Origin of the sequence: Sphingobium algorifonticola, from assembly GCF_004005485.1 — a bacterium.
GTDB classification, from domain to species: Bacteria; Pseudomonadota; Alphaproteobacteria; order Sphingomonadales; family Sphingomonadaceae; genus Sphingobium; species Sphingobium algorifonticola.
Genome location: NZ_RZUL01000003.1, coordinates 571,501 through 626,417 on the forward strand (window position 1 = coordinate 571,501; position 54,917 = coordinate 626,417).

The window sequence follows — 54,917 nt, forward strand, 5'->3', positions numbered from 1 at the left end:
TAGCCGTCCGATAAAGACGGGCAGTGGATTAGTCCAGCAGGGACGCGTCAGTTGCTGACGAGATCGCGGCTCAGATAGACGTCCGCCACCTGATCGCCCTGCACGGAGCAGGTGAACCGGCGGGTTTCGCCCGCACTGTCGCGCCAGGATGCGCGGCGTTCGACTTCGCCATCGATGTTATAGCCGCCCTGCACCGGTTGCGGCGCGTCGATGCGGCGCACTTCGGCATAGCCGCCGCTGCGAGTCGCTTCCTCCCGCGCGGCGATGGCGCAAGCCTCGACCGCGCGATCCTCCCCGGCGATCGGCATTGCGTCACCGCGATCGGCCGCCGCGACATCGGAGAAATCGTCATCGATCCCATCAGGCGCATTGGGCAGACCGGCAGCAGCGGACGAATCCGCAGGCGGCACAGTGTCAGGGTCGGCATTCCGATAGTCTTCAGAGCGATAGTCATCCGGGCGATAATCGTCCGTTCTGTCCGGGCGCGCCGCGCGATCTTTCGACATGGAATTAGCGACCACGGCCACCGCCCCGATCAGAGCGGCAATGCCGATCACGTCGCCAAAGTTGAACCCGTTGTCGCGATGGCGGTGCCAGCCGCGATCGCCCCATCCCCGCGGGCGTGCCTCGGCACTGGCGATGCTGCCCGCGATCAGCCCGATACCGACCACCGCCCCGATCAGACTGCGCTTAACTTGCATGCCCTGCACTCCCGCTCCCACTCGATGGCACAGGTCTATGATGGCCCGGCTGTCGCAAGGCTGAACGGCACGGCGGTCAGTCGTCGGGATCGGTGACGGTCAGCCCGGTCCAGTGCGCGATGAACGCATACATGTCCGAAAACTCCTCGATCACCTTGTCGGTCGGCTTGCCCGAACCATGACCCGCGCGTGTTTCGATGCGGATAAGGTGCGGCTTGTCGCCGATGGGGGTCGCCTGCAAGGCTGCCGCATATTTGAAGCTGTGGCCCGGCACCACGCGATCGTCGGTATCCGCCGTGGTCACCAGGATGGCGGGATAATCCTTCCCAGCGGTGATGTTGTGATAGGGCGAATAGCCGTAGAGCAGGCGGAAATCCTTCTCCTTCGACGGATAGCCATAATCGTCGACCCAGTAGCGTCCGGCCGTAAACCGGTCGAAGCGCAGCATGTCCATCACGCCGACCCCCGGCAGCGCGGCAGCGAACAGATCCGGCCGTTGGTTGACCACCGCGCCGACCAGCAGCCCGCCGTTGGAACGGCCCTCGATCGCAAGCTGGTCGCGCCCCGTTATGCCGTTTGCGATCAGGAACTCCCCGGCCGAAATGAAATCGTCGAACACATTCTGCTTGTTTTCGCGCCGCCCTGCATCGTGCCACGCCTTCCCATATTCACCTCCGCCGCGCAGATTGGCGATCGCGAGTGCACCGCCCTGTTCCAGCCAAGCAATGCGCGTCGGCGAGAAGGACGGCGTCATCGAAATGTTGAAGCCGCCATAGCCGTAGAGCAACGTCGGCGCGGGCCGCGCTGCCGCGACGATATCCTTGCGGCGGATTAGGAACATCGGCACCTGCGTGCCGTCCTTGGAGCGATAGAAAATCTGCTCTGTCACATAATCGGCCGGATCGAACGCCAGCTTGGGCTGGGCGAAAACCTCGGTCTTGCCGGTCGCGGTGTCATAGCGATAGATCGTGGATGGCGTCGTGAAGCCCGAGAAGCTGAAAAAGGTTTCAGGGTCGCCGCTCTTGCCGCCGAAACCCGCGGCAGTGCCTACGCCGGGCAGCGGCACGTCGCCCACTGGCCGACCGTCCAGTTCGACCAGTTCGGCCACGGTCCGCGCGTCCGCCAGATAGGCGAGGATGATACGATCGCCGATCAGCGATCCGCCCGCCAGCGTATCCTTGCGTTCGGCCACGACCTGCACCGGTGCCTTGCGCGGATTGGCGGCATCCAGCGTGACGAGCCGCTGGCGCGACGCGCCCTTGTCGGTCATGAACCAGAGCCGATCGCCTCGCGCCCCGATCAGACGCCAGCTATGGTTCAGTCCCTTGATCAGCGTGCGCGGCGCAATCGGCGCGTCGCGCCAGCCGTCGCCAAGCGCCACCAGCGTCACTTCCTGCCGGTCGTCCGTACCCGAAGCCGAGGTGATGACGAGCCACCGGCCGTCATCGGTCACTTCGCCACTATGGCCCAGCTTGGGGCGGTCGGGCGTCGCATAGACCAGCCGGTCCTGCGCCTGCGGCGTACCGACGCGGTGATAATAAAGTTGCTGATTCTCGTTCAGCGACTGAAAGGCGGCCCCCGCTTGCGGCGCTGCGAAACGGGAGTAGAAAAAGCCCTGCCCTTCCCCGTCCCAACTCAGGTTGGAGAACTTCACCCACTCCACCTTGTCGTCGAGCGTCTTGCCGCTCTCGACGTCAATCACCGCCAGCGTGCGCCAGTCGGTCCCACCATCCTGAACGGAATAGAGCAGGTAGCGGCCATCGGGCGAGGGCTTCCATTCCGCCAGTGCGGTGGCATTGTCCTTCGACAGCGCATTGGGGTCGATCAGCATCCGCTGCTCACCCGCCAGCCCTTCGCGCGCGAACAGCGGCGACTGGTTCTGAAGACCGCTGTTATACGCGAAGAAATAGCGGCTGCCCGCTTTGGTCGGCGTCGAGAAGCGCCCGTAATTGTAGAGTTTTTCCATCCGCTTGCGCAGGATGGACCGGCCCGGCAGGCTCGCCAGATAATCCTGCGTCACGCCGTTCTGTGCGGTCACCCAGTCGCGCACGGCGGCATCCTCCCGCACATCGGCTTCCAGCCAGCGATAGGGATCAAGGATCTTTACGCCGAAATGATCCTCCACCAGATCGAGCCGACGCGTCTGAGGATAGGACAGTTGCGCTTCCTTCATGATCGTTGCGGTATCCGGCTTGTCGGCGGGCGCTTCCGCCAGGGCGGGCGAGAGCGCGAACAGCACAGGCACGATAACGGACGCGACGCGCGCGTTTCGGAACGACTTGGCCATGGCTCTCCCCTGTTATGGTCTGTTACGCAAAACAGGCCGCAGCTTAGAAAGCAGCGGCCTGTTTGTGAAGCGTTGCAGACGCGAAAAGCGTCTTTGGCGAAAAGGTTTAGGCCGCTTCCATCTCATCTTCGTCCGCGCCCATGACCGGGCCGGAATCCTGACCCTTGGCGCTTATATCGCGATCGACGAACTCGATGATCGCGATCGGGGCGGCGTCCGACGCGCGAATGCCAGCTTTGATGATGCGGGTGTAGCCACCGGCGCGATCCCTGTAACGCTCGGCAAGCACGTCAAACAGCTTCACCAGTTGCGCGTCGTCCAGCAGACGGGCGTGCGCGAGACGACGGTTGGACAGGCCACCCTTCTTCGCCAGCGTCACCAGCTTCTCCACATAGGGGCGCAGTTCCTTGGCCTTCGCCACGGTGGTGGTGATCTGCTCATGCTTGATGAGCGCAGCGGCCATGTTGCGGAACAAGGCCGCGCGATGGCTGGAGGTACGTTGCAGCTTGCGGCCGCCTACACGATGACGCATTTCACTTTTTCCTTCGTTCGTTCAGGGGCCGTCTTACGGAACCCCGGACCAGGCGGTGCGACAAGGGGCCACCGCCCAAAACCCCTGTTCGTCCACCCGGCGAAGGCCAGGTGGACGGACGCAGATCAGCCTAGCAGTTCCTGCTCCAGCTTCTTGGCCATTTCCTCGATGTTCTCTGGCGGCCAGCCGGGGATGTCCATGCCGAGGCGCAGACCCATGGACGACAGCACTTCCTTGATTTCGTTCAGCGACTTGCGGCCGAAATTGGGGGTGCGCAGCATTTCCGCCTCGGTCTTCTGAACCAGATCGCCGATGTAGATGATGTTGTCGTTCTTGAGGCAGTTGGCGCTGCGGACCGACAGTTCCAGCTCGTCGACCTTCTTGAGAAGATAACGGTTGATCGTGTTGGTGTCGCTCTCGCCTTCCGACGACGCGGCGACCGCATGACCACCCGACGACGGCGCGGCGCTGGGCAGCGCATCCTCGAAATGCACGAACAACTGCAACTGGTCCTGAAGGATGCGCGCGGCGTAGGCCACGGCGTCTTCCGGGGTCACAGTGCCGTCGGTTTCGACCGTCAGCGACAGCTTGTCATAGTCCAGTTCCTGGCCGACGCGGGTGTTGTCCACCTTGTAGGCCACCTGACGCACGGGCGAATAGAGCGCATCGACCGGAATCAGGCCGATCGGAGCATCCGCCGGACGGTTGGCGACGGCAGGGACATAGCCCTTGCCGACATCGGCCGTCAGTTCCATGTTCAGGCTCGCGCCTTCGTCCAGATGACAGATGATGAGATCCGGGTTCATCACTTCGATGTCGCCGGATACCGCGATGTCGCCTGCCTTCACTTCGGCAGGGCCGGTGGCGGAAAGCTGAAGCCGCTTGGGACCATCGCCTTCCATCCGCAGCGCGACCTGCTTGATGTTGAGGACGATGTCGGTCACATCCTCGCGCACGCCGGCGAGCGAGGAAAACTCGTGCAGCACGTTTTCGATCTTGATCGAAGTGACCGCCGCGCCCTGAAGCGAGGAAAGAAGAACACGGCGCAGGGCATTGCCGAGCGTCAGGCCAAAGCCGCGCTCGAGCGGTTCGGCAACAAATGTCGCCTTGCGCTTGCCATCGCCGGCACCCTTGATTTCAAGCGCGCCCGGCTTCTTCAATTCCTGCCAGTTCTTCATGTTGACAGTCATGTAATTCCCCTGGGAATGTGGCGGGGGCCGATCCGCTGCGTCAGTGGAAGTGCCCCGGCCGATTCAAGATTGGATGTGTGGCGCGTCCGCCGCACACCAGAACGGCGTTGGCCTTAAACGCGACGACGCTTGGACGGGCGCACGCCGTTGTGCGGTATCGGCGTCACGTCGCGGATCGAAGTGATGGTGAAACCGACGGCCTGCAAAGCGCGCAGCGCCGATTCACGACCCGATCCGGGGCCTTTCACTTCGACTTCAAGCGTCCGCACGCCGTGTTCGGCCGCCTTGCGGCCCGCATCCTCGGCGCAGACTTGGGCAGCATAAGGTGTCGATTTGCGCGATCCCTTGAAGCCCATCATGCCTGCCGACGACCAGGAAATCGCATTGCCCTGCGCGTCGGTGATGGTGATCATGGTGTTGTTGAAGCTGGCGTTCACATGCGCGACGCCGGAGGAGATGTTCTTGCGCTCCCGCTTCTTAATGCGCTGGGGTTCCCGTGCCATTGTATCGTGTCCTACTCAAAACTGGAAAAAAGAAAGTGCTCGAAAAGCCTGGCTGACCAGGCGAGCGCCTTACTTCTTCTTGCCGGCGATCGGCTTCGCCTTGCCCTTGCGGGTGCGGGCGTTGGTGTGCGTACGCTGACCGCGAACCGGCAGGCCCTTGCGATGGCGCAGGCCGCGATAGCAGGCCAGGTCCATCAGGCGCTTGATGTTCATCGCAGTGGTACGGCGCAGATCGCCCTCGACCTGATAGCTCGCGTCGATCGCCTCGCGGATCTGGAGCACTTCGGCGTCCGACAGATCCTGAACGCGGCGCGACTGGTCAATGCCCAGCTTGTCGGCGATATCGACGGCGGTCTTGCGGCCAATGCCGTGAATGTAGGTAAGCGCAATGATAACGCGCTTGTTGGTCGGGATGTTGACGCCCGCAATACGTGCCATGTTACTTTATTCTCCTGCTCCACGGGGCGTGTGGCAGCGCCCCATCTCAAAGCGTCGATGTGAACCCCCGGACGCAAAAAAGACGGCCAGTGCAATGCACTGCCGCTACCAACCGTGTCGGGATGCGCTGCCCTTACTGAGTCGCCGTCAGCCTGTCAAGCAAGCGCATCGGCATCGGGCCTGTCCTCGGTTGCCGAACATCGGCAGGCATGTTATAACCCGCGTATGAACAAGCCGCTGAAACTCATCAAGATCGGAAACTCGACGGGGGTCATCCTGCCGAAGGAAATACTCGCGCGGCTGCATGTCGCGCAAGGGGATGATCTGTATGTCAGCGAGGCCCCGGACGGCTTGCGCCTGACGGCTTCCGACCCGGACTTTGAAAATAGCATGGCTTTGGCTGAGGATATCATGCGCGCGGACCGTGATATTCTGCGCGTCCTGGCAAAGTGACCAATGCTCTCGGCAGCGAACCGAAATGGGTTACGCAGGATGTTATTCTGGCAGTCCACGATCGGCAATTGACTGAGCATGGCGGCGGGGCGGGCGTACGGGACATCGGACTGCTTGAATCCGCGCTGGCGCGGCCGCTGAACCGCTGGAGCTATGGCGATGACGACATGGCCAATCTAGCGGCCGCCTATGCCTTCGGCATTGCGCGCAACCACCCATTTGTGGATGGCAACAAACGGACGGCGTGGATCGCAGCACGCCTATTTATTGCACTGAATGGCGGCACCCTGGTTTTCGACAAGATCGATGCAATCAATACGGTCCTCGCGCTCGCTGCCGGAGACCTTCCCGAAGATGCGCTGGCGGCGTGGTTGCGTGAGCGGTTGAAGGCAGCCTGATGGCGGCAGGCAGCGGCTACCTCCGCACCAGCGTCACTTGTGCCACGTCGATCCCGCCACCGCGAAATCCGCCTTCGCAGTACATCAGATAATAGCGCCATAGCTGGACGAAGCCTGAATCGAAACTGCCCGAGAGCCGCCCGTCCTCGACTGCTGCATCGAATCGTTCCCGCCAGATGCGCAGGGTCCGCGCATAATCCTGGCCGAAATTGCGCTGCTCCTGCCACGTGAAGCCCTGCGCCTCCGCCAGCGCGCGAAAGCGGCTTTCCGACAGCAGCAGACCGCCGGGAAAGACATGCGCCTGGATGAAATCGATGCTCGCGGCATAGGCATCGAAAATCGCGTCGTCGATGCTGATATATTGTAAGGCGGCGCGGCCGCCCGGCCTGAGCAGGCGATGGATCGCCGCAAGATAGTCGGGCCAGTAGCGTTGGCCGACGGCCTCCACCATCTCGACGCTGGCAATGGCGTCGTAAGTGCCGGTGGCGTCGCGATAATCGGTGAGATGCACCGTTGCCCGGTCGGCAAAGCCCGCAGCGGCAAGACGCGCCGCAGCATGATCCCGCTGTTCGGCCGAAAGCGTCAGCCCGTCGTAATGGATCGCCGCGCGCGTCAGGCCCGCCTGTCCCAGCGCGCCCCAGCCGCAGCCGATTTCCAGCAGGCGGTCACCATCCTTGAGCGTCAGCCGGTCCAGGATCGCGTCCGCCTTGCGTCGCTGGCCTTCCTCAAGCGATTCAGCGGGATCATCGAACAAGGCACTGGAATAATGCAATTCCTTGTCCAGCCAGAGCGCATAGAAGTCGTTGCCGAGGTCATAGTGAAAGGCGATGTTGCTACGCGCCTGCCTAAGGCTGTTGCGCCGCAGGACATGCACCGCCTTCCCGACCCAGCGATGCAGACCCCGCGCGCGCGCCGTCTGGCCCAACGTCCGCGCATTGGCCATGAACAGCGCGAACAGCGGCACCGGATCAGGGCTGCTCCATTCGCCCAGCGTCCAGGCACGATACCACCCTACCGATCCGCCCAGTGCCAGTCGCACCAGCGCCCGCCAGTCGCGCAGATGCACGATGCAGGTCGGCCCTGCGGCCCGCCCGCCCAACAGGCGCACGCTCCCATCGGGCAAATGCGCTTCGAGCGATCCAGTTGCGAGACCGGCATCAATGCGATCTATAACATCATGAAATCGTTTTGAAACAAGCCGACCCATCATCCCGCCATCAGGCAGGATAGCGCCGCCTGCCGTCACCAGATGGCGGCCACGCCGGGGAGTCTGAGCGTTCATAAGGCTCCGTAGGCGAAGGTCAGTTGCACGATCAATCAGGCCTTGACCTGCGCGAACGCGGCCAGCGCCCGCTCCCGCGCATCGCGATGGCCGATGATCTTCGCGGGATAGGCGTCGGGGCGACAGCCATAGTCGTCGGGATCGTGCACGGCTTCACCGCGAATATGCGCCAACTCGGGCACCCATTGGCGGATATAGTCGCCTGCGTCGAACTTAGGCGACTGGCTCAGCGGTGCCATGATCCGCACGAACATGTTCGCGTCCACGCCGCTGCCCATGACCCACTGCCAGTTGACGGGATTGTTGCCATAATCGGCGTCGACCAGCGTATCCCAGAACCATTGCTCTCCCACCCGCCAGTCGATCAGCAGATGCTTCACCAGGAAGCTGGCGGCAATCATCCGCACCCGGTTGTGCATCCAGCCCGTCGCCCAGAGCTGCCGCATGCCGGCGTCCACGATCGGATAGCCGGTGCGCCCCTGTTTCCAGGCTGCAATGTCCCGCTCTGCCGCCTTGCCGCTGCGCCATGGCATGGCGTCGAACTGCGCCTTGCCGTTGCTTTTGCCATAATCGGGAAAGGCGAGGATGATGTTCTGGGCATAATCGCGCCAGACCAGTTCCTTGAGGAAAACCGCATGATCGCCCGGCGCGGCGCTGACCGCGTGCCAGACGGTCGCGACCGATATCTCGCCGAAATGCAGATGCGCAGACAGCCGGGACGAGCCTTCCTCCGATGGCAGGTTGCGCGCCTCGGCATAGCCTTTCGCACGCGGCAGGAAGGCCGCCACCCGCTCAGCCACGCCATCTTCGCCCGGTGTCCATTCCTCCACAAAAGCTTTTGCCCAATCCGGCTTCGTCGGCAGCAGCTTCCAGTCGGCAAGTGTGTCGCTCTGCGGCCATGCGTCGGGCGCAGCGATCGCATCCGGGGCAGGCAAAGGCTTGGGTGGCGGCATGTGCGGCCACAGCGCCTTCATGAACGGGGTATAGACCTTGTAGGGCTGATCGCTGCCCGATCTTATGCTGCCGGGCGGGACCAGATAATTGCCGTGATGCAAATGCAGGTCGAGCGCCTTGGCCAAGGATTTTTCGGCGTTGCGCCACCAGGGTTCATAATGATGCAGCGCATGGACCTGCGTCACCCCGGTTTCCCTGGCAATGTCCGTCAGCACATCGGCGCACACACCTTGGCGCAGGATGAGACGCGATCCCTTGGCCCGCAGCGCAGTATCGAGGCTGGCGAGGCTATGATGCAGCCACCAGCGTGATGCGCCGCCCATCCGGCGATGCCTCGGCGTCTCGTCATCCAGCACATAGACCGGAATGACCGGTCCCGCCTCAGCCGCTGCCAGCACCGCTGCCTGATCGGCCAGGCGCAGGTCGCGGCGCAACCACAGGATCACCGGTTTGGCCTTGCTCATCGGTAATAACTCATCGCCAGAACGCGCATCGCATCGGCATGACGCCGCGCGATGGCCAGTTGATCGTCGCCATAGCCGCCACCAAGCACCGACGCCAGCGCGATCCCGCGACGTCGCGCTTCGCCGCCGACCAGACTGTCGCGCGCAGCAAGGCCAACATCGCTGAGCGCCAGCCGCCCGAGCCGGTCGTCGGCATGCGCATCGACACCGGCCTGATACAGGATGATGTCCGGCCGCGCCTGATCGATGATCTGTGGCAGATGTCTTTCCAGGGCGTCGAGATAAGCGTCGTCATCCGCGCCGTCGGGCAGGCCGACATCCAGCGAAGACTGCGCCTTGCGGACGGGGAAGTTGCGCTCGCCATGGACGGAAAAGGTGGTGACATCCCCCCGCCCCGCCAGCAGCGCCGCCGTGCCGTCGCCCTGATGCACGTCGAGATCGACAATCAGGACATGCCGCACGCGCCGCTCGGCCAGCAGCCGGTGCGCCGTGACCGCCAGGTCGTTGAAAATACAATAGCCTGCGCCGCTGTCGTACAGCGCATGATGACTGCCGCCGGCCCCATTGGCGGCATAGCCGCGTTCCAGCGCGATCCGCGCGGCTTCCCATGTGCCGCCGCTGGTGCGCAACGCCCGGCGGGCGAGCGCGGGCGTAATCGGAAAGCCGATCCGCCGGGCCTTTTCCGGCGGCACGCTGGCAGTCAGCACCTGATCGACATAATCGGCCGCATGCACCGCCTCTATCCAGTTGCGCGGCATCAGCGGTGCATCATGCTCGACCGGCGGCGTGGGGTCCGCGCGCAGCAAGTCGCGGACAAGACTGTATTTGTCCCATGGAAAGCGGCTGTTCCCGGATGCGCCTGCATCCTGCCGCAAACTGTAATCGGAATGATGGACGAGCGGGAACATGCAGCTTATCTAGCCATCAACAGGGAATGTCGGCTTTGCGCCGATTCTTTTTCTGCGTCCAACATTATCCTGCCGCATCATGCGGATGTTCAGAGACAAGACGCTTATGCCCAAAGTGCCCGACCTGCCCTATCGTCCCTGCGTCGGCATCATGCTGGTGAACATGGATGGCCATGTCTTCGTCGGCCAGCGGCTGGATAACAAGGTGGAGGCCTGGCAGATGCCGCAGGGTGGCATCGATCCCGGCGAAGATCCGCGTACTGCCGCCCTGCGAGAGCTGGGCGAGGAAACCGGCATCGTTCCCGATCATGTCAACATCATCGCGCAGACGAAGGACGAGCATTTCTATGATCTGCCGGACGAACTCGTCGGGCAGATATGGGGCGGAAAATATCGCGGGCAGCGGCAGATATGGTATCTCGCCCGCTTCGGCGGGACGGACGCCGATATCAACATCGCGACAGCGCATCCCGAGTTTCGCGCATGGAAGTGGACGCCACCCGAAAGCCTGCCGGACCTCATCGTCCCGTTCAAGAAAAAGCTCTATCGCGATCTCCTGAAAGAGTTTGGCCATCTCATTTGATGGCATCGATCGCGGCTTTTGCGCCGGAACGACAGCGCAGACCGATCAACCGGGTTCAAAAGTGGCGCAAAGGCTGTAGGATGCAGCCATGCCTCCCACACACGCCGCCTCTGCCTTCGTATTGATCTGCGCGGCACTCGTCCTTCCGCAGGGCGCGCAGGCACAGGACGCACAGGCACAGCCGATCGCCCCGGCGCCCTCTCCCGCCCCGCCGCCGCTCGCCGAACCGGTGCGCCAGATGCTGGAAGCCGCAATCGCCAGCGGCAATGAAGGCGATATCAGTGCGATTGCAAAGATTGCGCGGCAGACCAATCCACAGGCGGCCGCCGAAATCGCCGCCATGGTGAATGCCCACAGGGCAAAGGTGGAAGCCGCCCGGCTGGAAACGCTGAGCGATCCAAACATGCTGGCGCTGTGGAAAGGGCGTGGCGAACTGGGCGGCTTTCTGTCCACCGGCAGTACCGAGGAAATCGGCATCAGCGCAGGCATCAGCCTCCAGCGGCAAGGGCTGCACTGGCTGCACAAGTTGCAGGGCAGCGCCGATTACCGCCGCGCCAACGGTGCCACCTCGCGCGAACGCTTCGTGGGGTCCTACGAGGGTCGTTATCAGTTCGATCCGTCCGGCTATGCCTATGGTCTTGGCCAGTTCGAGCGCGATCCGTTCCTGGGTTATGACAGCCGCTACAGCGCGTCGGTGGGCGTCGGCTACCGGCTGGTGCAGGACAAGGCTCTGGACCTGTCGGTCAATGTCGGCCCATCGCTGCGCATCGTGGACTACACGCTCGATGACGCGGAAAGCAAGCTGGGTGCCCGGTCCTCCTATGATCTGGCGTGGAAGCTGACGCCAGCGGTCACTTTCCGGCAAAACGGGTCCGCCTATCTGGAGGATGACCTGCGCAGCGCGACCTTGCTCACATCGCTCGACGCGCGCGTGGTATCGCGGGTGACGGCGCGGCTGTCCTATAATGTGCAGCGTGAGGCCGAGACGATTCTGACCCCGGGCCGCACCGATACATTGAGCAAGGTCACGCTGATCTACGATTTCTGACCATTGGCCGGGTGCCGGGGGTGGAGGCGGCCGGTTCCCTCTGTTAGGCTCCCGTCGATGAGCGCGATATCCCTATCCGAGCAGGCCGTGATCGAAGCGGCCGCCGCCGCGCCGATGCTCGCGCAGGTGGAACGCTGGGCGGCGGTGAACAGCGGATCGCGCAATCTGGCCGGTCTGGCGCAGATGGCGGGACTGCTGGCGGACGCTTTTGCCGTGCTGCCGGGCGCTCTGACCCTCGTCGATCCTGCGCCGGTGGACGCCGTGGGTGCGGACGGGGGCATCTATCCGCGCGATCATGGTCGTCATATTCACCTGTCGGTCCGCCCCGACGCACCGGTGCAAATCCTGCTGACCGGGCATATGGATACGGTTTTCGGCGCCGAAGACAGTTTTCAGACGCTGCGCTGGCTGGAACCGGGCGTCCTCAACGGGCCGGGTGTCGCCGACATGAAAGGCGGGATCGCCGTGATGCTCGCCGCCCTTGTCGCGCTGGAGCGCAGCCCGGATGCCGCAAGAATCGGCTATGACGTCATTCTGAACAGCGACGAGGAAGTGGGCAGCCCCTCCTCCGCGGCGCTGATTGCCCGGCTGGCGCGGGGCAAGCAGGCGGCGTTCACCTACGAACCGTCCGCTCTGCCGGACGGCACCCTGGCGGGTGCCCGCGCAGGCAGCGGCAATTTCTCGATCATCGTGTTCGGCCGCAGCGCCCACGCGGGCCGCAACCCGGAGGATGGACGCAATGCCCTGCTCGCCGCCGCCGACATCGCCCTGCGGCTGAAGGCGGCCAGCGGCATAACGCCCGACGGCCGCGGATTTTCCTGCAATCCGGCGCGCATCGACGGCGGCAGTCCCAACAATGTTGTGCCCGATCAGGCCGTGTTGCGCGTCAATTTCCGGCCGCGCACGCCAGCCGACGAAGCCGCCGCCAGCGCGCTGCTCGATCAGGTCATCGCCGACGTGGCGCTGGCGCATGATGTCGTGATTCACCGCCATGGCAGTTTCGGCCGCCCGCCCAAGCCAATGGACGACCGGGCCCAACGCCTCTTCGGCCTGGTGCAGCAATGCGGCGCGGACCTTGGTCTTTCCATCGGCTGGAAGGACACCGGCGGCGTGTGCGACGGGAACAATATCGCCGCTTGCGGCGTGCCGGTGGTCGATACCATGGGCGCACGCGGCGGCAGCATCCACAGCGCGGAGGAATATCTCCTTACCGAAAGTCTGCCCGAACGCGCGGCGCTTTCCGCGCTGGCACTGATGCGGCTTGCCAATCATGACTAGTTTTCCCACCGTTCGGGCTGAGCTTGTCAAAGCCCTCCACTGAGCGAAGCGAAGTGCCTTCACGCCGTTCGGGCCTGCTCTTCGACAAGCTCAGGGCGACCAGTATAAAAAGCGCGAGATATCATAGGGGAACAGAGTGACTTTCTTCATGCGACCGGCCCGCCCGGACGATCTTCAGACGCTGTACGAGATGGCAAAGCTGACAGGCGGGGGCTTTACCAATCTGCCGCCCGATCGCACGTCGCTGTCCGCGAAGCTGGAGCGCACGGCACAGGCGCTCGCCCGGCCCGACGAGACGGTGGAGGATGAGTTGATCGTCCTGGTGCTGGAAAACAGCGACACGGGCCAGGTGCGCGGCACATGCCAGATTTTCAGCGAAGTCGGGCAGAAACATCCGTTCTATTCCTATCGCCTGGGCACGCTTACCCAACACAGCCGTGAGCTGGGCCGTACCTTCCGCGCCGAAATGCTGACACTGACGACCGATCTGGAAGGGTCGAGCGAAGTCGGCGGCCTGTTCCTGCACCCGCGGGAGCGCGCGGAAGGGCTGGGCCTGCTGCTGGCCCGCTGCCGCTACCTGTACATGCGCGCCCACCGCGCCCGCTTCGGTGAACGGGTGATCGCGGAATTGCGCGGCGTGATCGACGAGGCCGGAGGATCGCCGTTCTGGGACGGGCTGGCCGGCCGCTTCTTCGGCATGAGCTTTCAGGAAGCCGATGAGTTCAATGCGATCAACGGCTATCAGTTCATCGCCGATCTGATGCCCAAGACGCCGATCTACACCGCCATGCTGACCGATCATGCCCGTTCGGTCATCGGCCTGCCCCACCCCAACGGCCGCGCGGCGATGCGGATGCTGGAAGGCGAGGGATTTGTGAACAGCGGCTATGTCGACATCTTCGACGGCGGCCCGACGATGGTCGGGCAAGTCGATGCCCTGCGCACCGTGGCGGAGGCGCGCGACGTCACTCTGTCCGGCGCGCATCGGGAAAAGGGCACACGGATGCTGGTGGCGTGCGGACGCCTTGCCGACTATCGCTGCGCCTACGGACAGGTCATCGAAGTAGCCGACGGCTCCGTCGCGCTGGACGAGGCGAGCATCGCGCTGCTGGGACTGGCACCGGGCGACATATTCACGATGGCGGGGCGCTGACATGGCGGTAACGGAAATCAATTTCGACGGGATCATCGGTCCCAGCCACAATTATGCAGGGCTCAGCCTGGGCAATCTTGCCTCCGCCGATAATGCAGGCACACCTTCCTTCCCGCGCCGCGCCGCGCTCGAAGGGATTGCCAAGATGCGTGCCAACATTGCGCTTGGCCTGCGTCAGGGCATTTTCCTGCCGCAACGTCGCCCGGATGTCGCCTGGCTGGCCAGCCTCGGCACAGCCATGGCGCAGGCCGAACCGCATATGCGCGCCGCCGCTTTTTCGGCCTCGTCGATGTGGGCGGCCAATGCCGCGACGGTCTCCCCCGCCACCGATACGGCCGACGGCAAATGCCATCTGACTGTCGCCAATCTCGTCACCATGCCGCACCGCAGCCACGAATGGCCGCACACGTTGCGCCAGTTGCGCATCGCCTTCGGATCGGGCCGTTTCGTGGTCCATGGCCCGGTGCCCGCCCCATTCGGCGATGAAGGCGCGGCGAACCATATGCGGCTGTGCGACCATCATGGCGCGCCGGGCGTGGAAGTGTTCGTCTACGGCCGATCCGGCGGCCCTTTCCCCGCACGCCAGCATATCGAGGCGAGCAAGGCCGTCGCCCGGCTCCACGGCCTGGATCCCGCGCGTACGCTGTTTGTGGAGCAATCGGAGGAAGCCATTGCCGCCGGTGCTTTCCACAATGATGTCGTCGCCGTCGCCAACGAGCGCGTCCTCTTCACCCATGCACAGGCCTTTGCCGACCGCGACCGCTTCTTTGCGGACCTACGCCGCATCATGCCGTCTGTCGAGATTGTCGAAGTGCCCGCCGATGCCGTCAGCCTGGCCGATGCGATCAAAAGCTATCTGTTCAACGCGCAGTTGGTGACCTTGCCCAAAGGCGGCGGCATGGCGCTGATCGTGCCGACCGAAACGCAGGCGACACCGTCGGTCTGGGCCTGGCTTCAGGCGATGCTGGCGGGCAACGGGCCGATCCGGCAGGTCATCCCGGTCGATGTGCGACAATCGATGGCGAACGGCGGTGGCCCCGCCTGCCTGCGCCTGCGCGTCGTCGCCGATCCGCTCGACATCGACGACCGCTTCCTCGTTACCGACGCCAAACTCGACGGTATCGCAGCGGTCATCGAGGCGCACTGGCCCGAACAGATTGCTCCGTCCGACCTGGGCGATCCCGCACTCGTCGCAAAAGTCGAACAATCGTGGTTAACGCTCGTTGACCATTTGCAGCTTTCGCGCGACCTGTGTGTTGACGGTCAAACGGACTGACGGGTCTGCCCCAGGGGGCCTTCCGTCGGCCGACAGCCGCCGCCGGACAATGGACAGCCATGCAGACGATCAAGCGCCTCTTCACGATCAAGACCAAGTTCGAGGCGTTTCTGGTGATCTACGCGCTCGCGCTTGGCGCGACGGAACGCGGCATGACCTACATTCACCAATATCCCGGTGTCGGTGGCTATCTGCTCGCTCTGGCCTGCACCGGTGCGGTGTTCATGGCAGGCGGCATGATTATCGATGCCGTCGATATGCGGCGGCGCTGGCAGTTCTGATCCCGTCCACCCGGTCGTCGTGACGCGGACGCGGCTGAGCATCTGCCTGCGCAAGCGGCGTTATCCCACACTGGAAGATGCGGCCCAGGCCGCCGTCAGCCGCGCCGACCTCGCCCTTCGTCCCTATCGATGCGATCGCTGCGGTCAATTCCACCTGACCAGCCGGACAAAGGGCAAGCGTATTGCACGGCCGGGAGGGGTGAACGTGTTGCAGCATCCGCTAGCTCTGACTTGGAAATGACGCCCATAGGTCAGAGCCAATGGACCCTGCAACGAGTTGGCGATTATCCGCTTCGAGCATGTAGGTTTGTTCCCCTGCGCAAGCAGGGGTCCAGGGTCCAAATTGCTGCTCCGTGCGGCCCTGGACCCCCGCTTTCGCGGGCGAACCTTATTGTACTTGCTCGAAAGGTCGAGATGCCAAACAAGTTCAGGGTGACCAATTATCTGGGGAGGTTGCGCCCGTCCCTTCCCTCAAATCTCATATTCCGGCAAGAATTGCGGCGGTGGCACCATGCCCGCGGCGCGGTCGCTGCGCGGCTGCATCTCACCGTAGAGGGTACGCACCGTCGTGCTGCCGGTCTTCACAAAGCAATTGGGCAGTAGGCCGTGGATGATGCAGGCGATCCCACCGCCGACCATCCGCAGGCCGAACGATCCGGCGGTGCGCGCATGGCCCCAATAAGTTTCGCCAACGCGACGCGGATGATCGAGAAAAAACGACTGGAACATGATGCGGCTCTGGTCCCTCAGGCGAACGGATACTGTGCGATGCAGCATAACCGTCAGGCGGGCCAAGGGCCAGAGCCGGAACGGCCATCGTCAGTTTTTCGTCGATTCCGTCACTTTTGCGGTCTGCCCGAACAAGATCCTGCGCTCCTCCTCGGTGCGGATGCCCGGCGCGTCGGGATTGATCTCCAGCGCCTTTTCATAAGCCCGCACCGTCGCCGGTCGCTCTGCTATCGCCGCGAACCACCGCTTGAGATGCGGAAAGTCATTGAGGTCCTGTCCCTGCGCTTCATAAGGCACGATCCAGGGGTAGATCGCCATGTCCGCAATCGAATACGCCGCGCCCGCGACGAACGGGCGATCCGCCAGCCGCTTGTTCAGCACGCCATAAAGGCGATTGGTTTCCTTCACATAGCGGTCGATCGCATAGGGGATTTTCTCGGCGGCATAGCGGCTGAAATGATGGTTCTGCCCGGCCATCGGGCCAAGCCCGCCCATCTGCCAGAACAGCCATTGCAGTACTTCGGCACGGCCCTGCACGTCGGCGGGAATGAACTGGCCGGTCTTTTCCGCCAGATAGAGGAGGATCGCGCCCGATTCGAACAGCGAAACCGGTGCCCCGCCGTCGGCAGGGGCCTGATCGACGATGGCGGGAATGCGGTTGTTCGGCGCGATTGCAAGAAACTCTGCGCCGAACTGATCGCCCTTGCCGATATTGATCGGGTGGATCGTATAATCCAGCCCCGCCTCCTCCAGGAACAGCGTGATCTTGTGGCCGTTGGGCGTCGTCCAGTAATAAAGGTCGATCATCAGGAAAGCCTCCTATTCAGGGCGCGACACGACAGGAACGCGCCGGTGCCGCGCACATCGGGTTCCATGCCAAGCTATTCAAGCCGCCCCTGCCCCTGCCCGCCAGACTGCCACACAGCAAAGGTAAGGATTTGCGCGTCTTGCCCCTTCTGCTACGCGGGGCACAAGAAAATCTTGCGAAGGACAGGGCGTGACCGTCGTTGCCGCATATCTCTACCGGAACGGCGAGCGTGTCCGCCCCATCGCGATCGACGAAGCCAGCCCCTGCCGGGACGGGCATTCAGAGTTTGTCTGGATCGGCCTGTTCGAACCGTCGGAAGGCGAACTGCGCACGCTGCAACGCCAATTCGGCCTGCATCCGCTGGCGATCGAGGATGCGCTGAAGGCGCATCAGATGCCGAAGGTCGATGTTTATGGTGACCAGCTCTTCGTGGTCGCCCGCACGGCGCATCTGGAGGGTGAAGCGATCGCTTATGGCGAAACGGCGATCTTCGTCGGCCCTCACCATATCATCTCGGTCCGTCACGGTTCGGCCCGCGCCCATACCGACCTGCGCACGCATCTGGAGGCGGCACCCAGCTTGCTCACCCATGGCGTCGATTATGTTCTGCACGCGATCCTCGACTTCATTGTCGATGGCTATCTGCCGATCGTCGAATCGATCGAGGAGGAAGTGCTCGCCATTGAACAGCGGGCGATGGACGTCTTTCTCCAGCGCGACGACGTGACGCGCATCTTCGCACTACGGCGTGAGCTTATCCGGTTTCAACGGATCGTAGGACCGATGGGGGAACTTTGCAGCAAGCTCGTCAATCTCGACATGCCCTGTGTCGATGCCGAAACGCGGCCCTATTTCCGCGACGTGCTCGATCATGTGCGTCGGGTCGAGCATATGACCGGCGGTTTGCGTGAAGTCCTGACGTCGGTCTTTGAAGTCAGCACATTGCTGGAACAGCAGCGGCAAGGTGCCATCACCCGGCAGCTAGCCGCCTGGGCCGCGATCCTCGCGGTGCCGACCGCCATCGCCGGCATCTACGGCATGAACTTCGAACATATGCCCGAACTCAAGACACAATATGGCTATTTCGTCGTACTGGCGGTCATCACGCTGATCTGTACGGCGCTTTATGTCCGCTTCAGGCGTGTCGGCTGGCTCTGATCGGTCAGAACAGCGCAACCACTCCGGCGATCATGCCCCACAGCAGCAGCGACGAACCGAGGATGACCGGCACGCCCAGCGCCATGCGGTGCGGGTCCGGTGCATCGACATAAGCCGCCTCGGCCAGCGCCCGCGGCGTCATGTCGGCCGGCACCGGGTCGGATTTCAGCAGGGCGGCGCTGACGGTCGCTTCGCTGATCGGCGTGACGAACTGGCATCCCGCCAGCGGGCCGTTGCTCCACGTCACGCGCGCCTCGGCCAGCGGACCGTGCGGCAGAGTGATCGAGACGACATCATCGACGTTCAGCGGCTGCGACGTGCGGATGAGCGCGCCGCCCACCGAAATGTCCATGATGATCGCGCTGTCCGGTCCGCTATCGGCGATGCGCAGGAACAGCGGCTTTCGCGGCAGCTTGCGCGCCTGCACGTCCAGCGACGCGGCTTCGGGCTGATAGACGGACGGTTTGGCCACGGCGATGCTCCAAGGGTTGTCGCTGTCCCTTAGCAGCCCGTTGGTTTCCAAAGCGTTTAGACCACCGCCGCGCAATGAAGGATGCGGAGGGATGATGTTGGGGGCGAAAGCCTTTGCCCCGGCATGTATCCGATGCGACGCGTCCATGCCGAACGCGGAAGAAAATGCTGACCCGTGTGCCATGGCCTCTCTCCGACGACCTTATTATCGGCTCAGAGTATCGCATCCACCGGCGTTGACAAGAGGCCGGAAGCGGGATTTTGACGGTTATGTGAAAAAAGCCGGACCATAATGGTCCGGCTTTTTTGACCCTGCGCCAGGGGAGGTCCCTGGTGCACCCGGAGCGATTCGAACGCCCGGCCCTCAGATTCGTAGTCTGATGCTCTATCCAGCTGAGCTACGGGTGCGTCAGGGAAGTGCGCAGATAGAAGGGGTCGCCTGTTCTGGCAACCCCCTTTTACGGTTCTGCGCGTTTTATTGCCGATAATGGTTATCGTAAAACCAAAAAGCAGTTCCCCTGCGAAAGCAGGGGTCCAGGGACCGAAATGCCATCTCTTGCTGCCCTGGGCCCCTGCTTTCGCAGGGGAACAAAAAACAGCTTACAACACGGCTTACTGGCGCTTTGTTTATCCCCGCGCCTTCAGCGCCGCTTGCGCCGCCGCCAACCGCGCGATCGGCACACGATAGGGCGAGGCGGAGACATAATCGAGACCGGTCGCCTCGCAGAAAGCGATGGAGGCCGGATCGCCGCCATGTTCGCCGCAAATGCCCAGCTTGATCTCGGGCCGCGTCTCGCGCCCGCGCTCGGCGGCGATCTGGATCAGTTCGCCCACGCCCTCCACGTCGATGCTGACGAAGGGGTCGCGCGGGAAGATGCCCTTGTCGACATAGGTGCCCAGGAAGCGGCTGGCATCGTCGCGACTGATGCCGATGGTCGTCTGCGTCAGGTCGTTGGTGCCGAACGAGAAGAACTCGGCCGATTGCGCGATTTCCCCGGCTTTCAGCGCCGCGCGCGGCAGCTCGATCATGGTGCCGACCAGATATTCGATCGTCGTGCCCCGCTCGGCGAACACCGCCTTGGCCTGCGCATCGACGATCGCCTTCATCAGCTCCAGCTCCTTCGCGGTCGCGACCAGCGGGATCATGATTTCGGGGATCGGCGCGGTGCCGCTATGCTCCTCCACATCGATCGCCGCCTCGAAAATGGCGCGCGCCTGCATCTCGTAGATTTCGGGATAGGTGACGCCCAGGCGGCAGCCGCGATGCCCCAGCATCGGGTTCAGTTCGTGCAGCTCCGACGCCCGCCGCTTGAGCACGTCGATGCCGACGCCCGCCGCCGTCGCCACATCCTCGAACTCGGCTTCCTCATGCGGCAGAAACTCGTGCAGCGGCGGATCGAGCAGGCGGATGGTGACGGGTAGTCCCGCCATCACCAGGAATATCTCGGTGAAATCGCTGCGCTGTTCGGGCAGCAGCCTGTCCAGCGCCTCCCGGCGGCCCTTCTCGCTGTCCGCCAGGATCATCTGCCGCACCGCGGTGATGCGCGCCGCGTCGAAGAACATATGTTCGGTGCGGCACAGGCCAACGCCTTCCGCGCCAAACTCCCGCGCCGTCTTGCAGTCGAGCGGCGTTTCGGCATTGGCGCGGACCTTCAGGCGGCGCACCTTGTCCGCCCACACCATCAAGGTTCCGAAATCGCCTGCCAGCTCCGGCTGAACGGTGGGCACCGCGCCGGACATGACTTCGCCGGTCGATCCGTCGATCGTCACGATATCGCCTTCCACCAGCTCGCGGCCGGCAACGCGCAAGATCTTGGCCTTCGCATCGATCGACAGGCTACCCGCGCCCGACACGCAGGGGCGCCCCATGCCGCGCGCCACCACCGCCGCATGGCTGGTCATGCCACCGCGCGCGGTCAATATGCCCTTGGCCGCATGCATCCCGTGAATGTCCTCCGGCGACGTTTCGGTACGCACCAGGATCACCGCGTCACCCATTTCGTTGCGCCGCTCCGCCGTGTCCGCGTCGAACACGACGATGCCGGATGCCGCACCCGGCGAAGCGGGAAGCCCCTTGGTCAGCACGTCGCGTTCCGCCGCGGGGTCCAGCGTGGGATGCAGCAACTGGTCGAGCGCCGACGGATCGACGCGCGCCACCGCTTCCTCCTGCGTAATCAGCCCCTCGCCCGCCATGTCGACGGCCATCTTGAGTGCCGCCTTCGCCGTGCGCTTGCCCGATCGCGTCTGGAGCATCCACAGCTTGCCCTGCTGGACCGTGAACTCGATGTCCTGCATGTCGCGATAATGCTGTTCGAGAATCTGGAACACCCGCGCCAGCTCGGCATAGGTTTCCGGCATCGCCTCTTCCATAGACGCCGCCTTGGCCCCGGCCCGTTCGCGCGCCGCCTTCGTCAGATATTGCGGTGTGCGGATGCCCGCGACGACATCCTCGCCCTGCGCGTTGATCAGGAACTCGCCATAATAGACATTCTCGCCGGTCGAGGGATCGCGCGTGAAGGCGACGCCTGTCGCCGAAGTGTCGCCCATATTGCCGAACACCATTGCCTGCACGTTGACCGCCGTGCCCCAGTCGCCCGGAATATCGTTCAGACGACGATAGACTTTCGCCCGGTCCGCCTGCCAGCTTCCGAAAACGGCGCTGATCGCACCCCAGAGCTGATCGTGCACATCCTGCGGGAAAGGCTTCTTCCACTGGTCGAGCACGATCTTTTTATACTCGCCGACCAGCGCCTTCCAGTCTGCGGCGCTCAATTCGGTATCGAGCGTATAGCCATGATCTTCCTTGGCGATTTCCAGCGCCTCCTCGAACGCGCCATGGTCCAGCTCCAGCACCACATCCGAATACATCTGGATGAACCGGCGATAGCTGTCCCACGCGAAGCGCGCATCGCCCGAAGCCGCCGCCAGTCCCTCGACCGTCTCGTCGTTGAGACCCAGGTTCAGCACCGTGTCCATCATGCCAGGCATGGAGACTCGCGCGCCGGAACGGACGGAGACCAGCAGCGGGTCCGCCTTGTCGCCGAACTTTTTGCCCGTCACGCCTTCGATATGCGCAATCCCGCTGGCCACTTCGGCGCGCAGGCTGTCGGGGAAGACTTCGCCGTCGACATAATAGCGGGTGCACATTTCGGTCGTGATCGTGAAGCCCGGCGGCACGGGCAGGCCGATGGAGGCCATGCCATCGAGGTTCGCGCCCTTGCCGCCCAGCAGGTTCTTGTCGCCCTTCCCCCCGTCATCCACGCCGCCGCCGAAGCGATAGACGTAGCGCGGCTCCCCCGATTTGGTGGTTCCGCCGGTGGTGTCGATAACGGTCGCCATGCTCATCCCTCTGCACTGGGTCGTTGCGCGCATGGTGCGCTGCAACATGGATTCGTTCAAGACAGGATCGAGCCGCTTTTGCAACCCGTCACGCCCCGCTTCATCGTCTTTTTATGCCTGCGTCCCGCACCGGGACGCAACCATGTTACAAATCATCCCTCAATTCTGGAGAAATCCGCCACACCATGCACCGCATCCCGCATCCGCGCCAGCAAGGCAAGACGGGCGGTGCGCTTGGCGGGATCGGGATCCTTGACGGTGACCGTCTCGAAAAACGCATCGATGGGCGCACGCAGCGAAGCCAGTGCCGCCATGGCCCCGGCAAAATCCTCCGCGGCGATCGCGGACTTGGCACGCGGCTCGGCTTCCTCGAGCGCGGCGATCAGGGCAACTTCGGCCGGTTCAGCATCATAGCCCAAATGCGCTGCATCCCCCACATCCCCGTCATTCCCGCGCAGGCGGGAACCCATCTCGCCATCTTCACCGGAGTCGCGTGACGCACCTTGGGTCCCCGCCTGCGCGGGGATGACGGATGAGGGAGCGGGGATGACGGATGTGGACGGTGAAGCCCCCTCCTTCTTCAATATGTTCGCCGCCCGCTTGTACCCGGCCAGCAGATTAGCCCCCTCTGCCGTCTCCACAAACGCCTGCAACGCCTTCACCCGCGCCAGCAGTCGGACGAGATCATCCTCGCCACCAAGCGCAAACACCGCGTCGATCAGGTCGTGACGGACACCCGCCTCGCGTTGCTGGACTTTGAGACGGTCGGCGAAGAAGTCGAGAATGGATTGAAGAATTACCCAGCTCTTGTCTAAAAGTTCGGGTTTAGCTTGTTTAATTATTGCGATACCCGTCTTAGAAAAACTTCGTGCGAGTTCCTCTAGAAGTTCGGTCGGCGCGAGTTTGTCTCCGGCATCTTTGATTTGCTGAGCGATCGCATCATAGGGGGCATGAGCCTCAGCGATAACGCGAAAGAAGATCATTCTGACTATTGCACTACGGATACTAAATCGTAGTCCGTTGCTTTGGATTAACGACATCACACCCAATGCACTTCGCCTTAGTGCAAACGGATCTTTGGATCCTGTGGGTGGTAAATCAATAGCAAAAAACTGGGTAATCGTATCTAGCTTATCCGCCAAACTCACCGCCACCGTCACAGGCGCAGTCGGCACATCATCACCCTGCCCGACCGGTTTGTAATGGTCGCGGATGGCGTCCGCGACGGCATCGGGCAGGCCCTGTGCGCGGGCGTAGTAGCCGCCCATGATCCCCTGCAATTCGGGAAACTCGCCGACCATTTCGGTGACGAGATCGGCCTTGCACAGCCGCGCGGCCTGTTCAGCGAGGTCGGCCAGACGGCTCCCCTCCCCTTCAGGGGAGGGGCCGGGGGTGGGGGATGCAAGTGAGGCGGGCACTGCGTCGACATCATCGACAGTCCCCACCCCAACCCCTCCCCTGAAGGGGAGGGACTTTTTGTCCGTCACAATCCCCTCGTCCACCAGCCAGCGGGCCAGCTTCGCCACCCGCTCCACCTTGTCCGCCACGGTGCCCAGCTTCTCGTGGAAGGTGATCCGCTCCAGCTTCTTCGCATGCTCGGCCAGCGGCGTCTTCTTGTCCTGCTCCCAGAAGAAGCGCGCATCGGAGAGCCGCGCGGCCAGCACCTTGCGGTTGCCCGCCACGATCGCCGCGCCGCCATCGATCGCTTCGATATTGGCGGTGCAGACAAACGCAGGCGCCAGCTTTCCCGACGCATCGCGCAGCACAAAATATTTCTGGTTAGTTCGCAGGGTTAGCTGGATAACCTCAGGCGGGACCTCAAGAAAATCCGGGTCGAAATCGCCCAGCAGCGGCACCGGCCATTCGGTCAGCCCCGCATTCTCCGCGACCAGCCCCTTGTCCTCCACCAAGGTCAATCCGTGCGCCGCCGCAGCCTCGCCTGCCTTCGCCGCGATGATCGCCATCCGCTCATGATGGTCGGCGATCACCCTGGCCCCGCGCAAGGCGTCGACATAGGCGTCCGGCCCGGCAATCGTGACCGGATCGGGATGGTGGAAGCGATGGCCGCGCGTCACATTACCGCTGCGGATATCGTCGACTTCGACGTCGACAATCATGTCCCCCAGCAGCGCGACAATGCCCTGCAACGGCCGCACCCAGCGCAGGCTCTCGGTCGTCTGGCTCGCCGTGCCCCAGCGCATGGACTTGGGCCAGGGAAAGGCGCGGACGATCGCCGGGATCGCCTGCGCCAACACATCAGCCGTTGCGCGCCCCGGCTTCTCCACCACCGCAAACCACACGCCGTCGCGATCCTCAAGCTGGTCCTGGCGAAGGCCCGTCTTGCGCAGGAACCCCTCCAGCGCCTGCGCGGGCGCGGACGTGCGCGGCCCTTTATGCTCTTCGCTGACGGCGGCAGTTTCCAGCGGCAGTCCCCGCGCAATCAGCGCGAGCCGTCGCGGCGTCACGAAGGAATCGATCCGTTCCGCCTTCAGCCCCGCGCCCGCCAGCGCCTCGGCAAACAGCCGCGCCAGATCGTCGGATGCCTTCACCTGCATCCGCGCCGGCATTTCCTCGCATAGGAGTTCGAGAAGGAAGTCAGTCACGACGATCCCTCCGGGGTCGTCGCCCCAGCGAAGGCTGGGGTCTCAGGCCGCTTGGTGCTGCGCGTGTTGCTTGAGATCCCAGCCTTCGCTGGGATGACGGAAAATGGACCCACCATCACGCCGCCCACCCGTTCTTCTGCATCCACGCCGCGCAGCTTCCCTTCGCCATGTCGCGCACCCGGCCCATGTAGCTGGCGCGTTCCTGCACCGATATCACGCCGCGCGCCTGCAACAGGTTGAACGTATGGCTGGCGAGGATCGCCTGTTCGAACGCGGCGAGCGGCACGTCGGCGGCGATGCTCGCCTGGCATTCCGCCTCGGCATCCTTGAACCAGCGGAACAGCTTGTCGGTGTCGGCAATCTCGAAGTTCCACTTCGACATCTGCCGCTCATTCTCCAGGAACACGTCGCCGTAAGTGACGCCCGCGTCATTGAAACGCAGGTCGTACACGCTGTCGACGCCCTGAATATACATGGCCAGCCGTTCAAGACCGTAGGTCAGCTCGCCCGCCACCGGCTTGCAGTCATATCCGCCCATCTGCTGAAAGTACGTGAACTGGGTGACTTCCATCCCGTCGCACCACACTTCCCAGCCCAAGCCCCAGGCCCCCAGGGTCGGGCTTTCCCAGTCGTCCTCGACAAAGCGGATGTCGTGGAGCAGCGGATCGATCCCGATCTCCCGCAGGCTCCCCAGATACAGGTCCTGAAGGTCCGGCGGAGACGGCTTCATGATGACCTGATACTGATAATAATGCTGGAGGCGGTTGGGGTTCTCGCCATAGCGGCCATCCGTGGGGCGGCGGCTGGGCTGGACATAGGCGGCGTTCCACGCATCCGGCCCCAGCGCGCGCAATGTGGTCGCGGGGTGAAAAGTGCCCGCGCCGACATTCATGTCATAAGGCTGAAGGATGACGCAGCCCTGGCGGCTCCAATAGGCATGAAGTGTCAGGATCAGGTCCTGAAAGCTGAGCGGTGCGGGCTGTGCGGCCATGGGTCTTCCTGAGCGCCTGCGCTAGATTTCACGTCGCGGTGCCTTGGCGCATGGGCGCATTGCGGTCAAGTCGGGCTATGGCGCCGCCCTCTTCCGTTGTTCGTTCTTTTCCTATCGTCATTCCCGCAAAGGCGGGAATCGCGGTGGTGCGCGGCATGGTAAATCCACTTGCCGCCGCCGCTCTCCATCCGCATGGAAGGACATCATTCCCCCTGAAAGGGCCGCCTGCGTGAACCTTCCCCTCAAGACCGCCCTTTCCGCCCTGCTGCTGGCAGCCGGCGCCCCCGCCCTGGCCCAAGCGCCCGCACCCGCACCCGCCCCGGCCCTCGTTCAGGCCGATCCCGCGCTTTGGGTGGTGAAGGACGAGGATACCACCATCTATCTGTTCGGCAGCGTCCATGTGCTGAAACCCGGCATTATGTGGTTCGATGACGAAGTGAAGGCCGCGTTCGACAAGGCGGATACGCTGGTGCTGGAAATGGTGCAGCCCGACCAAAACGAAATGATGAGCAAGCTGACCAAGATCGCCATCGACCCGGACGGCCCGCCGCTGAGCGAGAAGCTGGAGGCAGCGCCGCGCGCCGCTTATGTCGCCGCGATGACGGACAACGGGTTGCCCTGGCAGGCGCTGGAAAGTTTCGAGCCGTGGATGGCGGGCATCACCCTGGCCGTCGCGCCACTCGGCAAGCTCGGCTATGTCGAGGATGCCGGGGTCGAAAAGGTCCTGACAAAGGCCGCACAGGCCGCGGGCAAGCCAATCGTCGGGCTGGAAACGGCGGACGAGCAGCTTGGCTATTTCGATACGCTGCCCGAAGCGCAGCAGATCGCCTTCCTCAACGCGACCGTCGCGGAATTGCCCAAAATGGAAACCGAGTTCGGCAAGCTCGTCGATAACTGGGCGAAGGGCGAAACGGAAACGCTCGGCGAACAGATGAACGCATCGATGGAAGCAACGCCCGAGCTGGCGCGGATCCTGCTGTTCAATCGCAACGCCAACTGGGCAAAGTGGATAAAGGCACGGCTGGACACGCCCGGCACCGTGTTCGTCGCGGTCGGCGCAGGCCATCTCGCCGGACCAAAGGATGTGCAGGATCAGTTGAAGGCGCTGCGCGTGGAAACGGCGCGAGTGAAGGCGGCGGATCTGGGGCTGTAATTCTCCCTCTTGATGCCGATGCAAGTCCGCATCCATGGGCACCACAGTCTCGTTCGACAGCCCAAACACAGCACCAATGGATTCTGACTTTCATCAGATTGACGGGCGTACAGGGGAGCGGATTGATCCCCCTGTCCCGCCCGCTACATAGTCGATCATGCGCAATCCCCTCATTGCCTTCATCGGCACCGCTCTCCTTCTCCTTTCGGCCTGCACCGACGGCAAGCCGGAGGCGCAGTCCGGCGGCCCGGCGCTCTGGCGGATCGAGAAGGACGGACAGCGCGCCTTTCTGTTCGGCACCATTCATGTCCTGCCCGATGACGTCGCGTGGGAAACGCCGGTGCTGCGGGATGCCATGGCGGCGTCCGACCGGCTGGTGCTGGAAGCGAGCGGGCTGGATGATGCCGAAGGGACGCAGCGTATCTTCGATCAACTCGGGCAAAGCGATGATCTGCCGCCGATTGCCGACCGTGTGCCGGCCGCGCAACGTCCGGCGCTGCGCGCGCTGCTGAAGCGCGGAGACATGGACGAAGCGGATGCATCGGCGTACGAAAGCTGGGCGGCCGCGCTGCAACTGGCCACTGTGACCCAGAGCGGGCAGCGGATGTCGGCCGCGAACGGCGTCGAACCTGCGCTCACTGCGGTCTTCCTGGCGGAAGACAAGCCGGTTCTGGGCCTGGAAACCGTGACGGATCAGTTCGTTTTGTTCGACCGGCTGCCGGAGGATGTGCAGCGTCGCCTGCTCGCCGATGCCGTCGCGCAGGCCGATGCAGGCGATGCCGACTATGCGCGGATGGTGCGGGCATGGCTGAAGGGCGACATGCAGGCGATCGCCCGCGATTTCGTGAACCAGATCGCGCCTGAACCGGCCCTGGCCGGGCCTTTGCTCATCGATCGGAACCGGAAATGGGCGGCGCGCATTCCCTTGCTGCCGGGCCGACCGTTCATCGCGGTGGGCGCCGCGCACCTCGCCGGGCCGGGCAATCTGCTGGCATTGTTGGAAAACGATGGCTATTCCATCACCCGAATCCAATAATCCAATAAAATCAAAACGCTTTACGGTGCAACTTCCGCAACTTTGTTGGTTTTCCGGGGCGTATCCCGCGCCGGGCCATCAATCCACGATGGCGATCGACGCGCCTCCCTTGCCTTTCCCCGCGTTTCTGCTAATGGCCCCCCTCCCGTCATGGTCATCCCTGGAGGCGTGACGGGATAGTGAAACCACTTACCAGTTTTGGAGACATGCAATGAGCGATCAGCTTACGCTGTCGGCCGAGGCACGCGATCGGGCAGGCAAGGGAGCCTCCCGCGCTCTCCGCCGTGAGAACCGCGTCCCCGCCGTCATCTATGGAATGAACGAAGAACCGCTTATGGTTCATGTGGAGGAGAAGGCGCTGAACAAGCTGCTGGGCACCGGCCACTTCATGAACAGCGTCGTCATGGTCGAAGTCGGCGGCAAAAAAGTCCGCACGCTTCCCAAGGACGTCGCTTTCCACCCCGTCAGCGATCGCCCGCTGCACGTCGATTTCCTGCGCGTTGCCAAGAACGCCAGCGTGCATGTGAACGTGCCCGTGCGCTTCGACAATGAAGATGCCGCGCCCGGCCTGAAGCGTGGCGGCGTGCTCAACATTGTGCGCCATGAGCTGGAACTGATCGTGGATGCGGACAAGATCCCCGACGATATCGTCATCGACCTCACGGGTCTGGAAGTCGGCGACAGCATCCACATCAGCAGCGTCACGTTGCCCAAGGGTGCCGAATCGGCAATCGACGACCGTGATTTCACCATCGCGACGATCGTGGCCCCCTCCGCCCTCAAGAGCAGCGACAATGAAGCTGCCGATGCCGAGGGCGGCGAAGAAGGCGACGCGGCCTGAACGGCCTGAACCACTAAAGCCCCTCCCCTTCAGGGGAGGGGTTGGGGTGGGGGATGGAATGGGAACGATGCGTTACGGCATCCCCCACCCCCGACCCCTCCCCTGAAGGGGAGGGGAGAAACTCGTCATGCAGCTTTGGGTCGGCCTCGGCAATCCCGGTCCGCAATATGCCCTCAACCGGCATAATGTGGGGTTCATGGCGGCCGACATCATTGCCGAACTGCATGATTTTACCGCGCCCAGGCGCCAGTTTCAGGGATGGGCCAGCGAAGGCCGCATCGGCGCGGAAAAGCTGCTTCTGCTCAAGCCCGCGACGTTCATGAACGAAAGCGGGCGCGCCGTCGGCGAAGCGATGCGTTTCTACAAGCTGGACCCGCAAGCCGTGACCGTGTTCCACGACGAACTGGACCTTGCGCCTTTCAAGGTGAAAGTGAAGCGCGGCGGCGGCACGGCAGGGCACAACGGCCTGCGCTCGATGGACGCGCATATCGGGCCGGAGTTTCGCCGCGTGCGCATCGGCATAGGCCATCCGGGGCACAAGGATCGCGTCCATGGCTATGTCCTGGGCAATTATGCCAAGGCGGAAATGGATCCGCTGTCGGACATGCTCGGCGCGATCGGTGCCGAGGCGCACTGGCTGGCTGCGGGCGACGACGTACGCTTCATGAACGATATCGCCATGCGACTGGCGGACTGATTTTTCGGGATAGGGACCAGAACTATGGGTTTCAAATGCGGTATCGTCGGGCTGCCCAACGTCGGCAAGTCGACCCTGTTCAACGCGCTGACCGAGACGCAGGCGGCGCAGGCGGCCAATTATCCCTTCTGCACGATCGAGCCGAATGTCGGCAACGTCGCCGTGCCCGATCCGCGCCTTTACGAAATCGCGAAGATCGGCGGCAGCGCGAAGATCATCGAGACGCAGTTGGCCTTTGTCGATATCGCGGGCCTTGTCCGCGGCGCGTCTAAGGGCGAAGGTCTGGGCAATCAGTTCCTCGCCAACATCCGCGAGGTCGATGCCATCGTCCACGTGCTTCGCTGCTTCGAGGATGACGACATCACCCATGTCGAAGGCAAGATAGACCCGATTGCCGATGCGGAGACCGTCGAGACCGAACTGATGCTGTCGGACCTCGAATCCTTGGAAAAGCGGGTCCCCGCCCTTCTGAAAAAGGGCCAGCAGGGGGACAAGGAATCGAAAGCAGCCGCCGCAGTGCTGGGCCAGGCGCTCGACCTGCTGCGCGAAGGCAAGCCCGCGCGGCTCACCAAACCCCGCGACGAAGAGGAGGAACGCCTCTTCGCACAGGCGCAACTGCTGACGAGCAAGCCCGTGCTCTACGTGTGCAACGTCGATGAAGCCAGCGCGGCGGAAGGCAATGCGTTCAGCGCCCGCGTGTTCGAGAAAGCGAAGGCGGAAGGTGCGAGCGCCGTCATCGTGTCCGCTGCCATCGAAGCGGAGCTTGTGACCATGCCGGTGGAGGAACGCGGCGAATATCTCGAAGCTCTAGGCCTTGCCGAGGCGGGCCTCGCACGGATCATTCGGGCGGGATACGCGCTGCTCGGTCTCATCACCTTTTTCACCGTCGGCCCGAAGGAAGCCCGCGCGTGGACCGTCAACAAAGGCTCCAGGGCACCGCAGGCGGCAGGCGCGATCCACAGCGATTTCGAGAAAGGCTTCATCCGGGCCGAAACCATGGCCTATGCCGACTATGTGAAGTTCGGCGGAGAGGCCGGAGCGAAGGAAGCCGGGAAATGGCGCGCGGAAGGCAAGGACTATGTCACGCAGGATGGCGACATCATGCTGTTCCGCTTCAACGTCTGACAATTCCATCGCCAGTTGACGGAAACGGAAAGCCCGGATAAACCCGCGCCATAAAGGTTGCAGGTTGAAACGAATATGGCGCATTATTTTGAGGATATTGAGATCGGCGAGGTCGAACGATTCGGCCATTACGTGGTCGAACGCCAGGAAGTGATCGACTTCGCTTCGAAATATGATCCGCAACCCTTTCACCTGTCGGACGAAGCTGCCGCCAAGACGCATTTCGGGAAGATTGCTGCCAGCGGCTGGCATACGGCCGGCATGTTCATGGCCATGTTTGTCGCCCATATCCAGAAAAACCCGGAGAGACAGGCGGCAAGCCTGGGCGCCCTTGGCGTCGATGAACTGCGCTGGCACCGGCCGTGCCATCCCGGCGATATCTTGCGCTGTGAAGCCGAAGTAATCGAAAAATCCGTATCTCAGAGCCGCCCGGAGATGGGCATCATCAAGTCCAGGATCACGGTGTTTAATCAGGATAACAAGCGCATGATGACGCTCATGCCCATCGCCATGTGGCGCACGCGCCCAATCTGATCCGGCCGACCCTGTAGAACCGATCAGCCTGCGGGCTTCTCGATCGCCATGATGCGGATGGTTTCGGTCGGCGCATTAGCGATCTGGACCAGGTTGGCGCCCTTCGGCAGATTGAACCATACGATCTTGCGAATGCCCGAGCAGGCCGGGCCATGGCCATGGTCGATGCTGACGGCGGGTGCCGCGCCGATCACGACGTCAAGCCATGCCGCGCCCGACAGCGCGATGCCGACGCGGCTGGGTTTGGCCAGATTGAGGCGGAAGATCCCGCCGAACGTCGCTGCGCCGCCGTCCTTGCCGGGCTTGGCCGCGTAGACCATATGGCCCTGCGGATGCAGCGTTGCTTCCAGTGCCGATCCCAGCAGCAAGGTACGCGCATCGCTCGTTTGATAGCCCGCCATGCCCGCCTTGGGCAATGTCCAGTCCTGCCAGGGATAGTCGAGCGCAGGCTTCGCAGGACAGTCCGTTGCAGGCTGCTGCGCAGGTGCGGCAACGGGCGTGACGCAAAGGGCCAGCATCGTCAGAACCTTTGCAATCTGCATCGTCACTTCCTTCCAAACAGCTTTTCGATATCGCCGTGTCCCAGCTTCACCCAGGTCGGGCGACCGTGATTGCACTGGCCGCTGCGCGGTGTCACTTCCATTTCACGCAACAGCGCATTCATTTCTGCAACCGACAGAACGCGCCCGGCCCGCACCGATCCGTGACACGCCATTGTCGCCGCGACATGATCGAGCCGCTCCTTCAGGGACAGCGCGCTATCGAACGCGGCCAGATCGTCCGCCAGATCGGTGATGAGGCCCTGCACGTCGCCTGCCCCCAGCATCGCAGGTGTCGCGCGCACCAGCATCGCACAGGGGCCGAAGCGTTCGACGTCGAGCCCCAGTTCGGACAGTTCGCCGATCCGTGCTTCGAGACGATCGCAGGCCGGTTCGTCCAGTTCAACGACTTCGGGGAGCAGCAGCGCTTGTGACGCCACGCCGCCGCCCTCCACGGCGCGGCGCATGCGTTCCAGCACCAGCCGCTCGTGCGCCGCATGCTGATCGACGATGACCAGACCGTCCTGCGCCTCTGCAACGATATAGGTCTTCGCCACCTGCCCCCTTGCTACGCCTAGAGGATAGCTCTGCGTATCGGGCGGTGGCACGCCTGCCGGTTCGGCACGGGCCATCGGCGGCGGCGTCAGGAACGTCGCCCGACGGTCGCCGAGCGACGGTGCGGCCTGGGGCATGGCGCTTGCGGGTGCGCCCGCCGCTTCGAAAATCGGCATCGCCCCGATCGGCGTCGGCGACACCGGTTCGGCCCGCCACATGCCAAGCGCATGAGGATCGGCGCGCTGCACGGAACGGAAACCTGCCTCGTCCAGCGCGCGCTTCAGGCCACTGACGATCATGCCGCGGATCATCGCCGGTTCGCGGAAGCGCACTTCGGTCTTGGCGGGATGCACGTTCACATCGACTTCGGAAGGCGGCAGATCGAGGAACAGCGCCACGACCGGATGCCTGTCCCTCGCCAGCAGATCGGCATAGGCCCCCCGCACCGCGCCTGCCAGCAGCCGATCCCGCACCGGGCGACCGTTCACAAACAGGAACTGATGATCGGCCACGCCACGATGATAGGTCGGCAGCCCCGCTACACCGGACAGGCTGATGCCGTCGCGAACATAAGTGATGACCACATGATTGTCGGCCAGGGCGCGATCAGTGAGTGCAGCAACGCGATCTTCGCGGCCGTCCCCTTGCTGAACAGCAATTGCCTTGCGACCGTCGTGCTCCAGCATGAACGCGATGTCTGGCCGGGCCATGGCCAGGCGACGGATGACGTCGAGGCACGCGGCATATTCTGCCCGCGCCGACCGCAGGAACTTGCGCCGCGCGGGCACCTTTTCGAACAGATGCTCCACCCTTATGCGGGTGCCGGGCGGCACTGCGGCGGGTCCTTCGTCCAGCAGCGCGCCATTGTCCACGACACGCTGCCAGCCTTCGCCCCCATCGCGTGCGCGACTTTCGAGCGTGATCCGCGCCACGCTGGCGATCGACGGCAACGCCTCGCCGCGAAAACCGAGCGTTGCAACGTTCTCAATCGCATCGTCGGGCAGCTTGGATGTCGCATGCCGTTCCAGCGCCAGCGCCATATCCGCCCGCGTCATGCCGCAGCCGTCATCGATCACTTCTATGCGATCGAGACCGCCTGCGGCCAGACGCACCGAAATCCGCCGTGCCCCCGCGTCCACGGCATTTTCCACCAGCTCCTTGAGCGCACTGGCCGGTCTTTCCACCACTTCGCCCGCGGCGATGCGATTGACCAGATGTTCAGGCAGGCGGCGTATTGACATTGGATAGGGACTAGCCCAAGCGGACGCCTTCCGCGACCCGCCGCCCGACATTTTTTCCAGTATCGAAAGGCTGACCGAGCGCAGGCGGGGATGACCGATATTTTGCGGCGCCTGCCGGTTCCGGGTCGCCGTCTGGATTAGGGAAAAGCATGTCGATCTTTTCGCGTTTGTTCAAGTTTTCCTCGCAGGACATGGCCATCGATCTGGGCACGGCCAACACCGTCGTCTACGTCCGCGGACGCGGCATCGTCCTCAACGAGCCGTCGGTCGTCGCGGTGGAAACACTGAACGGCATCAAACGGGTGAAGGCCGTCGGCGACGATGCAAAGCTGATGATGGGCAAGACCCCCGACAGCATCGAGGCGATTCGGCCGTTGCGCGACGGCGTGATCGCCGACATCGACGTGGCCGAACAGATGATCAAGCATTTCATCACGAAGGTGCATGGCGGCAAGGCCCGCCCGTGGCGCTTTCCTGAAATCGTGATCTGCGTGCCGTCCGGCTCGACCAAGGTCGAGCGCCGCGCCATTCGTGATGCCGCCAGCAATGCTGGCGCGAGCCAGGTCTTCCTGATCGAGGAACCCATGGCGGCCGCGATCGGCGCGGACATGCCGGTGACCGAACCGATCGGGTCGATGGTCGTCGATATCGGCGGCGGAACGACTGAAGTCGCGGTGCTTTCGTTGCGCGGTCTGGCGTACACCACCTCAGTCCGTGTCGGGGGCGACAAGATGGACGAAGCCATCGTTTCCTATGTCCGTCGCCATCACAACCTGCTGATCGGCGAAGCGACCGCCGAGCGGATCAAGAAAGAATATGGCGTCGCCCAGTCGCCTGCCGACGGCGTGGGCCAGACGATCCATATTAAGGGCCGCGATCTTGTGAACGGTGTGCCCAAGGAAATCTCGATCAACCAGGGCCAGATCGCCGACGCGCTGGCCGAACCGATCAGCACCATCGTCGAGGGTGTGCGCATCGCACTTGAAAATACCGCGCCCGAACTGGCTGCCGATATCGTCGATCAGGGCATTGTCCTGACCGGTGGCGGTGCGCTGCTGAAGGGTCTGGATGACGAGTTGCGCGACGAGACAGGCCTGCCCGTCACGATCGCGGAAGATCCGCTCACCTGCGTGGCGATCGGCACGGGCCGTGCCATGGAAGACCCCATGTTCCGGGGCGTCCTGCAAACCGGTTGAGTGGAGAACTGAGCGATGGCGCGGCCACCCAGCCGGCGCCCCGGCTATGACCGGAAGGCGCAATATGGCTTGTTCGCCAGCTATGTCGTTGCGGTATCGGGGGCACTGGCCGGCCTGTTGCTGGTGATCGTTGCAACCTTTGATCCGACCGGTTTCGCCGTGATCCGCGCCACGGTGGCTGAAATAACGCGCCCAGCCTCCATCACCATGCGTCAGCTTGTCAGCGGCTTCGGCACGATCGACGAGCAGATCGTCGCCTATTTCCGCGCCGGGTCGCAGAATGCGGCATTACGCCGCCAAGTCGATACCAACCGTACCCGCCTGATCGAGGCAGCAGCGATTGAGCAGGAGAATATTCGCCTCAAGAAGCTGCTGCAGCTGGTGGAGGCAGAGGATGGCGAAGTGGTCGCGGCGCGCCTTATCAGCTCGACCGGGGGCAGCACCCGGCGGATTGCCCGGCTCGCCGCCGGACGGGCGCAGGGTGCATATCCCGGCATGCCGGTGCGCGCGCCGGAGGGCCTGATCGGCCGCATCCTGACCGCCGGGCCGAATACCGCCGACGTGCTGTTGCTGACAGACAGCCAGAATATCATCCCGGTGCGCCGCGCGCGGGACAACATCGCGGGTATCGCAACAGGCCAGGACGATGGATCGCTGGAAGTCCGGTCACTCAATGCCGGAAACAATCCCTTCCGGCCCGGCGATATCATGGTGACGTCCGGCACCGGCGGGCTGTATCGCCCCAATATTCCGGTCGCGATCATCGTGCGGTCCGATGGTGACAAGGCAATCGCCGTCCCGCTCGCCAACCCCGCCCGTGTGGAGGCCGTGATAGTCCAGCGACCCTATGAAGCGACGGTGACGCCTGTCGGGTCTCCGTCGCCGACAGAGTCGCCTCCCTCGGCCTCGCCCACACCAGCCTCGCCTGCACCGGCCTCGCCTGCATCCCCGTCGCCTGCACCATGATACCGGAGGGACCAAGGCTGGGCGGCGATCCGTCGGCGTTTCGGCTGAAAGGAACGCCTATCGTCACGATCATGATAGGGTCGATGCTGCCGATCCTTCCGATCATCGCGCAGACGCCTATCCTGCCCCCGCTCGGCCTGTTGCTGCTGCTGTCCTGGCGCCTCCTGCGTCCCGAGTTGCTGCCCGCATGGATTGCCCTGCCGCTTGGCCTCTTCGACGACATCTTGAGCGGACAGCCGCTGGGTAGCGCGATGTGCCTTTGGACCCTGACGATGATCGGCATCGACATGGCCGAGCGCAGGCTCATCTGGCGCGACTATTGGCAGGACTGGCTTATTGCCGCCATTGCCGTTATTTTCTGCCTGACCGGCGGCCTGTGGTTCGCGCGGCTAACTGGTGGGGGTGGAAGCTTGCCGCTGGTTGCGCCGCAGATCATCTGGTCGATACTACTCTATCCCTTCGTCGCGCGGCAATGCGCGTGGCTCGATCGCTGGCGCATCATGGCATGAAGTTTCGCAAGGCACCGCGCAAGACCGTTACCGAAGCCAGCCAGACTTTTTCCTTCACGCGCCGGGCAATGGTGCTGGGCGGATTGCAGGGTGGCGTCGGCGCGCTGCTCGCCGCGCGCATGACGTGGATCAGCGTGGCGGAGAATGAGAAGTATCAGTTGCTGGCGGAGAGCAATCGCGTCAACCTCACGCTCATCCCGCCACGGCGCGGCTGGATTATCGACCGGCATGGCCGCCCGATCGCCAACAACCGCACCGATTTTCGGGTCGACATCATTCCTGACCGTCTGGCGGACAAGGACGCAACCGTCGCCAGCCTCGCCAAACTGCTGGCGCTGGCACCTGAAGACGTCGAGAAGATCCACGAGCAACTTGAAAAGGCAGCCGGATTTCAACCCGTCCAGGTCTCCGACAATCTGACGTACGAGCAATATGCCGCGGTTAGCGTACGCCTGTCCGAATTGCCCGGGGTCGCCCCGTCGCAAGGCTTCTCCCGCTTCTATCCCGCGGGCGCCAGTGTCGGCCATTTGATCGGCTATGTCGGCACCGCATCGGCGGAAGAATATAAGGAACGCAAGGATCCCCTGCTCATCACGCCGGGATACAAGATCGGCAAGGATGGCCTGGAGCGATCCTTTGACAAGGCGCTGACGGGCACGCCCGGTGCCAAACGTGTGGAAGTCACCGCGCGCGGCAAGATCGTGCGGGAACTGACCACCCGGTCGGACACGCCCGGCAAGACCCTGCAACTCACGATCGATGCGGGGTTACAGGAATATGCCGGACGACGCCTCGGCACACAGAGCGGATCAGTGGTCGTGATCGATTGCAGCAATGGCGATGTGCTGGCGATGGCGTCCATGCCGAGTTTCGATCCCAACAGTTTTTCCGACGGCATCGGCAGCCTGGAATGGGAAATGCTCTCGCAGGACGATCATGTCCCCCTGCGCAACAAGGCGCTGCGCGGCCTTTATCCCCCCGGATCGACCGTGAAGCCGATGGTTGCGCTGGCTTTGCTGGAGGCGGGCATTCCGGCCAGCGACCGGGTATCCTGCGGCGGTGCGATGCGCGTGGGTAACACGCTGTTCCATTGTCACAAGCGGCGCGGCCATGGTGCCCTCGACATGCGCGGGGCCATCGCGCAGAGTTGCGACATCTATTTCTACACCATGGCGCTGCGCATCGGCATGGAGCCGATTGCGGCCATGGCGCGGCGGCTGGGCATGGGCCAGCAATTCGACTTGCCCTTCCCGAGCCAAAGCTATGGCACGGTGCCTGATCCGGCCTGGAAGATGAAGAAATACAACGAGAAATGGCAGGCTTATGACACAGTGAACGCCACCATCGGTCAGGGCTATATGCTGGCCAATCCGCTGCAACTGGCGGTAATGGCCGCGCGCCTGGCGACCGGCCGGATGCTGACGCCCAATTTCCTGATGGGGGCAAAGCGCACACCTGCCGCATCCCTCGGGGCCAGCGCAGAGCATCTCTTCACGATCCGCGAAGCAATGAGCGCCGTGGTAAACGGCGGCGGCACCGGCGGGGCGGGACGCATGACCATTCCAGGCGTCCTGCTCGCAGGCAAAACAGGCACGGCGCAGGTACGGCGCATCACCATGGCGGAACGTCGCGCCGGGGTGCGACGCGACGCCTCTCTTCCGTTCAAGCTGCGCGACCATGCGTTGTTCCAGGGCTTCGCCCCGTTCGACAATCCGCGCTATGCGGTCGGCTGCATCCTCGAACATGGTGGTCATACGATCCGCAATCAGGACAGCGCACCGATAGCGAGCGACACATTGAGCTATCTGTTTGATCCGCAGAAGGCGACGGAGAAGCTTGTTGAACTGGAAAAGACCTGGGGCGGGACGCCGGCTGAACGGATGGCGGCGCAGATGGCCGCATTCCGGGTGCAGAAGGGCCTCGAGACGGCGCTGACCCCGGACCAGATGAATGCCGCCAACGCGACAGTGGCCGCCGTCGCCAACGCCTCCACACCGTCTGCGAACGAAAGCAATGCGGCGGAGGAACAAGATTGAGCATGGTGCCCGCCCCGATCGCTCGCCTGCCCTGGCACGTCATGATCCTGCTGTTCGCCATCGCAGCGTTCGGCTGTGTGGTCCTCTACAGCGCAGCGGGCGGCAACATCCGCCCTTGGGCCAGCAATCAAACCGTGCGCTTTATCATCTTTACCATTATGGCGCTGACCCTGGCGCGCATGCCTGTCTCACGCTTCGCCAGCCTTGCCTTGCCGGGCTATGCCGTCATGCTCGTAGCGCTCATTCTGGTCGAACTGATCGGCGGGGTGCGCGGCGGCAGCCAACGATGGATCAACCTGGGGTTCATGCAGTTGCAGCCGTCCGAGTTCATGAAACCCATGATCGTGCTGGCAGTCGCCCAATTCTATGCGCGGCTGCCGGTCGGCGAATTGCGGACATGGAACGCCGTCTGGCCTGCCCTGGCGTTGATCGGCATACCCTGGGCGCTGGTTCTCGTGCAGCCTGACCTTGGCACCGCTACGATGATCCTGGCAGGTGGCGTGACCGTCATGTTCCTAGCGGGTCTTCCGCTGCGCCTGTTCATCGGAACGGCGCTGACAGTCGCGGCGATCATTCCGATCGCCTTCAGTTTCCTGCACGACTATCAGCAGAAGCGCGTGCTGATCTTTCTCGATCCCGAAAGCGATCCGCTCGGCGCCGGCTATCACATCAGCCAGTCGAAGATCGCGATCGGATCGGGCGGCGTGTTCGGGAAGGGCTTTCTCAACGGCACGCAGAGCCACCTCGATTATCTGCCCGAGGGCCATACCGATTTCGTGTTCGCCACCATGGCAGAGGAATGGGGGCTGGCAGGCGGCATTCTTCTGATCCTGGCGTTCATGCTGCTGTTCCGCTGGGGCATCCGTGTCGCGTTGCGGACGGAAGACAAGTTCGCGCGGCTCACTGCTGCCGGTCTCATCACGACCGTCTTCTTCTATGTCGCGATCAACCTCATGATGGTGATGGGGCTGGCACCCGTGGTCGGGATCCCCCTGCCCTTCATGTCTTATGGTGGATCATCGATGCTGACCGTTATGCTGTGCATCGGCATCATCATGGCCATCGACCGTTCCGGCCGACAACGGCGCACGGACTGGGGCTGACGCCGGGCAACGGCAAAGCGCCAAAACGACAAAATCACGCCGCGCACAAATAGAGGCTTGCAAAGCCCGCCCATGATGCTAATTGCCGCGCCCTAGCCCAACGCCAGCCATTCCCCGGTCGGCAATCGGCATAGGGACGCATAGCTCAGTTGGTAGAGCAGCTGACTCTTAATCAGCGGGTCCTTGGTTCGAGCCCAAGTGCGTCCACCAAATTCTCCTTATTTTCCAGTCGGTTATCGACCTCGCCGAAACAGGCGACCGAGAGCGTTCTTTCGCTAGGTAGCTCTCTAGGTAGCAGCGCGCTAATTCAGCGCTGCGGCTGCTCAGCCTCCACACATCAGCGTTCACGGTAAAAGATTCATGGCCTACGCTCTGTCCGACTGCGCTTGAGCGAGTCGTCGATACACACGCTGCCATTATCGGACCGTATATGTGCTGGTGGGCCGCGCAGGACGAACAGGTCGGCCAGGGCCGCCAGAGCATCCTCGTGCCTGAGCTGGCGTGCAACGATGAGCGCCAGGCATTCCCTGCTGGCCTCATCGATGATAGTCAGGATCCGGAACTTGCGGCCCTCATGCGTGCGCCCTTCGACAAAGTGATAGGCCCAGACATGCCCCGGATATTCGGGCCGCAAGCGGATGCACGATCCGTCGTTAACCATAGACGCCCGCGTTTTGGCTGGCGCGGCGGCACCTTCAGCCCCTCGCGCCGCCAGATCCGCTCGACCCGCTTATGGTTCACCGTCCACCCCGCATGGCACAGCAACGCCGTCACCCGGCGGTAGCCGTAGCGACCATATTACTTTGCCAGCGCGATGATGTCCTCGTTCAACGCCTGTTCGTCATCTGCCCCGCGCGGTACCTTGCGCTGTGTCGATCGATGCTGCCCCAGCACCCGACACATCCGTCGCTCGGATACCCAGACTGGCAGATCCCGTCGTACTTGATCGATGCAGCGCCGTCGCCGCGCGGGGCTCAGAAGTTTCCCTTTGCAGCCTCCTGCAGGATCAGCTTGTCCAGCGTCAGGTCGGAGATCGCCCGGCGAAGCCGCTGGTTCTCCTTCTCCAATTCCTTCATCCGCCGCGCCTGGTCGGTCTTCAGGCCACCATATTCCTTGCGCCAGCGATAATAGGTCTGCTCGCTGACCGCGATCCGCCGGCACGCCTCGGCAGTCGAGGCCCCCTGCGCCAACGCGATCTCAACTTCACGCAGCTTGCCGATAATCTCTTCCGGCTTGTGCTTCCTGCTCGGCATTCAATGTCCCTTTCGTGGTCCAGACTATCATAGTCTCTGGGCCACTCAGCAGGGGGCAGATCATTCTAACCGTCACGCCCCGCCGAAGCGGGATAGCGCTGTGGATCGGCCACGAACTTGGCCTTGCATCCCGCCGAGCAAAAGACATAGCGCTCGCCCTTCATACTCCGCTTCATGGGCCACGGTAGCGGGATCGACCACCATTCCGCACACCGGATCGAGCGTGGTAGAGCGGGAGGCCGTATCATCATCCCGCCCTTCATTGCCATGGAGAGCATGGACCTGCCCGCCTTCAGTCGCTGGCTCGCTCTCTGGGTCATCGTTGGCCATCCTTCACCTTCCACTGCGCCTGCGGATTCACCGCTCACTCTTTCGAGATCAGGTCGTACTCCTCGAGCAGTTTCGCGATCTCGGTGCCTTCCAGCTTCTTCATCAGCAGCTTGCGCAGGAAGGCCGGCCCCGGCACGTCGATCCCCTTTCCATCACGAAGCGGTGTGACGGCGGCAAGCAGCGTGCGGATATCGTAGGTCGAGTTGAACACTTCGGGTACCCCGCGCTCGACATCCATGAGAGTGTAGACGGCCTCCATTGGTGTCCGGACCGAATATTCGGTCGTGAAGATGCAGTCACGCTGCTTCGACTCCGCAAACTGGCCGATAAAGGCGAAATTGACCGCACCTTCCGGCACGACGTCTGGCCGGTCGCCGGCCTGGCGCGGCATGAAGAAAGCGGTGATGTACGGCATCATCGTCGGCACGGTGCTGGCGCCCTTCGCGGCGAGTTCCGGGATGTCCTCGACAGGCACCCCGAGGTGATAGAGCCACTCCTGCGTGATCTCCTCGCCAGTGCACTCCTGCATCGGCTTCTTCACATAGTCACCGGGCTTGTCCACGAAGAGCGCATAGAACCAGGCGATCATCTGGTCCTTGGGCTGTTTCTTGAAATGCGGTTGGCGATGCACCGTCCAGCTCAACAACCATGCGGAATCCTTCACCGTGACAATGCCGGCCGAGACGATCTTGCCAGTGAACGGGTTACGCTTGGTGATCTTTTCGACATACTCCGCAATGCGGGGATCGGTGGCCGTGATCGACGCCGACGCCCATTTTGTTTCCGGGATATGGGCGCCGAACACATCCGGGCGTCCGAAAGCCGTATCCTTCGCCGCGATGCGCCGCCACAGGTCCCAGGCCGGTGCCGGGCCTTCGTTCAGCTTCGCCGGCGTGTGGTGGTCGCCGTTGTCGGAATTCTCGGTCAGCGACCCGATGGTGATGAAAACGAGGTCATCGGGGCCGAGATCGACACCGCCTTCCTCGCCCTTCTCCTTCCAGTGGATGCGGGTCGCCTGCTTGCGGCCCTCCTGGATATCGAAATCGACATCCGTCACCTCGACGCCATAGCGGAACTTCACGCCCCGTTCCGTCAGCCACTTCACCAGCGGCAGGACCATCGATTCATACTGGTTGTAGCGGTTGAACTTGAGCGAGGAGAAATCCGCCAGATGTGCGATGTGATGGATGAAGCGGTGGATGTAGAGCTTCATCTCCAGCGCCGAATGCCATTCCTCGAAGGCGAACATAGTGCGCCAGTAGAGCCAGAAATTGCTCTTGAGAAAATCTTCGCTGAAGACCTCGTTGATCCGCTTGTTCTCCATTTCCTCGCGGGTCGCGAGGAAGATCGAGATCAGGTCCTTCTGCGCCCGGTCGTTCAGCGTCAGCAAATGCTTGTCTGGAACGTCCTGCCCCTGGTTCTGGGTCGTGCGCTGAAGTGAGAAATTGGGATCGTCCTTGTTGAGCCGATAGAACTCATCGAGAACGCTGGCGTCCTCGATTTCCAGCGAGGGGATGGAGCGATACAGGTCCCACAGGCATTCGAAATGCTCTTCCATTTCGCGGCCGCCGCGGATGACGAAACCCTTGTCCGGCACATCGAGACCATCGAGCGCGCCGCCGGGAATATCCAGCTCTTCGAGGATGGTGATACGCTCACCGGCTATACCGCCGTCGCGGATGAGGAATGCCGCGCCGGCGAGCCCCGCGAGACCCGAGCCGACGAACCAAGCCGTCTTCCTGTCAGCGCCTTCCGGCTTGCGGGGACGGACAAACGCTTCATAGTTTCCGCTGCTATAGTGCATGGCGAACTCCTCTTGTTCTTGTGGTCGGATCAGTCGGCGGGCTTATAGCTGTAGAAGCCTTCGCCCGAGGCGATGCCCAGCTTGCCCTTGTCGATGTAGTTTTCCTTCAGCCATGCGGCGAGCGACCGGGCATGCTTATCGCCGTGGGAAAGAATGTTGTAGGGCGTATTAAGTCCTATCATGTCGTAGATTTGGAACGGCCCCATCGGCGCACCCGTTGCGATCCGCCACACCTTGTCGACGTCATGCGGATTGGCATAACCGCCTTCGGCGAGCTCGGCCGCGGCGTTGAGCAGCGGCACAAGCAGGGAATTGAGGACATAGCCCGCCTTTTCCCTGCGTATGGGGATGGGCACCATGCCGATATCAGAAGCGAATTTGAGAATAGTGTCGATGACCGCCGGATCTGTCTCGGGCGTTCCCATCACCTCGGCCGTATTGAATTTCCAGATGTTGTTGGCGAAGTGCAGCGCCAGGAACCGATCTGGCCGGCCAGTGAAATCCTTTAGATCGCTGGGCAGCAGCGTCGAACTGTTGGTGGCCAAGATCGTGTCCGATGGCGCCAACCTTGCCAGCTTCTCATAAAGCGCCTGCTTGATCGCCAGCACTTCTGGCACGGCTTCGATAACCAGATCGGCATCCGCAACGGCTGCAGCCAGATCGCTTGTCAGTATAATCCTGCCCATTGTGTCGGCTTGCAGGTCCGCCGCGCCGGTCACCTCTTTGCGATAGGTTTCGACCAAAGCTGCGAGCCGCAGCCGCGCCTTCTGCAGGCTCTCGTCATTGATGTCGTATGCGACTACTTCAAAGCCGGTATAGGCCGACTGGAATGCGATCTGGCTGCCCAGCACGCCCGTTCCAAGCACTGCGACTTTTCTGATTTCGGTCATGCGTTCCTCTCCTGCCCTGTGGCATCGCGCAGAAACGGCGCCGCGACTTCAACAGGCACCCGGACCAGCTTGCCAGTCGCTTTTTCGATCAGCGCCCATTGGGAAAGGGCCGACACGAGTACCGTGCCCTTGTTGTCGGTGAAGTCGACGCGGCGCGAATAGCGCGCCCCGCGCGGTCGTCCCTCAACCCAGGTGACCGCGGTTGCATCCTCACCCGCCCGGACATTGCCGCGATAATCGACCTCATGCCTGAGGACCACCGCGACATAGGTGTCGGTATCGCCTGGGCGAGCCGCCGCGAACCAGTGCGCCACCGAGGCATCCTGGAGCCACGTCACCCAGACCGCATTGTTGACATGATCAAGTTCGTCGATGTCGTGTTCCTCGGCCCGGAAGCTGATGTGGAAGCGACATTGTTCGTCGATCTTGCCCGACAGCGGGTCGCCCGCAGCATCGCAACCGATCCGTCGGCGCTTGAGGCCGTCCGAGTTCATGGCTTTGCAGGCTCCAGCACATCGAGCCCCGCCATGGCGCGGAAAAAGCCGACCAGCATCTCGTCGCGCGAGATGGCCCCTTCGACATCACCCTGGACGGCCAGCCCCATCCAAAGCGCATAAAGGCCGATGCCGGCCTGCTCTGCCGGCAAGGCCGGCCGCAGAGAGAAACGCCTGACGAGGTCGGCCACGAGCTCACCGAACATCCGATAGCAAGCCGCCTTGCCCTCCCGGTGTCGCTCGGCAAAGGCCGGATTCCGTCGTGCATGAAGTTGCAGTTCGATCGAAAGCAATGACCATTGAGGTTCTTCGGCCAGCTTCGCGAGACGGTCGGCGAGCACCTCGAGCGTCGCCTCGATATCGTCCCCGACGCACTGCGCAACGATATCGCGCAAGAGCGTGACTTCGTCCTGTATGTGGCTCTGCAGTATGTCGACCAGCAGGTCATCCTTGCTGGCGAAGTTGGAATAGAACGCGCCCTGCGAATGACCCGCCGCGCTGCAGATGTTGCGGATCGACATTGCCGCCACGCCTTCCTCTACGATTGAGGCATGCGCCGCTGCGATCAATCGATCCCGGGTCTGACGCTGTGTTTCCTTGCGCGTAGGTCGCATGACGTTCGCCCTCAAAAACAGCCACGCCTTTGAAACTTTTGCCATCGATCGGCGTTGACCGGAAAACCAGATACCACCTGATATCCCGATTGGATGACAATTTCGAGGCTAAATTGCTCATCCGTCGTCAAATCCTGCCGCAAAGGAGTGGCCTTGGCTGACACCTATATTCTCTACTCCCCTGATGTGGAGATGGTTGGCGATGACGAAGATCGTCTCACCGCCGAAATTCTCGAAATCATGGCTTCGACCAATCGCAGGGCGTTCGAGCGGCACCGGCACGCGGTACGGGACGCCCATGCCAAGAGCCATGGGTTCCTGAAGGCCGAACTTATCGTCCCCGAATTGCAGCAGCATCTGCGCCAAGGCCTGTTTGCGCGACCCGGGACCTATCCGGTGGTGATCCGCCTTTCCTCGGCGCCGGGTGACATTCACTCCGATACCATTCCCGCCCCGCGTGGAATGGCCATCAAGGTCCTCGGCGTCGAGGGCGAACGGCTGCTGCCCGGGGACACTGGACGCAATCAGGATTTTCTACTGGTGAATATTCCAGTCCTGAGCTTCGGCACGATCGGCAAGTACCGCCAGCTCATCGGGCTCCTCGAAAAGAATGCACAGAATCCGGCCTTCCTCCAACGTGCGATGGCCGGGGTCGCGCGAGGCGTCGAGGCAGCGGTCGAGGCCGTCGGCGTGGAACCGGGCGCGACACTGCGCGGCCTCGCCCGGGACAATGATCATCTCCTGGGTGAGACCTATCACTCGATGGCGGCGATCCGCTTCGGCGATTACATCGCCAAGATCAGCGCGGCGCCGCTGTCCGACAATGTCCGGGCGCTCACGGGCCAGGATGTCGGCACGGTCGAGGATTCCACGATGCGAGACCTGGTGGTCGAGCATTTCCGCGAGCAAGGCGCCGAGTACCAGCTCCGGGCACAACTCTGTGCCGATCTGGACAAGATGCCGGTCGAGGACGCGGCCGTGCTCTGGCCGGATGACCTGTCGCCGCACCAGCCGCTCGCGACGCTGCGCATTCCGCCGCAGGACGCCTATTCGCCCGCACGACGCGTCTATGGCGACGATGTCCTCTCCTTCAACCCGTGGCACGGCATCCGCGAGCATCAGCCGCTCGGCTCGATCATGCGGGTGCGGATCGCCGCATATGAGCGGTCCACCCGCTACCGCTACGAGATGAACGCCCAGCCGCGGGTTGAGCCGACGAGCATCGACGCCATTCCAGACTGAGCCTGCACAAACCTGCCAGATTTCGAGAAAGGAGGCCTGTCATGGCCGATACCGAAGAAGCACCTCAGATCGATGAAACCCGCCTGCAGGCCATCCGCCGCAGGATCGAGGAAGTTGCCGGCGATGCGCCGCAACTCGCCAAACTGGCGCTCGAGCAGATGGTCACCAAACATAATCCTGATCTCAAGGGTACGGCGGGTTCCGCCGGTCGGGTCGGCGCGCAGTCGGGCAATGTCTCGGAACTGACAGCAATCGCCAAACTGAAGCCTGGCGGCGCCGATCGGCTGCGGCGCATTTTCGGCCTGGTCAACGGCAATTTCGACGGTGCCCAGAAAGTGGGCACGCTCCACAATATGCGCTTCGTGTTCTTCGACAACGACACGCGCATTCTGTTCGCGACCGCCTATGATGGCGACTGGGACACCTATATCAACGACTTCGCCACCAAGATCCCGGATTTGATGGACCTGCTCTTCGCCTCGGTCGAGGGCTGGCCCGGCATCGCCAGTCCCAAAGTCAAGGACTTCATCGCCGACCACCAGATCACGGCGGCCGGCTGGTTCGTCGCCAATCCGCAGGTCACCGTCGTCGATGTGCGCCGGCTCCAGCGCATGGAGCACGCCGTCAACGAATTCCTCGACAAGGTGGGCTGACCAATGGCTATCCTTCAAAAGCTGAGAGAGCGTTTCCGTCGCGACAGCGTCACGCTCGATCTCCACGATATCCAGGCGCTGATCCTGCGCAGCCGACCCGAGCCTTATGTCGGCCTCCATGCGATGCTCCACTTCGATGAGGCCGAGGGCGCGCGCGATCTGCTCGGTCGTCTGGCGCCGCATATCGCGTCCGCCGACAATTGGAGTGAGGATCTCGATTTCTGGATCGGCGCGGCGCTGAGCTTCGAGGGCCTCAAGGCGCTCGGCGTCCCCGATGCCCAGCTCAAGACCTTTCCCCTTCCCTTCCAGCAGGGCATGGCCGCACGACGCGAGCAGTTGCGCGATTTCGGCCCGAACGCGCCAGAGCATTGGGAAGAGGTGTTCAAGCCGGGTAACTGCCACATGGCGCTGACCATCTACGCCGTAGACGATGCAGCGCTGGACAAGGCACTGATTGCAGCACGCGTCGAGCTCGACCGGAGCACCGGCGTGACGTTGCTGGGAGAGCATCGTTTCGGCGCGCCGGGCGATGCCAAGAACCCGTTTGGTTTCAGGGACTCCATCTCTCAACCTGCAGTCGAAGGCAGCGGCGTCGATCCCATCCCCGGCGAAGAGCGTCCGATCAAGGCCGGCGAGTTCATCCTGGGTTATGAAAGCGAGAACGGTCAGCCACTTGGCATGCCGGAGCCTGCTGCGCTCGGAAAGAACGGCACCTTCGTCGTCCTGCGCAAGTTCCAGAGCCGGGTCGGCTGCTTCAACGCTTTCCTCAAGGCACATGGCGAGACGTCCGAGGAACGCGAGCTTCTGGCGGCCAAGATGTTCGGCAGGTGGCGCTCCGGTGCACCGCTGACCTTGTCGCCGGATCATGACGATCCGGCACTGGGCGCCGATCCGCTGCGCAACAACGACTTCAATTTCAAGGACGACCCCAAGGGCCGCGTCGTGCCGCTCGGCTGCCATATGCGTCGGCTCAATCCGCGTGATTCCGAGCTCACACTGCTGACCGACGTCAACATCCATCGGATCATCCGCCGATCTTCGACCTTTGGCCCGGTCTATTCCGAGGACGTCTCGCCCGAGGATGATGCCAAGGGTGATCGCGGCATCTTCTTCATCTTCATCAGCGCGCGCGCCTATGACACGATCGAGTTCATGCAGCAGGAATGGATCAATCGTGGCAACTTCGTCGATCTTGGCGAAGAGCGCGATCCGGTCGTAGGTCTGCATGAGGAGGATAGTCTTTTCACGATTCCCCGTGCGCCGGCCCGCAAGCGCATTGATGGCGTGCAGACGTTCAACGTCATGAAGGGCGGCGAATATCTGTTCATGCCCAGCTTGTCGGCGTTGACCTGGTTATCGAGGGGAAGCTGGCGATCAAGCGGCGTGTGATCGTCGCGCAATTTCCAAGCCTAGGAGAGCAACCCTGCTATGATGATCCCGCTCATCTGGGACGGCACGATGTGCGAAGGAAGCATTTGAGCTTCAAAAGAGAACTCGCCTGATCATGAACGTACTGATCGTTTACGCGCATCCCGAACCCACTCATTTAATGCGGCGCTGAAGCACCGCGCTGTCCAGATTCTTTCCAGATTCGGTCATAGCGTGGTGGTAAGCGACCTTTATGCAATGGGGGTTCAATCCTGTGGCGGGAGTGAACGACTTTGCAGGCGACCGCGCCAGTCTGGAGTTTCTGTCAATTCCGCGCGAGCAGACAAAGGCGTTCGCTCATTGCGATCGCCTGGACGAGTTCGAAAGCTCAGAATATCAGCGCGCGCCGATCAATGTGCTGACGGCGGAAGGTCAGTTGGAGGCATGAATCTATCTCGATGCTGACCAGGCGAGATGAAATACCGATTTGGTTCAGTAGCCGTGCACAACTGACGCGCCTGCGCCACCGCTCCACCCACATAGGCTCACCGCACGCGCGTCCAGTCTTGTGACTTGCACGCGATCCGGCCTACAAGGCAGCCGGAGCCTCGAAGCGTTTTCGCATCAATTGACACAATAGTGCCTGAAAAAGTCTTGGCGATGTCAGGAACGAAAACACGGCCGCGCCAGATTCCGTTCCGATCCTTGGTGAAGTCGCGGAACAGCTGCTGCCCGATCAGATTTGGCGTACCGCCACGCCGAGCATCAGCGATCGCCTTTTCATTGGCCCAGATGACAGTGCCACACATCCGATTGGCGCAAGGTCGCACTTCGACATGCACGCTGTTCTGAGGGTTACGCCATATGCCTCCCGCCCCATCCTGCGGGGCACCGACGCTCGCTGTCGCCATTGACAAGCATATCAGAGCGCTCGAAAGCTTTAGGCCGTGCATGTTCCACCTCACACATAGATCTTCAGCCACTAAGACGGTCTTGGACGTGTTGTGAGCGTCACAGCCGTCCCTCGCCGCTTCTGGTTCGCAGCCCGGGCACACGTCGAGCGCATCTCGCCCGTGACCAGTCAACAGATTATCATTGGCTTCCCGACGGCACCGGCGCCGAAAAGATACGTTGTCGCCTCACGTCCAAGCCTGTGAGACGCCACCAGGCCACTATCCCGTACAGAATTACCAACATGGCGAGGTTGATGACCTCCACCCACTGGTCGATCAGGCTGGCGCCCATCTGGTTTACGCCCACCATCAGATGGATTCCTGGCGTCGTCGGCAGTAGGCGGGCAAGCATTACGAGCCAGGTAGGTGTCTCTTCGGCCGGCCAGGACAGCCCGGCCAGAAAGAAGATGACCAGAGAGGTCCCCATGAGCAACTGCAAGGGGCGCTCTCGGGTCCGGAAGAAACTGGCCAGCGCGAGCGCGGCCGCGACGGTAGCCCCGACAAAGAGGCTGCCTGCTGCCAGCAGCGTAGCGGGCGAGGCTGCAGCTCTGGGGTAATCCTGAAACCAGAAGACGAAGCCTGCGTAATAGGCGATGTCTGCCCAGCCGATAACAAAGAAAGCGAGCGCGACACCGACGAGGCTATGGGCCGAGAAATGAAGCCGGCCCCCGCCATCGCGCATCGTACCTGCAAGCATGGCCAGACCCATCAGCAAGGTCTGATAGATGATGAGGAAGCCGACACCGGGAAAAACGGTACTTCCGTAACCCTCGCGGGTGTTGAAGAGCGGACGCTGGACCAGGGAAAGGGCGGGATTGGCGGGCGCGCCTTGCGCCATCGCTTGATCGACCGCAGCTTCACCACCGATAGCTGCCAATGCGGAACCGACCCCGGCAAGGGCGGTGCTGCTGCGCAGCAGATACGCGCCGTTGCCATAAATGGAAACGATACCCTGCGCGCCATTGAGGATGCGACGCTCGAAACCCTCGGGAATGATGACGATCGCGCCGGCGCCTCGAGTCTGAAGCCAGCTCTGTGCCTGCATTGGGGATGACAATCGTTCGGCAAGATCGACCTGCTGAAGGGCGGAGAGCTTGTGAACCAGCGATCGGCTCGCACCGCTGTTGTCGAGATCGACAACAGCCACCGGAATACGGGTGGCGACCTCCCCAGAATATGCTGACGGGTAGAAGAAGGAATAGAGGATCGTTGAGACGACGATCAGCATGAAGGCCGAACGATCGGTGAAAACCGCGCGGAGGGTTCCAAGGAAGGCGCGGCCGATCATCGTCGCCCCCAGACAGCAGGATTGCTGGAGGCTGCCAGAAGCCGCGGCAAACCGATACACAGGCCGAAAGCGAGAAATCCGCACAGGATGGCGAGCAATTTAGCGGACATGGCGACAGGCGCGCCGATCATCCATTGTTCGGCAACGAGGCGGGCGAACGTGGTATAGGGCAGAAGCGCGCTCCATAGCCGTGCGAAGGCAGAAGAGGACTCGATCGGAAAAATCGCTCCGGCGAACGCGAAGGAAGCGCCCGCATAGAGCGCGGTCATGGACAGTGCCTGCCCCATGGACAGAGTCAGCCCGACGATCAGAACGGCCATGCCGGCATAAGCGAGATACATGGCGAGGTAGCCCGCCATGAGCATCACGACGCTCCCTGCGACGGGCCAGCCGCGTAAGCCCACGAGGTAGGTGGTGGCAAGCGCCGCCCAAAGCATGAACACTGCAAGATAGGGGACCAGCTTGCCGGCGATCGCGGCGATAGCCTCTCGCCTGGATCCCGCCAGCCATGTTCCGATTGTTCCGTCGCGCAGTTCGCGACCCAGCGCACTGACGACCGCGATCATGAACAGCAGATGCAGCAAGGCGGGATGAATCAGGGCGACAAGCTGGAGTTCATAACTGGCTTGTGGATTGTAGAGGATCCGGCTTTGAACAGCGATCGGCGCCGCGCGTACCCGGGCGGGGCCGATGATTGCAGCGGTCTGCTGTGTTGCCAGCACGCGAGCCTGTCCCTGGACGACGGCGCTGACCTCGCGCAGGATCGACCCCGATGGTGTCGAATAGCTGGCGTTGTAGAATACCGACACTTGACCCGTTTCACCGCGCAGCACGGCGCGCTCGAGTCCCTGCGGGATCAATATGACCGCATAAGCGGCGTTGGAACGTACCACATGCTCTGCTTCCAGCATCGAGACCGGACGCGCCGCGACACGCAAGCCCGGAGCCACCTCCAGCCGTCGGACGAGTTCACGCGCAATGCCGCCTCCATCTTCGTCGACCACGGCGACAGGCAGGTCACGCATCACGCCCGACGAGATCTGGATTGCGATCGCCGCCAGCAGCGCCAACGGTAGCCAGCTGATGAGGGCGAGGTCCCAGAAGCTGCCTTGCAGAAACGCAAGTTCGCGGCGGGCACTGACCAGAAAGGCCGCGTTCATTGTGGCCAGTCGAACAATATGGTCATGCCCGGACGCAGTCCGTCGATCGAAGTGACGGGGATGGCGCGCACCTCGAAACTCTTTACATCGAAACCGGTTGATTGCCGGGTCGCGCGCCAGGTCGCAAAATCACCTGCCGGCGCGATGAAGGAGATGCGGAACTGCGCCGTACGGTCACCCAATGCGGGTATCCGCCCGGTCAACGTCTTACCTCGCCGGATGGCGTTGAACTGATCTTCACGCAAAGTGAGAGTGACCCATGGGTTCTGGATGTCAGTAAGGACGAAGACCGGAAAGCCCTGCGGAACCAGCTCACCAACCTGGGCAAGTCGTCGTCCGATTTCGCCTTCCGACGGCGCACTCACGCGTGTTTCCCGTTTTGCCGCCTCGACCTCAGCAACGGCGCCGCGCGCCTGTTGCACCTGGCCCCCGGCCGCCTGTCGGTCCTGCCGTCGGGTGCCGGCGAGCGCGAGATCATATTGTGCGCGCGCCGCGCGGGCTGCTTCGGTTGAAGCAACTGCGTTCGCATGGCTCTCGTCTCGCTTCTGGCCGGCGATCACGCCCTGCTCGAACATCTGCTGCGTGCGCGCATAGGTGGTTTGAGCGAGATCCGCGGCTGCTTGCGCGCGGCGCCACTGGGCCTGTGCTGCCTGGATGTCTTCTGGTCGCGCGCCCTCGTCGGCCTTGTCAGCGGTCGCTTGCGCCGCCGCCAAGGCACCGCCGGCCTGCTCGGAGCGCGCGGCGACTTCAGGGCTGTCGAGCGTATAGAGCAATTGTCCTGCCCGAACCCTCTGCCCTTCTTCCACATGGAAGGCGGCGATCCGGCCGGTCACCTTGCTGGTTACCCGCAGTTCCCGGGCATCCACCATGCCCTGGAGTTGATCGGGCACGGGGCGGTAGCTGAGCCACAAGCCCAGAGCGAGAAAGGCTATCACGAGAAGCGCTACGACCGGCAGCCACTTCCGACCAAGTACAGGCGGGCGCATTTCCTCAGCCTCGTTGGTCGCAGCTGGTTCCCCCTGGGCAGCTGTCATGGCGCGATCCTTTCGCCCCGTTCGATATATTCGGGCATCTTGTCGATTTCTCCGCTGACATGGAGGAGCTGGGCCAGGGCAATCACAAAATCATGCGCTGCCTGGGCGCGTTGGACCCTGGCACGGCCCAAGCCGAGTTGCGCATCGATCACGTCAAGCGAGGTCGTCTGCTGCTGCTGATATCCCACCGCCTGCACGCGAAGATTCTCCTGCGCGGAAGCGATAGCGCTATCCGTCATCAGGAAGCGCCGACGCGCAGCTTCTGTCTCGTTCCATGAGCGGGTGACGCCGATTTCGATCTGGGTGCGTGCCTCCCGCTGACCAGCCTGAGCCTGCGAGACCGTCTCTCGGGCTGCCTGCACGGCCTGGGAGCGACCGGCGCCTGAAAAGATCGTGTAGCGAAGACCTACACCAACGGTCCAGTCCGGATCGGTCAGCAAGGTGTCGCGTCGGTCGAAATTATACTGCGCAAAGCCGTAGACGGTCGGTCGAAGTTTCGAGCGCTGGTTCGTCACCCCCGCTTGCGCGAGCTGTTCCATCGCCTCCAGGCGCTCCAGTTGGGGATGCGCGCGGCGAGCCGCGTCCAGAAAGTCGTCCAGAGGATCCAGCGGGCGGGTGATTACAAAAATCGGCGTCGCAGGAACGACCGGTGAAGAGGATCGAAGCAAACCGGACAGCGTCGCATCGGCGCTTTCGAGATCGGCCTGGGCCTTTTCAAATTCCCTGGCCGCGTCGTCACGGGCCACCTCAGCCTGCAGGCGCTGCGCGCGGCTGATGAAACCCGCCTGTTCGAGTTTGATCGCGTCTGAGACATGGCGCTCCAGCCCACCGAGCACATCGCGACGAACGTCCCTTACTCTGGTGAGCAGTTGCTGCCCGAAATACAGTTGGGTCATCTGCAGTAAGGCGTTATCAATGACGATTTGCCGCTCCGCGCGAGACTGGCCAAGCTGAGCGACGGAACCAGATTGCGCGGCCGAAATCTGACCGCCCGAATAGAGCGGAAGCGTGGCAGTCACGATGGGTCTCTACTGGTACGCTCTATCTCAAACCGCAACGGATCGCTGATGGCATAATCCTGCGCCACATCCGCCAGAGGCCCGAGGGGAAGATAAAGCGACTTCTGGTAGCGGACCATCTGTCCTTCAAACTCGACGGTCGGCCGTCCCAGCGTCCGCGTCGATCCCGCCTGGGCCTCCTTGCTTCGGACATCAGCATCGGAGCCTTGGATGGCGTCCGACTTTTCCAGCAGTATTGCCTGCGCTTCACGATAATCCAATGGAATGGAACCGATCGATTGAGCGAATGCAGCCGTCGAGGACGTAGCCGTGAGCAGTGCAATCAAAAACCGGCGTCGCAAATCCATGAGGGTATCTCCATTACGCGAAACCTAACATTGACAGAAATATATCTCAATACATATTTGTATCGAATGTCCACGCGAGACCAATCATGAGCCGCAGACCCGCGCGCACCCGGCCGACCAGGGCCCAAACCCGCGAACGCATCATGGACGGCGCGCTTGACGCGTTTGCGGAACGCGGATTTCAAGGCGCGTCCCAGGAAGATATTTGCGAACGCGTGGGGCTTAGCAGGGGCGCGTATAATTCGAGCTTTCAATCGAAAGAGGAGCTTTTCTTCGCGCTTTACGATCGGATTATCGAGCGGCTTCAGGTGCGACTAGAAGCGTCAATGACCGAGGCACTGCTGGCGAGCGGCCCCGTGATAGACAATTTCGTCAAAGCGTTTGTGTCAAACTATAGCTTTGATCGAAAATGGTATCTCCTTCAGGCCGAATTCCGCTTGCATGCGCTGAGAAATCCCGCCGTCGCCTCTCATTATGCAGCGCGTCAGGCGCGCATTCTCACTGTTATCGAACATGCGATCGCCCGCGTAGGCGAACAGAAAAAGCCTGTTGGGCCTGGGAAGCTCAGCCGTATGGCCCGTCTGCTTTTAGCCGTCCATGAAGGCGGTATGTTCCAAGGCTTGCTCGAGCCCACCGAGATCGCCGGCGGAGAGTTGCTCGAGTTTTTTGGCACGTTGGTGATGGCACGAGCGCTCGCGGCAAATTAATGCCATAATCCCCGACACACCCAATAGAAGTCGCCAGATTTATCCCACTATTCTGGGCAGCGCCTACCGGCGCCCGAATCCAAGTCTAATTATATAGCACTCTTATGCCAGCACATCGTCGGTCACCCCGAGATAGCAACGAACCTCGATGCGGCCTCATGGGACAACTTCACTTTGCAAGCGGTCAAACATCTGATCGATCCTGGCATAGACATGTTTCGATTCGGGCAGGAATACCGCACTATTGAAGACGTGAAATGCCCCTTTATACTGGCTGACCTGCCCCCCACTGGTCCCGCGGTCATAACGAGAGTCTGCCGGTTTGATATTCGTGCTGCCCGACCGGCACAAGCGCGTCGGGTGTGACGCTTCCATCATGCAGGAACGCCCGACGCGCTTGTG

Annotated in this window: 54 protein-coding genes, 2 tRNA genes and 1 pseudogene (1 of these 57 running past the window's edge); 26 read left to right on the forward strand and 31 right to left on the reverse strand. The window is 62.6% G+C overall.

The features are described 5' to 3' along the window. The 7 genes from guaA to rpsM all read right to left on the reverse strand — a co-directional run. Window position 1, reverse strand: a 1-nt sliver of a protein-coding gene (gene guaA / locus ENE74_RS11830; protein WP_127691111.1) for a glutamine-hydrolyzing GMP synthase. The gene continues 1,574 nt to the left of window position 1, outside the view; a 1-nt sliver of its 1,575-nt coding sequence is all that appears in the window; its start codon straddles the left edge of the window (only 1 of its three bases is visible, at window position 1); the stop codon falls past the left edge of the window. A gap of 46 nt (window positions 2–47) precedes the next feature. Beyond that, on the reverse strand, window positions 48–701 hold the full coding sequence (locus ENE74_RS11835; RefSeq protein ID WP_127691112.1) for a hypothetical protein: 654 nt from the start codon (window positions 699–701) through the stop codon (window positions 48–50). Window positions 702–777: 76 nt separating this feature from the next. Then, window positions 778–2,988 (reverse strand): prolyl oligopeptidase family serine peptidase, encoded by a 2,211-nt coding sequence (locus ENE74_RS11840; protein ID WP_127691113.1) that lies wholly within the window; start codon window positions 2,986–2,988, stop codon window positions 778–780. A 106-nt stretch (window positions 2,989–3,094) separates the two neighbouring features. After that, complete coding sequence (gene rplQ / locus ENE74_RS11845) at window positions 3,095–3,520, reverse strand: 50S ribosomal protein L17 (protein ID WP_127691114.1); 426 nt, start codon at window positions 3,518–3,520, stop codon at window positions 3,095–3,097. A gap of 125 nt (window positions 3,521–3,645) precedes the next feature. Further along, window positions 3,646–4,710, reverse strand: coding sequence for a DNA-directed RNA polymerase subunit alpha (locus ENE74_RS11850; protein WP_127691115.1), 1,065 nt, complete (start codon window positions 4,708–4,710; stop codon window positions 3,646–3,648). Between the two features lie 113 nt (window positions 4,711–4,823). Beyond that, window positions 4,824–5,213, reverse strand: coding sequence for a 30S ribosomal protein S11 (gene rpsK, locus ENE74_RS11855; protein WP_127691116.1), 390 nt, complete (start codon window positions 5,211–5,213; stop codon window positions 4,824–4,826). 69 nt (window positions 5,214–5,282) lie between these two features. Further along, window positions 5,283–5,651 (reverse strand): 30S ribosomal protein S13, encoded by a 369-nt coding sequence (gene rpsM / locus ENE74_RS11860; RefSeq protein WP_127691117.1) that lies wholly within the window; start codon window positions 5,649–5,651, stop codon window positions 5,283–5,285. 225 nt (window positions 5,652–5,876) lie between these two features. On the opposite strand from rpsM, the gene ENE74_RS11865 reads away from it, so the two are divergent. After that, window positions 5,877–6,104: an AbrB/MazE/SpoVT family DNA-binding domain-containing protein gene (locus tag ENE74_RS11865; RefSeq protein WP_127691118.1), complete on the forward strand. Its 228-nt coding sequence runs from the start codon at window positions 5,877–5,879 to the stop codon at window positions 6,102–6,104. Then, window positions 6,101–6,502 carry a type II toxin-antitoxin system death-on-curing family toxin gene (locus ENE74_RS11870; protein ID WP_127691119.1) on the forward strand — a complete coding sequence of 134 codons (402 nt, stop codon included), beginning with the start codon at window positions 6,101–6,103 and terminating at the stop codon, window positions 6,500–6,502. The genes ENE74_RS11865 and ENE74_RS11870 overlap by 4 nt, the downstream gene beginning before the upstream one ends. A gap of 16 nt (window positions 6,503–6,518) precedes the next feature. Here ENE74_RS11870 and ENE74_RS11875 read toward each other — a convergent pair whose 3' ends face one another. From ENE74_RS11875 to ENE74_RS11885, 3 genes are read right to left on the reverse strand one after another with little or no spacing between them, the layout of a single operon-like run. Then, window positions 6,519–7,784 carry an SAM-dependent methyltransferase gene (locus ENE74_RS11875; protein WP_127691120.1) on the reverse strand — a complete coding sequence of 422 codons (1,266 nt, stop codon included), beginning with the start codon at window positions 7,782–7,784 and terminating at the stop codon, window positions 6,519–6,521. Between the two features lie 35 nt (window positions 7,785–7,819). Further along, window positions 7,820–9,202, reverse strand: a complete 1,383-nt coding sequence (locus ENE74_RS11880) for a cryptochrome/photolyase family protein (protein WP_127691121.1) — start codon at window positions 9,200–9,202, stop codon at window positions 7,820–7,822. Beyond that, window positions 9,199–10,110 carry a histone deacetylase family protein gene (locus ENE74_RS11885; RefSeq protein WP_127691122.1) on the reverse strand — a complete coding sequence of 304 codons (912 nt, stop codon included), beginning with the start codon at window positions 10,108–10,110 and terminating at the stop codon, window positions 9,199–9,201. The genes ENE74_RS11880 and ENE74_RS11885 overlap by 4 nt, the downstream gene beginning before the upstream one ends. Before the next feature lie 85 nt (window positions 10,111–10,195). Between ENE74_RS11885 and ENE74_RS11890 the strand changes: the two genes are divergently transcribed. The 6 genes from ENE74_RS11890 to ENE74_RS11915 all read left to right on the forward strand — a co-directional run bounded on the left by ENE74_RS11890 (window position 10,196) and on the right by ENE74_RS11915 (window position 15,729). Further along, window positions 10,196–10,693, forward strand: coding sequence for an RNA pyrophosphohydrolase (locus ENE74_RS11890; RefSeq protein ID WP_241241959.1), 498 nt, complete (start codon window positions 10,196–10,198; stop codon window positions 10,691–10,693). 88 nt (window positions 10,694–10,781) lie between these two features. Beyond that, window positions 10,782–11,741 (forward strand): DUF481 domain-containing protein, encoded by a 960-nt coding sequence (locus ENE74_RS11895; RefSeq protein WP_127691124.1) that lies wholly within the window; start codon window positions 10,782–10,784, stop codon window positions 11,739–11,741. Window positions 11,742–11,798: 57 nt separating this feature from the next. Further along, window positions 11,799–13,019: a hydrolase gene (locus tag ENE74_RS11900; RefSeq protein WP_127691125.1), complete on the forward strand. Its 1,221-nt coding sequence runs from the start codon at window positions 11,799–11,801 to the stop codon at window positions 13,017–13,019. Window positions 13,020–13,155: 136 nt separating this feature from the next. Then, window positions 13,156–14,172 (forward strand): arginine N-succinyltransferase, encoded by a 1,017-nt coding sequence (locus ENE74_RS11905; protein WP_164847458.1) that lies wholly within the window; start codon window positions 13,156–13,158, stop codon window positions 14,170–14,172. A 1-nt stretch (window position 14,173) separates the two neighbouring features. After that, window positions 14,174–15,448 carry an N-succinylarginine dihydrolase gene (locus tag ENE74_RS11910; RefSeq protein WP_127691126.1) on the forward strand — a complete coding sequence of 425 codons (1,275 nt, stop codon included), beginning with the start codon at window positions 14,174–14,176 and terminating at the stop codon, window positions 15,446–15,448. A gap of 59 nt (window positions 15,449–15,507) precedes the next feature. Continuing rightward, window positions 15,508–15,729, forward strand: a complete 222-nt coding sequence (locus tag ENE74_RS11915; RefSeq protein WP_127691127.1) for a hypothetical protein — start codon at window positions 15,508–15,510, stop codon at window positions 15,727–15,729. A gap of 471 nt (window positions 15,730–16,200) precedes the next feature. On the opposite strand, the gene ENE74_RS11925 is transcribed toward ENE74_RS11915, so the two are convergent. Both ENE74_RS11925 and ENE74_RS11930 read right to left on the reverse strand, forming a co-directional pair. Next, window positions 16,201–16,458 carry a DUF6356 family protein gene (locus ENE74_RS11925; RefSeq protein WP_206517693.1) on the reverse strand — a complete coding sequence of 86 codons (258 nt, stop codon included), beginning with the start codon at window positions 16,456–16,458 and terminating at the stop codon, window positions 16,201–16,203. Between the two features lie 90 nt (window positions 16,459–16,548). After that, window positions 16,549–17,265: a glutathione binding-like protein gene (locus ENE74_RS11930; protein WP_127691128.1), complete on the reverse strand. Its 717-nt coding sequence runs from the start codon at window positions 17,263–17,265 to the stop codon at window positions 16,549–16,551. A gap of 190 nt (window positions 17,266–17,455) precedes the next feature. On the opposite strand from ENE74_RS11930, the gene ENE74_RS11935 reads away from it, so the two are divergent. Further along, window positions 17,456–18,424, forward strand: a complete 969-nt coding sequence (locus ENE74_RS11935) for a magnesium and cobalt transport protein CorA (RefSeq protein WP_127691129.1) — start codon at window positions 17,456–17,458, stop codon at window positions 18,422–18,424. A 4-nt stretch (window positions 18,425–18,428) separates the two neighbouring features. Here ENE74_RS11935 and ENE74_RS11940 read toward each other — a convergent pair whose 3' ends face one another. The 5 genes from ENE74_RS11940 to ENE74_RS11960 form a co-directional block, all read right to left on the reverse strand. Then, window positions 18,429–18,896, reverse strand: coding sequence for a PilZ domain-containing protein (locus ENE74_RS11940; RefSeq protein ID WP_164847459.1), 468 nt, complete (start codon window positions 18,894–18,896; stop codon window positions 18,429–18,431). Between the two features lie 330 nt (window positions 18,897–19,226). Then, window positions 19,227–19,303: transfer RNA gene (locus ENE74_RS11945), tRNA-Arg, on the reverse strand. A 219-nt stretch (window positions 19,304–19,522) separates the two neighbouring features. Beyond that, entirely contained in the window at window positions 19,523–22,234 is a 2,712-nt protein-coding gene (gene ppdK, locus ENE74_RS11950) for a pyruvate, phosphate dikinase (protein WP_127691131.1), read from the reverse strand. Between the two features lie 152 nt (window positions 22,235–22,386). Beyond that, complete coding sequence (glyS, locus tag ENE74_RS11955) at window positions 22,387–24,837, reverse strand: glycine--tRNA ligase subunit beta (protein ID WP_127691132.1); 2,451 nt, start codon at window positions 24,835–24,837, stop codon at window positions 22,387–22,389. Between the two features lie 115 nt (window positions 24,838–24,952). Then, window positions 24,953–25,828, reverse strand: coding sequence for a glycine--tRNA ligase subunit alpha (locus ENE74_RS11960; protein WP_127691133.1), 876 nt, complete (start codon window positions 25,826–25,828; stop codon window positions 24,953–24,955). A gap of 229 nt (window positions 25,829–26,057) precedes the next feature. Here ENE74_RS11960 and ENE74_RS11965 point away from each other — a divergent pair, with 229 nt between their 5' ends. The 6 genes from ENE74_RS11965 to ENE74_RS11990 all read left to right on the forward strand — a co-directional run bounded on the left by ENE74_RS11965 (window position 26,058) and on the right by ENE74_RS11990 (window position 31,214). After that, a complete protein-coding gene (locus ENE74_RS11965) occupies window positions 26,058–26,981 on the forward strand; it encodes a TraB/GumN family protein (RefSeq protein ID WP_127691134.1) in 924 nt (307 codons plus the stop codon). A 157-nt stretch (window positions 26,982–27,138) separates the two neighbouring features. Next, window positions 27,139–28,017, forward strand: coding sequence for a TraB/GumN family protein (locus tag ENE74_RS11970; protein ID WP_127691135.1), 879 nt, complete (start codon window positions 27,139–27,141; stop codon window positions 28,015–28,017). Window positions 28,018–28,228: 211 nt separating this feature from the next. Then, complete coding sequence (locus ENE74_RS11975; protein ID WP_127691136.1) at window positions 28,229–28,858, forward strand: 50S ribosomal protein L25/general stress protein Ctc; 630 nt, start codon at window positions 28,229–28,231, stop codon at window positions 28,856–28,858. 127 nt (window positions 28,859–28,985) lie between these two features. Then, entirely contained in the window at window positions 28,986–29,555 is a 570-nt protein-coding gene (gene pth / locus ENE74_RS11980) for an aminoacyl-tRNA hydrolase (protein WP_127691137.1), read from the forward strand. A gap of 24 nt (window positions 29,556–29,579) precedes the next feature. Beyond that, window positions 29,580–30,680: a redox-regulated ATPase YchF gene (gene ychF / locus ENE74_RS11985; RefSeq protein ID WP_127691138.1), complete on the forward strand. Its 1,101-nt coding sequence runs from the start codon at window positions 29,580–29,582 to the stop codon at window positions 30,678–30,680. Between the two features lie 75 nt (window positions 30,681–30,755). Beyond that, window positions 30,756–31,214 (forward strand): MaoC family dehydratase, encoded by a 459-nt coding sequence (locus tag ENE74_RS11990; RefSeq protein ID WP_127691139.1) that lies wholly within the window; start codon window positions 30,756–30,758, stop codon window positions 31,212–31,214. A gap of 23 nt (window positions 31,215–31,237) precedes the next feature. Here the strand turns inward: ENE74_RS11990 and ENE74_RS11995 are convergent, their stop codons facing one another. Further along, on the reverse strand, window positions 31,238–31,756 hold the full coding sequence (locus ENE74_RS11995) for a hypothetical protein (protein ID WP_127691140.1): 519 nt from the start codon (window positions 31,754–31,756) through the stop codon (window positions 31,238–31,240). A gap of 2 nt (window positions 31,757–31,758) precedes the next feature. After that, window positions 31,759–33,549 carry a DNA mismatch repair endonuclease MutL gene (gene mutL, locus ENE74_RS12000; RefSeq protein ID WP_127691141.1) on the reverse strand — a complete coding sequence of 597 codons (1,791 nt, stop codon included), beginning with the start codon at window positions 33,547–33,549 and terminating at the stop codon, window positions 31,759–31,761. 149 nt (window positions 33,550–33,698) lie between these two features. Here mutL and ENE74_RS12005 point away from each other — a divergent pair, with 149 nt between their 5' ends. The 6 genes from ENE74_RS12005 (at window position 33,699) to ENE74_RS12030 (ending at window position 39,569) form a co-directional block, all read left to right on the forward strand. After that, window positions 33,699–34,745, forward strand: a complete 1,047-nt coding sequence (locus tag ENE74_RS12005) for a rod shape-determining protein (RefSeq protein ID WP_127691142.1) — start codon at window positions 33,699–33,701, stop codon at window positions 34,743–34,745. Between the two features lie 15 nt (window positions 34,746–34,760). Further along, window positions 34,761–35,711, forward strand: a complete 951-nt coding sequence (gene mreC / locus ENE74_RS12010) for a rod shape-determining protein MreC (RefSeq protein WP_127691143.1) — start codon at window positions 34,761–34,763, stop codon at window positions 35,709–35,711. Next, complete coding sequence (mreD, locus tag ENE74_RS12015; RefSeq protein ID WP_127691144.1) at window positions 35,708–36,220, forward strand: rod shape-determining protein MreD; 513 nt, start codon at window positions 35,708–35,710, stop codon at window positions 36,218–36,220. The genes mreC and mreD overlap by 4 nt, the downstream gene beginning before the upstream one ends. After that, complete coding sequence (gene mrdA / locus ENE74_RS12020; protein WP_241241960.1) at window positions 36,217–38,256, forward strand: penicillin-binding protein 2; 2,040 nt, start codon at window positions 36,217–36,219, stop codon at window positions 38,254–38,256. The genes mreD and mrdA overlap by 4 nt, the downstream gene beginning before the upstream one ends. Window positions 38,257–38,258: 2 nt before the next feature. Continuing rightward, on the forward strand, window positions 38,259–39,359 hold the full coding sequence (gene rodA / locus ENE74_RS12025) for a rod shape-determining protein RodA (protein ID WP_420902584.1): 1,101 nt from the start codon (window positions 38,259–38,261) through the stop codon (window positions 39,357–39,359). A gap of 134 nt (window positions 39,360–39,493) precedes the next feature. After that, window positions 39,494–39,569: transfer RNA gene (locus tag ENE74_RS12030), tRNA-Lys, on the forward strand. Between the two features lie 175 nt (window positions 39,570–39,744). Here ENE74_RS12030 and ENE74_RS12035 read toward each other — a convergent pair. From ENE74_RS12035 to ENE74_RS12060, 5 genes and pseudogenes are all read right to left on the reverse strand, one after another. Further along, window positions 39,745–40,612 (reverse strand): annotated as a pseudogene (locus tag ENE74_RS12035) (IS3 family transposase); the annotation flags it as partial. A gap of 364 nt (window positions 40,613–40,976) precedes the next feature. Further along, a complete protein-coding gene (locus ENE74_RS12045; protein ID WP_025291896.1) occupies window positions 40,977–42,746 on the reverse strand; it encodes an oleate hydratase in 1,770 nt (589 codons plus the stop codon). Window positions 42,747–42,775: 29 nt separating this feature from the next. Beyond that, a complete protein-coding gene (locus tag ENE74_RS12050; RefSeq protein WP_120108030.1) occupies window positions 42,776–43,636 on the reverse strand; it encodes a 3-hydroxyacyl-CoA dehydrogenase in 861 nt (286 codons plus the stop codon). Continuing rightward, the gene (locus ENE74_RS12055; protein WP_025291894.1) at window positions 43,633–44,130 is read right to left on the reverse strand and encodes an acyl-CoA thioesterase; all 498 of its coding nucleotides are present in this window, start codon (window positions 44,128–44,130) and stop codon (window positions 43,633–43,635) included. Before ENE74_RS12055 ends, ENE74_RS12050 begins: the two co-directional genes overlap by 4 nt. Further along, window positions 44,127–44,789, reverse strand: a complete 663-nt coding sequence (locus tag ENE74_RS12060; RefSeq protein ID WP_223806878.1) for a TetR/AcrR family transcriptional regulator — start codon at window positions 44,787–44,789, stop codon at window positions 44,127–44,129. The genes ENE74_RS12055 and ENE74_RS12060 overlap by 4 nt, the downstream gene beginning before the upstream one ends. A gap of 102 nt (window positions 44,790–44,891) precedes the next feature. Between ENE74_RS12060 and ENE74_RS12065 the strand changes: the two genes are divergently transcribed. The 4 genes from ENE74_RS12065 to ENE74_RS18260 all read left to right on the forward strand — a co-directional run bounded on the left by ENE74_RS12065 (window position 44,892) and on the right by ENE74_RS18260 (window position 48,455). Next, complete coding sequence (locus tag ENE74_RS12065; RefSeq protein ID WP_223806879.1) at window positions 44,892–45,986, forward strand: catalase family protein; 1,095 nt, start codon at window positions 44,892–44,894, stop codon at window positions 45,984–45,986. A gap of 41 nt (window positions 45,987–46,027) precedes the next feature. Then, window positions 46,028–46,639 carry a hypothetical protein gene (locus tag ENE74_RS12070; RefSeq protein ID WP_025291891.1) on the forward strand — a complete coding sequence of 204 codons (612 nt, stop codon included), beginning with the start codon at window positions 46,028–46,030 and terminating at the stop codon, window positions 46,637–46,639. Window positions 46,640–46,642: 3 nt separating this feature from the next. Continuing rightward, the gene (locus tag ENE74_RS12075) at window positions 46,643–48,028 is read left to right on the forward strand and encodes a Dyp-type peroxidase (protein WP_127691147.1); all 1,386 of its coding nucleotides are present in this window, start codon (window positions 46,643–46,645) and stop codon (window positions 48,026–48,028) included. A gap of 262 nt (window positions 48,029–48,290) precedes the next feature. Then, the gene (locus ENE74_RS18260; RefSeq protein WP_158013973.1) at window positions 48,291–48,455 is read left to right on the forward strand and encodes a hypothetical protein; all 165 of its coding nucleotides are present in this window, start codon (window positions 48,291–48,293) and stop codon (window positions 48,453–48,455) included. A 97-nt stretch (window positions 48,456–48,552) separates the two neighbouring features. Here the strand turns inward: ENE74_RS18260 and ENE74_RS18515 are convergent, their stop codons facing one another. The 6 genes from ENE74_RS18515 to ENE74_RS18400 form a co-directional block, all read right to left on the reverse strand. Beyond that, window positions 48,553–48,960, reverse strand: coding sequence for a DUF2147 domain-containing protein (locus tag ENE74_RS18515; RefSeq protein WP_084717660.1), 408 nt, complete (start codon window positions 48,958–48,960; stop codon window positions 48,553–48,555). A 139-nt stretch (window positions 48,961–49,099) separates the two neighbouring features. Continuing rightward, entirely contained in the window at window positions 49,100–50,248 is a 1,149-nt protein-coding gene (locus ENE74_RS12090) for an ABC transporter permease (RefSeq protein WP_127691148.1), read from the reverse strand. After that, window positions 50,245–51,408 carry an ABC transporter permease gene (locus tag ENE74_RS12095; protein WP_127691149.1) on the reverse strand — a complete coding sequence of 388 codons (1,164 nt, stop codon included), beginning with the start codon at window positions 51,406–51,408 and terminating at the stop codon, window positions 50,245–50,247. Before ENE74_RS12095 ends, ENE74_RS12090 begins: the two co-directional genes overlap by 4 nt. Further along, window positions 51,405–52,442, reverse strand: a complete 1,038-nt coding sequence (locus ENE74_RS12100; protein ID WP_025291887.1) for an HlyD family secretion protein — start codon at window positions 52,440–52,442, stop codon at window positions 51,405–51,407. Before ENE74_RS12100 ends, ENE74_RS12095 begins: the two co-directional genes overlap by 4 nt. Beyond that, entirely contained in the window at window positions 52,439–53,461 is a 1,023-nt protein-coding gene (locus tag ENE74_RS12105; RefSeq protein ID WP_206517694.1) for a TolC family protein, read from the reverse strand. Before ENE74_RS12105 ends, ENE74_RS12100 begins: the two co-directional genes overlap by 4 nt. Then, window positions 53,458–53,808 (reverse strand): hypothetical protein, encoded by a 351-nt coding sequence (locus tag ENE74_RS18400; protein ID WP_206517695.1) that lies wholly within the window; start codon window positions 53,806–53,808, stop codon window positions 53,458–53,460. The genes ENE74_RS12105 and ENE74_RS18400 overlap by 4 nt, the downstream gene beginning before the upstream one ends. A gap of 86 nt (window positions 53,809–53,894) precedes the next feature. Between ENE74_RS18400 and ENE74_RS12110 the strand changes: the two genes are divergently transcribed. Continuing rightward, window positions 53,895–54,515, forward strand: coding sequence for a TetR/AcrR family transcriptional regulator (locus ENE74_RS12110; protein ID WP_025291885.1), 621 nt, complete (start codon window positions 53,895–53,897; stop codon window positions 54,513–54,515). Window positions 54,516–54,671: 156 nt separating this feature from the next. Here ENE74_RS12110 and ENE74_RS18405 read toward each other — a convergent pair. Continuing rightward, the coding region (locus tag ENE74_RS18405) for a hypothetical protein (RefSeq protein ID WP_206517696.1) at window positions 54,672–54,917 on the reverse strand (246 nt) is incomplete at its 5' end.

Bases quoted from the DNA above. Each gene is read 5' to 3' on its own strand.
- mreC (WP_127691143.1), top strand. From the start codon at position 34,761: ATGGCGCGGCCACCCAGCCGGCGCCCCGGCTATGACCGGAAGGCGCAA.
- ENE74_RS11885 (WP_127691122.1), bottom strand. From the start codon at position 10,110: ATGTTCCCGCTCGTCCATCATTCCGATTACAGTTTGCGGCAGGATGCA.
- ENE74_RS11915 (WP_127691127.1), top strand. From the start codon at position 15,508: ATGCAGACGATCAAGCGCCTCTTCACGATCAAGACCAAGTTCGAGGCG.
- ENE74_RS12090 (WP_127691148.1), bottom strand. From the start codon at position 50,248: ATGATCGGCCGCGCCTTCCTTGGAACCCTCCGCGCGGTTTTCACCGAT.
- ENE74_RS12095 (WP_127691149.1), bottom strand. From the start codon at position 51,408: ATGAACGCGGCCTTTCTGGTCAGTGCCCGCCGCGAACTTGCGTTTCTG.
- ENE74_RS12075 (WP_127691147.1), top strand. From the start codon at position 46,643: ATGGCTATCCTTCAAAAGCTGAGAGAGCGTTTCCGTCGCGACAGCGTC.
- ENE74_RS11930 (WP_127691128.1), bottom strand. From the start codon at position 17,265: ATGATCGACCTTTATTACTGGACGACGCCCAACGGCCACAAGATCACG.
- ppdK (WP_127691131.1), bottom strand. From the start codon at position 22,234: ATGGCGACCGTTATCGACACCACCGGCGGAACCACCAAATCGGGGGAG.
- ENE74_RS11890 (WP_241241959.1), top strand. From the start codon at position 10,196: ATGTTCAGAGACAAGACGCTTATGCCCAAAGTGCCCGACCTGCCCTAT.
- pth (WP_127691137.1), top strand. From the start codon at position 28,986: ATGCAGCTTTGGGTCGGCCTCGGCAATCCCGGTCCGCAATATGCCCTC.
- ENE74_RS18400 (WP_206517695.1), bottom strand. From the start codon at position 53,808: ATGGATTTGCGACGCCGGTTTTTGATTGCACTGCTCACGGCTACGTCC.
- ychF (WP_127691138.1), top strand. From the start codon at position 29,580: ATGGGTTTCAAATGCGGTATCGTCGGGCTGCCCAACGTCGGCAAGTCG.
- ENE74_RS11970 (WP_127691135.1), top strand. From the start codon at position 27,139: ATGCGCAATCCCCTCATTGCCTTCATCGGCACCGCTCTCCTTCTCCTT.
- rpsK (WP_127691116.1), bottom strand. From the start codon at position 5,213: ATGGCACGGGAACCCCAGCGCATTAAGAAGCGGGAGCGCAAGAACATC.
- ENE74_RS12005 (WP_127691142.1), top strand. From the start codon at position 33,699: ATGTCGATCTTTTCGCGTTTGTTCAAGTTTTCCTCGCAGGACATGGCC.
- ENE74_RS11900 (WP_127691125.1), top strand. From the start codon at position 11,799: ATGAGCGCGATATCCCTATCCGAGCAGGCCGTGATCGAAGCGGCCGCC.
- ENE74_RS12050 (WP_120108030.1), bottom strand. From the start codon at position 43,636: ATGACCGAAATCAGAAAAGTCGCAGTGCTTGGAACGGGCGTGCTGGGC.
- mrdA (WP_241241960.1), top strand. From the start codon at position 36,217: ATGAAGTTTCGCAAGGCACCGCGCAAGACCGTTACCGAAGCCAGCCAG.
- ENE74_RS12100 (WP_025291887.1), bottom strand. From the start codon at position 52,442: ATGACAGCTGCCCAGGGGGAACCAGCTGCGACCAACGAGGCTGAGGAA.
- ENE74_RS11960 (WP_127691133.1), bottom strand. From the start codon at position 25,828: ATGGCCGCACAGCCCGCACCGCTCAGCTTTCAGGACCTGATCCTGACA.
- ENE74_RS11975 (WP_127691136.1), top strand. From the start codon at position 28,229: ATGAGCGATCAGCTTACGCTGTCGGCCGAGGCACGCGATCGGGCAGGC.
- ENE74_RS11875 (WP_127691120.1), bottom strand. From the start codon at position 7,784: ATGAACGCTCAGACTCCCCGGCGTGGCCGCCATCTGGTGACGGCAGGC.
- mutL (WP_127691141.1), bottom strand. From the start codon at position 33,549: ATGTCAATACGCCGCCTGCCTGAACATCTGGTCAATCGCATCGCCGCG.
- ENE74_RS12060 (WP_223806878.1), bottom strand. From the start codon at position 44,789: ATGGCAAAAGTTTCAAAGGCGTGGCTGTTTTTGAGGGCGAACGTCATG.
- rplQ (WP_127691114.1), bottom strand. From the start codon at position 3,520: ATGCGTCATCGTGTAGGCGGCCGCAAGCTGCAACGTACCTCCAGCCAT.
- ENE74_RS11995 (WP_127691140.1), bottom strand. From the start codon at position 31,756: ATGCAGATTGCAAAGGTTCTGACGATGCTGGCCCTTTGCGTCACGCCC.
- ENE74_RS11865 (WP_127691118.1), top strand. From the start codon at position 5,877: ATGAACAAGCCGCTGAAACTCATCAAGATCGGAAACTCGACGGGGGTC.
- ENE74_RS11850 (WP_127691115.1), bottom strand. From the start codon at position 4,710: ATGACTGTCAACATGAAGAACTGGCAGGAATTGAAGAAGCCGGGCGCG.
- ENE74_RS11990 (WP_127691139.1), top strand. From the start codon at position 30,756: ATGGCGCATTATTTTGAGGATATTGAGATCGGCGAGGTCGAACGATTC.
- ENE74_RS11880 (WP_127691121.1), bottom strand. From the start codon at position 9,202: ATGAGCAAGGCCAAACCGGTGATCCTGTGGTTGCGCCGCGACCTGCGC.
- ENE74_RS12110 (WP_025291885.1), top strand. From the start codon at position 53,895: ATGAGCCGCAGACCCGCGCGCACCCGGCCGACCAGGGCCCAAACCCGC.
- ENE74_RS12070 (WP_025291891.1), top strand. From the start codon at position 46,028: ATGGCCGATACCGAAGAAGCACCTCAGATCGATGAAACCCGCCTGCAG.
- rpsM (WP_127691117.1), bottom strand. From the start codon at position 5,651: ATGGCACGTATTGCGGGCGTCAACATCCCGACCAACAAGCGCGTTATC.
- ENE74_RS12045 (WP_025291896.1), bottom strand. From the start codon at position 42,746: ATGCACTATAGCAGCGGAAACTATGAAGCGTTTGTCCGTCCCCGCAAG.
- rodA (WP_420902584.1), top strand. From the start codon at position 38,259: ATGGTGCCCGCCCCGATCGCTCGCCTGCCCTGGCACGTCATGATCCTG.
- ENE74_RS11840 (WP_127691113.1), bottom strand. From the start codon at position 2,988: ATGGCCAAGTCGTTCCGAAACGCGCGCGTCGCGTCCGTTATCGTGCCT.
- ENE74_RS18515 (WP_084717660.1), bottom strand. From the start codon at position 48,960: ATGCACGGCCTAAAGCTTTCGAGCGCTCTGATATGCTTGTCAATGGCG.
- ENE74_RS11910 (WP_127691126.1), top strand. From the start codon at position 14,174: ATGGCGGTAACGGAAATCAATTTCGACGGGATCATCGGTCCCAGCCAC.
- ENE74_RS11895 (WP_127691124.1), top strand. From the start codon at position 10,782: ATGCCTCCCACACACGCCGCCTCTGCCTTCGTATTGATCTGCGCGGCA.
- ENE74_RS11835 (WP_127691112.1), bottom strand. From the start codon at position 701: ATGCAAGTTAAGCGCAGTCTGATCGGGGCGGTGGTCGGTATCGGGCTG.
- ENE74_RS11925 (WP_206517693.1), bottom strand. From the start codon at position 16,458: ATGTTCCAGTCGTTTTTTCTCGATCATCCGCGTCGCGTTGGCGAAACT.
- mreD (WP_127691144.1), top strand. From the start codon at position 35,708: ATGATACCGGAGGGACCAAGGCTGGGCGGCGATCCGTCGGCGTTTCGG.
- ENE74_RS12055 (WP_025291894.1), bottom strand. From the start codon at position 44,130: ATGAACTCGGACGGCCTCAAGCGCCGACGGATCGGTTGCGATGCTGCG.